Origin of the sequence: Mesorhizobium sp. L-8-3 (genome assembly GCF_016756615.1) — a bacterium.
Classification (GTDB): domain Bacteria; phylum Pseudomonadota; class Alphaproteobacteria; order Rhizobiales; family Rhizobiaceae.
In genome coordinates, this window is record NZ_AP023262.1 from 4,276,269 (window position 1) to 4,331,365 (window position 55,097).

Sequence of the window (55,097 nt, forward strand, 5' to 3'; positions counted from 1 at the left end):
GGCAGGCCGCGGAAAAGACCGGCGAGATGGTCGGCGACGGAACCAGCACTTCGACAATTCTCGCTCACGCGATCTTCGCCGATGGGGTGCGCAATGTCGTTGCCGGCGCGAGCGCAATCGATATCAAGCGCGGCCTTGACCGGGCGACAAAACGCGCTGTCGAGGCATTGAAGGCGATATCCAAGCCGGTCGAGACGCGGCGAGAGAAGGAGCAGGTCGCGACGATCTCGGCGCATAACGATACTGTGATCGGCGAACTGGTCGGTGCGGCGATGGAGAAGGTCGGCGGCGAGGGCGTCATAACCGTCGAGGAATCGAAGTCCACGGAGACAGTTCTCGACGTCGTGGAAGGCATGGAGTTCGATCGCGGCTTCGTCTCGCCCTATTTCGCGGCGGATGCGGAAAAGATGGAGGCGGTGCTCGAAGATCCCCTGGTACTGATCGTCGACCGCAAGATCCTGTCCCTCAACGACCTGATAAGGCTCCTGGAAGCCGTCGCCAAATCCGGCCAGCCGCTGCTCGTCGTCGCGGAGGACGTAGAAGGCGAAGCACTGGCCACGCTCATCGTGAACCACATCCGCGGCACGCTGAAGAATTGCGCGGTCAAGGCGCCGGGCTTCGGCGACCGCCGCAAGGCCATGCTTCAGGACATAGCGGTGCTGACAGGGGCGCAGGTGATTTCCGAAGAGCTTGGCATCAAGCTGGAGAATGTGGCCATCGACCAACTCGGCCGCGCCAAGAGGGTCGTTTCCGACAAGGACCGCACGATCATCGTCGGAGGCGGAGGGGAGAGCAAGGCGATCAAGGGCCGCATCGAGCAGATCCGTCGTGAGATCGAGGATACGACCAGCGATTACGATCGCGAAAAGCTGCAGGAGAGGCTTGCGAAACTGTCCGGCGGTGTCGCCGTCATCAAGGTCGGCGCTCCGACGGAAGCCGAAATGAAGTCGAAGAAGGAAGCGCTCGACGACGCGATAAGCGCCTCCAAGGCGGCCGTTGCGGAAGGCGTCGTGCCCGGCGGAGGGCTCGCGCTGCTGCGCTGCATCGGACCCGTGGAGGCGGAGGAGCAAATGTGCGAAGGCGACGAGCGGACGGGCGTGCAAATCCTGAAGCGCGCGCTTGAACTGCCTGTCCGCCAGATCGCGGAGAATTCGGCGGTCGACGGCGGAGTGGTGGTCGCCAGAATGCTCGAAGGAAAGGACAATTACGGTTTCGATGCAGGGCGCAAGCAATATGTCGATCTGGTCGAGGCCGGCATCATCGATCCAACCAAGGTCGTTCGAATTGCGCTCGAAAACGCGGTCTCGGTCGCCAGCACGCTGCTGCTGACCGAGGCGACCATGACAGAGATTCCGGAGCAGCGGCCCGCGCAGCCGGTCATGCCGGAGATGACGATGTAGCCAGGGGCATGGGCCTCGGGCGTATAGCGACCGATCGGTCAGCGGACGCGGGGATCCACGCTCGTGGGCATCCTTCCACACGGAGGCGAACATGCGTTTCTTTGCGTTGAAGGGAACGGACCGCCTGGGCTTCTCGGTCGCACAGGCGCTGGGCGTCGGCGTCGATCCGCATGAGGAGCGCGACTTCGAGGACGGCGAGCACAAGGCGCGGCCCTTGGTCAGCGTGCGTGGCCAGGACGTTTATGTCCTTCACAGCCTTGCGGGCGGAGCCGACGCGTCGGCCAACGACAAGCTTCTGAAACTTCTGTTCTTCATAGCCACGTGTCGCGAAAATGGAGCCGCGCGGGTCACCGCGGTGGCGCCCTATCTCGCCTACGCCCGCAAGGACAGGCAGACGAAGTCGCGAGATCCGGTAACGATGCGCTACTTGGCACAATTGTTCGAAGCCATGCGCACGGATTGTCTGGTCACCCTCGAAGTGCACAACCTTGCGGCTTTTCAGAACGCATTCCGGTGCCGCACGGTTCATCTCGATGCGCGCAGGCCTTTCTGTACTGCCGTTCGCGAGCTCGCAGGCGATGCTCCTGTCGTGATTTTTTCCCCCGACGGGGGAGGGGTGAAGCGCGCTGGGTTGCTGAAGGAAAGCTATGAGGCGACCTCAGGAAGCGCAACCGGCTTCGGCTTCATGGAAAAGCATCGGAGCCGTGGCGTCGTCACGGGCGATCTGTTCGCGGGCGATGTGGACGGCAAGGTGGTTTTCCTCGTCGACGACATGATCAGCACAGGTGGTACGATGCTCAGGGCTGCCCGGGCATGCCGTGAGCGCGGCGCGAAGGCGGTGTACGCCGTTGCCACCCACGGCCTGTTCGGCAAGGGTTCGGAGACGTTGTTTGCCGACGGCGCCATCGACAAGGTCGTCGTGACGGACAGCCTGGCTTCGGCATCGGACGAAGCCGCCGTCCGGCAAGGCAGGATCGAGCTTGTGCCCTGCGGCGCGTTGGTCGCCGAGGCGATAGCGCGGCTCCATGGATCCGGGTCTATCGCGGACCTGGTCGGCATGGAGAGTTGAGTTCGCCCTTGGCCCTCTCGACATATGCGAGGGCGAGCGGCTTCCACTTGCCGGGGGTGGCTACGTGCGCGTCGAGAAGATGCGCCATGCAGAGTCGCGCCCTGAGCAGAGCGCGAAAGCCGCCGTAGACGGCAAGCGTCTCATCGTCCGTTCGACCGCCGAGCCGCGCCTCGAGCGTGTGGAGGAGGATCGGCCGTACCCAGAAAGCTCCCAGCACTGCGCATTCCAGGCCGAGATAGTTGATTTCATCATAGGGATCGACGATCCGCATCGGGCGGCTGAATTCGAGGGCATCGATGATCTGTATCGGCTCGCCGATGAAGACATGTTCAGGCCGAAGATCGCCGTGCCCCTCGACGATCCGCCCTTCTGAGATGCGCCTTTCGATCCGTGGAAGAGCTCTTTCGAGTGCCTGATCCACCCTGTCGAGCACAGGCAGAGCGACGTTCGCCATGCCGAGTTCCGGCCGTCCCAGAATGGCGCGGTTGACGGCCTGCTCCTCGATCAGATGCTTTGCGTAGAGGGGGCCGTCCACGATTTCAGGGGGGCAGGCCGAATAGAAGTCGCCCAGCAGTTGCCCGATCCTTCGGACATCAGCCTCCGTCACGTTTCCCTGGCGCAGCCTGGCGTCCAGCAGGTCGGCCTGCGGCAGCCTTTTCATCTCGACGAGCCAGTCGATGACGCTGCCTTGTCCCGTCAGGTTGAGACGGTCCGGCCCTTCGCATCGCAGCGCGACGACCGAACAATAGGTGCTGCCGGCAAGCCTCCTGTTCAGCCGCAATTCCTCCTCGCAGAAAAAGCGCCGGCGCCAGAGCGTGCTGAAATCGAGGAACGGATATTTGACGGGCTTCTTGAGCTTGTATACGCGGTCATCGGTCAGGAACACCCAGGACATGTGCGTTTCTCGCACGTCGACGATCGCCGTCGCGTGTGGGTATGCTTTGGGGTCGCTCAGAAAACGCACCTTTGCCGCCAGATCGATCATCGGTATCCGTCCGCCGTCGGCTATTGGGTCTGAATCGCCCGGAACCGCAGATGTCTGCTGCCCCTGAGGGGACGAGCAACAAGATGATCCGGACGCGATGGAAGCCGGCACGCCCATCGCCTTTCCCATGACAGGTGCGTCGCATGGCATAGGTGCTGGCTCCTCGGGAGCGGCCCCTTCGAAATCGACCGCGCCATAGTAATTCAGCCAACGACCGGACATCACCTTGATACGCGTCAAAGACGGCCGACAATAGTCGGCTAGCCTGACCCGCATATGCGCCGCCATGGGGCGCTGCCGGGTGCCTGCAGGATCGGTTCCGAAGCTACCCATGCGGCGGCGGCTGCGCCCGGCAAAAAAGACCGATCTCGTGAGCGTCGGCCGGTTTCGTGACGTAGCCAGCGTCCGGTTTCGACGGGTGATGGTCGGTTTCTCCGATGCGGGGAAAGGCGAGCAGGAATGGAAAGGAAGGATCCCAATGAAACGTGGAATCGGAAGTGAGGAGAACAGAGTCCCGGAACTGGCAATTCCGGTCGAAACGGTGTGCTTCATTGTCATGAAAGCACGTGAGTTCGACGCGAAGGAGGCCGTCACCGAACCGGATCCGGGGTCTAATCCGACAGACGATCACGACGTCGCCGTGCTGCAGGATCATGATGACGACCCCGTTCAGGAAGAACTGTCGTCCCTCATATCCGACCTCTCTGTCGACGAGCAGATCGATCTGGTCACGCTGATGTGGCTCGGGCGGGACGACTATCGGGCAACCGAATGGCCGATCGTGCGAAAACAGGCCGCCGACGCCCACAACGACCATACGGTCGAATATCTCTGCGGGAATCCGCTGCTGTCCGATCACCTCTTGGCCGGTCTCGACGTCCTCGGTCTTTCGTGTGCCGACTACGAAGGGAAGCATCTTTGAGCGGAACATTCGCCCGGTTTGATCCGCGTCAAAGCCGGATGACATCGAAAGGGCTTTTCTGAAGTCCTCGCTGGATCGAGTTGGATCTGGCCAGGCTGTGCAACGATCCGTTTCAAGGCGCGATCTTGCCGAAGCGAAGCGCCGGATCAACGGTGACTTCCGGCGAGCGGGTCCGGCAGCCTCCGGTTCAAGGTGGAAGATCGGAGGCGGCGGCATCTGAAAGCTTCATTCAACAACGCCAAGGAGTTGCATCATGGCCGAAGCTGGCAAATTGCCCGTCAAGAAGTCTTCCGCGCCGGCGGAAGCCGGAGACTGGAATCCGTTCGACAGCCTCCGTCGAGAAATCGACCACCTGTTCGACGATTTTCGTCCCTTCGATTGGCGCCTTCCTTCCAGGGTTTTCAGGCCCCGGATATCTCATGCGCCATGGCAGGTCGCACCGGCGATGGACCTTGTCGAGAGGGACGACGCCTACGAGATCACAGCGGAGCTTCCCGGGCTTGACGAGAAGAACGTCGAGATCAAGCTCTCCAACCACACGCTGACGATCAAGGGCGAGAAGAGCGAGCAGAAGGAAGATAGGCAAAAGGACTATTATCTGTCCGAGCTGCGCTACGGTTCGTTTCAGCGAAGCTTCCAATTGCCCGAAGGCATCGACGCCGACAGGATCGAGGCGAACTTCGCAAAGGGCGTGCTGACCGTGAAGCTGCCCAAGACGGCCGAGGCGAAGAAGGCCGAAAAGAAGATCGCGGTCAAGGCTGCCCCTTGAGCGCTCTCGCCTCGTCGGTGCGTCGGCAGGCGACGCACCGACGAGCAGGTCAACCGGAACCACATGAACCCTCCGGTGAACAGCCAACTCCATGCCGAGGAGAATTGCCATGGGCACTTCAATCGCAGGCTTCACCCAGGCATCGCAGCAGGCCCAGCAATGGGTCAATGAACTGGCCGAAGATCTGAACTGCAACGATCGACACGCATATCATCTTCTCCGCGCGGTTCTTCATGCGCTGCGCGACTGGCTCTCCCCGGAGGAAATGACCGATCTCGCCGCCCAGTTGCCCGTACTCATAAGGGGCATCTATTTCGAGGGGTGGAAGCCGGCGGAGACACCTGTCTGGCAGCGCCACAAGGACGACTTCGTTGCGCGTATCCAGGACGCGTTCTCGGGCGATCCGTTGAACGATCCGGACATGGCCATCACGGCAGTCTTCAGACTGCTCGATCGGCATGTCTCGCATGGCGAAATCGTGCAGGTCAGGAATTCGATGAAGAAAGCCCTGCGCGAGCTGTGGCCGGCGGATTGACGCGATGTTCCACGATCGACGGGAGGCCGGGCGCGAACTGGCGAACGAAGTGGCAAGGTTGGGCTTGGCTGATCCTATCGTGCTCGCCTTGCCAAGGGGCGGTGTGCCGGTTGCGGCGGAGGTGGCGCGGACCCTGAAGGCGCCGCTCGACCTTGTCATCGTGCGCAAGGTGGGTGCGCCCGACAATTCCGAACTGGCAGTCGCGGCCATCGTCGACGGCAGTCCACCCGATATCGTGCTCAATCGCGAGATCATCGAAGCATACGGGCTGGACGATTCCGAGCTTCGGCTTCTGGTCAACCGCGAGCGCCCCGAATTGGAGCGGCGCCGGTTGACCTATCGCAGCGGGCGGCAAGCAAAGTCGGTCTCGGGCAAGACGGCCATTCTCGTCGATGACGGGGCCGCCACGGGAACCACGATGAAAGTGGCGATCCGTGCGCTCCGGCGGCGATCGCCGCGCGAGATCGTCGTGGCGCTTCCGGTGGCCCCTCCCGACACGATCGCCGAACTCGCGCGCGAAGCCGACAGGGTCATTTGCCTGCGCCAGCCGGCACACTTCCGTGCGCTTGGGTTTCATTACCAGCACTTTCCCCAACTCACCGACGACCAGGTGATCGCGGCGGTGCGGGATGCAAGACAACAAAAGGACCTCGACGAGGTCGCGAAGAAAGCTTGACGCGGGTCAAGGCCGAGATGCCGCACCCATGCTGATCTGTCGTCCGAGCCTGACGGAGAAGAGAAATGACCATCACCACCATCATGGTGCAGCTCGACGTGGATTCTCCAGCGACACCGCGCTTGAGCTTCGCCCGGGAACTCGCAGGAAAATTCGAGGCGGATTTGATTGCCGTCGTCGCGGTCGAAGCGCGCGCGCTCGTACCCCCGGATGAAAACGGTCTTGTGACGCGGGAGCTGTTGCGTCAGCGAAGGCGCGAGATCGAGGATCGTCTGAAGGTGCTCAAGGAGGAATTCCTGGCCTTTTCAGGCAACAATGAGCGCGCCTCATGGCGCACCGATCTGGACGACCCTACGCGGACTTTGGCCTTGCATGCCCGCGCCGCCGACCTGGTGGTAACTGGAACTCCGGCGGCCGAGGCGGGGGGCGATTTCCACCGGACGATCGACGCGGGTGCGCTGATCCTGTCGGTGGGACGGCCGGTCCTGTTCGCGGCGGACGATCTGCGCCCCTTGCGCGGCGAACGGATTCTCATCGCCTGGAAGGATGCACGTGAATCGCGTCGCGCAGTGGCTGATGCGATGCCTTTCCTGACGCATGCCAAGGAGGTCACCGTGGCCGCCATTGCCGAAGGAGATCAGCCGGCCGTACGGGAGGGCGCCGCGGATGTGGTCCGTTTCCTGATGAGGCACGGCGTGAGGGCGAGCTCGCAGATACTGGAGCCCGATGGGGCGAAGATCGCTGAGGTTCTCATAGCGAAAGCCGGGGAGATCGGAGCGGATGTCGTCGTTGCGGGCGGCTATGGCCACAGCAGGCTTCTGGAATGGGCGTTCGGCGGCGTGACGCGCTCCATGCTGTCGGCCGGATCGATGCACCGGCTGCTGTCGAACTGACGACAGTGACACGCTGCCGGACGAAGACGATTGCCGTTCTGCGATGCGCTGGGGTGTTTTCAGCAGTGTGCGAGCCGCGACGAAACACGGCAACCGCGACGGGGGCAGGTCACGCGGAGTGGATCGGATGGTACTCCCAGATGCGCCAATGGGTGGGTGATACGTCCACCCGCTCGTTGGAGTCCGATTTGACCCATCCGGTCAGCACGCGCCTGCAGGGGAACACGAGGGCGTGGGGGCCATCCCAATCCATGACGGCCAGCTGCAGGTCATGATTGAAGGGTGCCGTCGAAATCGGGTGCCACATCATCCCCTGGTCGGAAGCAACGCAACCGCCTCCAAAACTCGACGCTGTCAAGCCGCCATTTCGTGCAGGGTCTGCCACCTGGCGATCTCGATTCTGCGTAAGCTCGCCAGCTTGATGATGCCTCTCTGCTTGAGTTTGGAGAACACGCGGGAGACCGTCTCGATGGTCAAGCCGAGATAGTCGGCGATGTCCGCGCGGGACATGGGCAGATCGATCTGTCGCAGGCCCCCTTGTCGCGCGGACATATCCGTCAGGAAGGCGGCGATCCGTTCCGTCGCATTCTGGCGGCCCAGCACGAGCAGATGCTCCTGGGCCCGGACCAGGCTCAGAAGCGCCAAGGGCAGCAGTTCGCTCGCGGCATCGCCGCCCGAGGCATTCGCACGCAAGATACTGATGCCGGTGGCGCCGACGGCATCCGCAAAGAAATGGTGCGTCCTATCCGCCTCGAAACCGAAGACTTCGCCGGGGAGGTGGAAAGCCGAAATCTGCCGGCGGCCGTCCGCGAGCAAGCGGTATATGCGGACTGCTCCGAACTCGACCTTGTAGAGATTGCCGCTTTTCTCGCCCTGGGCGTAGATTTCGGCGCCCGCCGGGAAAAGGCTGGGCATGTTCATCACACCGAAGTCGCGGGCAAACGCCGCCCCCTGCGGATGGACTGAATTCCGGGACAATTCGAAGACCGACATGATCACCTCCAGCTGCTGAGGCGAGAATTGCGCAGATCCGATGATCGCGAAATTCGGTCATATCCCTAGGGGAAACCACGTAGAGCCGTCAGTCCGCTGCGGTGATGGCGTTCCGCACCGCCTCGATGAGCGGCCCACCGAGGAACGGCTTCGTCACGAGTGTCACCTTCTGCAGTTCGGGAGCGGCCCGGAACAGGCTCACAAGCAGTATGACCGGCCTGGCAAAGATCAAGAATTGCCCCGGGGCAATCTTCCAATCCACGGCCCGATCATCGATGACGGCGCAGGCGGCGCGCCGCGCGTATCGGGATGCAAAGGCGTCGGTCGCATACGAATGTGCGTCGACCCGGAAGCCACTGCTCTCGAGCGCGAATTCAAGAGAGCGGCGCAAGCCGTCATCGGGAGCAGCGGTGATTACAATCTCGGATCTGGCCACGCTGGATCTCCGCCGGGCACCGTTTCGCCTCGGCCATCCTGCGTCGCATATTCGGGAACCTGGCGCATTGCGGCAGATCAAAGCCAGTTCATCGTGATTTGGCTCACCCCTCTCATCGCTCAGGTTACGCGCGCGAGCCGCCGCTACGGCCCCGGCTTGCTGGATTTTCCTTGTCTGCAAGCTCCAGGGCAATCGCCATACGCACCAGTTCAGGCAAACTGCCGGCACGCATCTTGGACATGATGTTGGCGCGATGGACTTCGACCGTTCGCGGACTGATGTTCAGATCATAGGCGATCGTCTTGTTCGGGAGTCCGGCCACCACGGCGGCGAGGACCTGGCGCTCCCGCTCCGACAGTTGGCCGAGGCGCGAGCGGATCGCCGACACGTCCTCCATCTCGGTGACGGTGTCGAGGCGGCTCGCCGCTCGCTTGATGGCTTCAATCAGAACGACGTCTTCAAAAGGCTTTTCGATGAAATCGCTCGCGCCGGCCTTCATGGCCGCGACCGCCATCGGGACATCGCCGTGGCCGGTGATGACGATCGCCGGGATAGCGACGCCGATCTCGTTGAGCTTGGCGAGCAGTTCGACGCCGCTGATATCGGGCATTCTCAGATCGGTGACGAGACAGGCCTTTCCGATGGTCGGCGCCGCGACAAGAAAACTGGAAGCGGAGTCGTGCACGCGAACCGTGAAGCCGGCCATTGTCAAAAGGAATGCGAGCGATTTGCGGACCGGCTCCTCGTCGTCGACGACGTGGACGACATATTCATGGATCTGCATCTGCTGCCTCTTGCGTTGCCGTAGGCAATAAGAAGCGGAATGTCGCCCCACCTTTGCCGTTGCGCTCCAAAGTTATGCTGCCGCCATGCGCTTCCACGATCCGCTTGGAGATCGACAGGCCGATACCCATACCGCTCGCCTTGCTGGTGACGAAGGGCTGGAACAGGCGTGTCGCTATGTCCTCGGGGATCCCCGGCCCCGTATCCGCGATCTCCACAGCCACAAACCCGTCACGGTCGGAGGCCGTGCGCACCGACAGCTCACGCCGCTCGCTTTCTCGCATGGCCTCCATGGCGTTGCGCATGAGATTGATCAGGACTTGCTGCACCTGAATGCGATCCACGAGGACTTCGCCGGTGTCGGGCGCAAAATCGAAGACCGACCTCACGCCTTGCTCGCGGGCGCCGACAAGCGCCAGTGCACCGGCTTCTTCAATCAGTTTGCGCAGATTCTCCGCTGATTTCTCCGTCTCGCCGCGAGTTACGAACTCGCGCAGGTGGCGAATGATGCCGCCGGCGCGGAGCGACTGTTTCGCAGTCTCCTCGAGCGCTTCCCTGATCCGGTTGGCCGCAGGCCCGTCGAGTTGCGCCAGGAAACGAGCGCAGCCCTGCGAATAGTTGGCGATGGCCGCGAGCGGCTGGTTGAGCTCGTGGGCCAGGGTCGATGCCATTTCGCCAAGTTCGTTGAGGCGGGCAAGCCGCGCCAGTTCGTCCTGTATCTCTTGCAGCCTCGCTGCGCTTTCCTCCCTTTCGGTGAGGTCGCGGATGAAGCCAGTGAAGAATTTCCGGTCGCCCGACCTCATTTCGCCGACCGACAGCTTCATCGGAAAGGTCGAGCCGTCCTTCCTGCGCCCGACCACCACGCGGTCGACACCAATGATGCGCTTCTCGTCGGTCGTCAGATATCGCTGGATGTAGCCGTCGTGCTCGCTGTGGTAGGGCTCCGGCATCAACAGGTTCACATTCCGGCCGATCGCTTCCGCTTCCGTAAAGCCGAACTGTCGGACGGCCGCGGCGCTGAAGGATGTGATGATGCCGCCGTCGTCAATCACCACCGTTGCATCCGGGACGGTGTCAAGAATCGAACGGAGATGGGCTTCTCGCGCTTTCAAAGCAGCCTCGGTCTTGCCGACGGCGCGGCGTGCCCGGTGCAGCATCTCGCCTATCCACGCGATCATCAGGCCGACCAGCGCGAAGACGAGAGCCTGGATCCACATCGCCTGCGCGGCATCCACGATGTAGATGGTGCCGGCGAGAGAGAGCACCAATGCGAAGATGCCGGGACCAATGCCACCTGCGATCGCCGAAACGAGAATGACCGGGACGAAGAGAATGAAAACCGCGGTGTTTCCGAGCGCGGGAATCAGCAAGAGCCTGACGACAAAGACAGGCACCACCATTGCGGCCGCAAGCAAATATCCCGCAGCCCCTTCGAAGCGGGATGAAATCACGGCCTTCAGAAAGTGTCCTCTCAGTCCGGTATCTTCGCTTCCGGGCATGGCCTGACCCAAAGCGGCCCCACGTGCTCGCCCACGCTTCACCTGCTCAGCCTCTTCTCCTGACGCAGGTTCGGAAAACGGTGGGACGCTTTTCCGAAACCTGCCTTGGGCGCAACGGTGCCTCCGGGACCCAGCCGACCCGGCCACGTCATACTACGCCGTGCCGACGATTCCCAACCGTTCTTTTGGTCTAATCCGAACCTTGACGAAGGTGGCGCGGGTCGATCGAGAATGCCGCGTGCGAGCCGGCCGGACGTTTTTGACAATCGTCCGGCTGCCCGACGATGGGCATATGAATCGTGGCTTTGCTTGGAGGCCCGGCCCGTTACGGCACTTGCGTTCCCGGGTCCTTGGCCTCTCGGCCAGTGACGCTGTCGATCAGGACACGGAAGTAGATGTGCTCGTAATGGTCAGCGGAGCGGGGAACGGCCTGCCCGATCGGTTTCAGGCTGCCCGGCTCCCACCAGAATGGATGCTTGCTGAGCAGAGACCAGGCATGTTCCCGCTCCCGTACAAGTTCCGGGGAGACATCCAACTCCTGATAGCGGCCCTGAACTATGACGCTTTTCCATCCCGGGCCTTGGCCGCGCTCGTCGACTTGCAGGCAGATGTGAGGGTTGGAGCGCATGCAATCGATCTTGTGGCCCGGCATCGAGAATGAGTAGAGATGGTGGTCCGAGTAGACGAAATAGATCGGCACGAGGTAAGGCTGCCTGCCGTCCACGCAGGCGAGATGGGCAAGCCTTTCTGACGCGAGAATCTTGGAGCATTCGAGCGCTGACAAATCCCTGATCCACATCGTTTGCCTCCCTCGGTTTGGTACAGTTGCGCGCGGACTGGTCGTCCATCGGCATAGTGACGCGCCTGTCATATGCGTCGGGCAATTATCCGCCGTCGAAGGCCGACTGCCGATCCGCTCATCGCGGTTGCTGGACATCTTTTCATTTTGGCTATCCAAGGCAAGTACGCTTTGAGCCGGATCAAGTTCGGCATCAAGGAGATGTCATTTTTGCCTTGCCAACGAATGGCCCAATCACGCCACTCTCCACCCGCGTCGTCCGCGCGCGGGGCGAGCCGCCGAGATCAAGAAGCGGTGACGGCGGTCGCATTCCGCCACAGCTACGCCAGCGGCCACTTCACCGCAGCAACGTCATCACGGCGAGATAGATCAGGATCGACAGGGCGTCCTGGATGACGGTACCCACAGGACCGGAGCCGAAAGCGGGATCAATACCGAGGCGCGACAACAGCCAAGGCAGCAGCAGCCCCGTTGAACTCGCGATCGTGCCCGCGGCGGCCAGGGAAATGCCGGCTCCCAGAGCCAGGCTGGCATCGTTGTAGACCAGCCAGATACCGACCAGGGCCAAAGCACCCAGGATCGTGCCGATCAAAAGGCCGGTGGCCAGTTCGTTCAGGAGAAGGACCGGCAGGCTATTGCGTCGCGTTGCCAGTCCACGCACCGCGATCGCTTCCGTCTGGGTACCTATCGCGTCGGCGAGGTAGACGAGGGAAGGCAGAAACGTCGCCACCACGATATCCGCCTCGAGGAATTGTTCGAAGCGGGTCATCAGCAACGCGGTGATGCTGCTGAGCCCCAGGCCTACGACAAGCCATGGCAATCGCCGCGACACGCGGCTGAGCGGCGGATCCTCGAGGGCGTGCACGGCCGCGGAGCTTTCCTTCACAATGCCGGCCAGCCGGTGAAGGTCCTCGTGGTGCTCGCGCGTGAGAACCTGCAGCAGCTTCACCGCTGGCACGCCGCCGCGCAGCACGGCTTCTGCGCCGACGACCGGCAAGACGGCTGCGGCGGCGCGCGTTGCGATCTCTGCGGCCCGCTCCTGATCCTCGGCGGGCGGGACGGTCGGCCAGGCGGGCCGAATCAGCGCCGACAGCATGGTGTCCGGGGATGTGGCCGCGATGTCGCGCATCGCCGTGGCTCCGACATAACGGCCTTGGCCGTCGACTATCATTGCTGCGTCGTAGCAGTCGTGCGGCTCGCGCAGGGCGCGTTCCCTGAATGCGCCTGCCTTCTCGTCCGCGCGGCCGATCGGGACTGAAACGACCAGCCGATCGATTGTGTTCGGGCCGGAGAACCTGCTCGTGCCGACGGCTGCCGTGCCTGTGTGGTTATCAGCCATAGTGACCCGTCACGAGATGCTGGCAACGCTCGATCCTGGGCGCCAGGAGTATCTGGTTGGTGTCGCCCGAATCGACGATTTCTCCGAGGTCGAACCAGACGAAGGGCGTGAGATCCTGGCGGCTGGCTCTGATTGCGATCTTGTGATCCGTTGCGTGGTTTGACTGCAGGCCCAAGTGAATTCCACTATAGCGAAGGTTGGGAAGCATGGCTCGCCTCGTGCAATGCAACGGATGGATCAATGGCTTGTTTTGCGCCAGCGTGTCATTGTTCTGCGTCAAGGCTGCTCATGATTTACGCGGCCCAGGCTGATGCGTCCGACACTGTTACGCGCCATGCTCCGATTGCTTGCGTCTCTGCTGCGGCCAAGTAGCGCCTGCTTCCAGGGTTTTGGGCCACCCCCAACTGTTCCTGCAGGGAATAGTCCCGCTCTCACGGGAGTTCCTTGAGAGAGAGAAAACCGAGTGGGTTTCGTGACTGGGGACGACCGGCGTCGCGCTCGGCGAGAGCCGGGGCAGGAGCAACCGGACCGCGAGCCCAAAAGGGCTGCCGACGATTCGGATCAACACCGAAGTGGTCGGTGTCTTTACGTTCAGGGTTTGCGGATTTCCGGCTTGACGACGACGAGGCCGACGCCACAATCCGCGCGGTGATCTCGGTATAAGGGAATCTTCGCCGCCCCATGCGGCTCGAGAGTCCTGCTCCCGACGACAAGAGCCATTGCCTGGAGGAAGAAAGTTGCGTCGCCTAACGCTTCTCGTCGCGCTCGCCATGCCGTTGCCGGCGCTGGCCAACGATTCTACCGCCGAACTCGGAACCGGCGGCCTGATCCTGTCGCGCAGCGACGTCATCGCCATGGAGCGGGAGGACCTGTCGATCTCGCTCGACAATGTCACCGTCGACTATGTCTTCCGCAACAGTTCCGACAAGGACATCGAAACGATCGTGGCGTTTCCGATGCCTGACATCGAGGGCAATCCCTATCGCATGACGTCGATCCCCGACGACGAGAAGGACAATTTCCTCGATTTCGCGGTGACCGTCGACGGCAATGCGGTAGCGCCGGAACTGGAGCAGAAGGCCTTCGCGCTCGGCATCGACATCTCCGAGGAACTGCGGGCGCGCGGCGTCCCGCTCTATCCCTACGGGGAAGCCGTCCTGAAGGCGCTCGCAGCCCTGCCGCAGGAGGTCGCCGACAAATGGCAGGAGCGCGGCATGATCGTCATCGACGAGTATGACGACGGCTCGGGCTGGAAGCGCGTGCGCACGCCCTTCTGGCAGTTGAAGACGACCTATTGGTGGCGCGCGATGTTTCCCGCCAACGGCGAGGTCACGGTCCAGCACAGTTACCGGCCGAGCGTGGGCGCCACAACCGATCTCAGCTTCCTCGTCGACGGCAGGTTCGAGGGCGATAGCTATGCCGAGTACAAGCATAGATATTGCTTCGACAAGAGCTTCGAGAACGCCGTGCTGAAGGCGGCCAGGAGATCGTCGGACGGCTATGCGCACCTCATGGAGAACCGGATCGCCTACATACTGACGACGGGCGGCAACTGGGCGAACGGCACGATCGGCGCCTTCAAGCTGACGGTCGACAAGGGCGATCCGAAGAACCTGGTCAGCTTCTGCGGCCGCAACGTCAGGAAGACCGGACCGACCACCTTCGAGATGACGGCCGAAGATTTCTATCCCGAGCGTGATCTCGACATACTGATCCTCTCGCCCGTCGGCATGGGTGAAGGCGAAGCAGGCGGTGCCGGGCGAGAGGCGCAATCGCCGGCACCGGCGAAGCCGGGTGCATCGAAACCGGAGAGCGGCGGCTGATGAAAATCGTCATCCATGTGGCGATTGCCGAGAACCATGTCATCGGACGCGACAACGGGCTGCCGTGGCGCCTGTCGTCGGACATGAAGCGATTCAAGGAAATGACGATGGGAAAGCCGGTCGTCATGGGTCGCAAGACCTGGGAGAGCTTTCCGCGCCGGCCGTTGCCCGGGCGTCTGAACATCGTGCTCACGCGGGCTCCCGGCTTCCAGGCCGACGGGGCAGAGGTCGTGGCGGCGCTGGACGATGCGCTCGAGCTGGCGCGGGAGCGGGGCTGGAATATGCCCGGAGCAGATGAAATCTGCATCCTGGGAGGCGGCGAGGTCTATCGGCAGGCGCTGCCGCTGGCAGACCGGCTCTATGTGACACATGTGCTCGCGAGCGTCGGCGGCGATACCCGCTTCCCGGCCATCGACCCCGCCGAATGGGAACTCGTCCACAGCGAGGATCATCCGGCCGGCGAGAAGGACAGCCATGCGACACGCTATGCTGTTTACGATCGCCGGCGAACCATGCATTGAGGGCGGCAGGTTCATACAAATGAAGCCAAAACGGCACACGGGCAGGGCGGCTGCGTTGAAAGCGCTGCGGTCCATCCCTATAGAGTGCTAAGAATAAAGAAATGGGCGCGGCCGCAAGGCCCGCGCGGCATTTCGAGACCGAAAGGAATTTCATGCCCTGGAACAATCAGAGCGGCGGTGGCGGCGGTCCTTGGGGCGGCGGCGGCAATGGCGGCCCATGGGGGCAGGGACCCCGCGGCCCCGGCGGACCGCACGGATCGCCGCCCGACCTCGAGGATATCATCCGCCGCGGCCAGGACCGGCTGAAGCGGGCCTTGCCGGGCGGCGGGGGGATGAACCCCGCGGTAATCGGCCTGATCGGCCTGGCGCTTGTCGCATTCTGGCTTTTCCAGTCGATCTACACTGTCCAGCCCGATGAACTCGCCGTCGAGCTGCGCTTCGGCAAGCCCAAGCAGGAGTTGTCCGAACCGGGTCTTCACTTCCATTGGTGGCCGATCGAGACCGTCGAAAAGGCCAACACCGCCGAGAAACTCATCAATATCGGCGAGGCGCGCGGCAGCAGTTCGTCCGGACTGATGCTGTCCGGCGACCAGAACATCGTCGACGTGAAATTCTCCGTCGCTTACCAGGTCTCCGATCCGAAGGCCTATCTGTTCAATGTCGCCCAGCCCGACGACATGGTGCGCCAGGTTGCCGAAAGCGCGATGCGTGAGGCGGTCGGCCGCCGTCCGGCGCAGGACATCTTCCGCGACGACCGCCAGGGCATCGCAGATGCGGTGCTCGGCATCATCCAGCAGACGCTCGATACCTATGGCGCTGGACTGACCATCAACGCGATCTCGATCGAAGACGCGGCGCCGCCGCGCGAAGTGGCCGACGCCTTCGACGAAGTGCAGCGCGCAGAGCAGGACGAGGATCGCTTCGTCGAGGAATCCAACCAGTATTCCAACCAGCGGCTCGGTCAGGCTCGCGGCGAGGCGGCCCAGATCCGTGAAGAGGCCGCCGCCTACAAGAACCGCGTCGTCCAGGAAGCCGAAGGTGAGGCGCAGCGCTTCATCTCCGTCTACGACGAATATGCCAAGGCGCCCGACGTGACCCGCAAGCGGCTGTTCCTGGAGACTATGGAGCGCGTGCTGAAGGGGTCCAACAAGGTCATCGTCGACGAGAAGAACGGGCAGGGCGTCATACCCTATCTGCCGCTGCCCGAACTGCAGAAGCGCGCCGCGCCGGCTGAAGAGAACCAGTAATGTCCAACCGTCTCCCCGTCATCGGCGTCATCGCCGCCGTCATCCTCTTCCTCGTCTATTCGTCGATCTTCGTGGTCAACGAGCGCGAGCAGGCCATCGTGCTGCGGTTCGGCGAGATCGTCGACGTGAAGACCGAGCCCGGCATCTATTTCAAGGCGCCTTTCGGCTTCTTCGAGGCCGACAATGTGCAGATCATCGAGGATCGCGTCATGCGCTTCGACCTAGACGACATCCGCGTCCAGGTCTCGGGCGGCAAGTTCTACGAGGTCGATGCCTTCGTCGCCTTCCGCATCTCGGACCCGCGGCGCTTCCGGGCCGCGGTTTCGGGCCAGGTGCTGCTCGCGGAGCAGCGTCTGCGGACCCGACTCGACGCCGCCCTCCGGCGCGTCTACGGCCTGCGCGGCTTCGAGGCGGCGCTCTCGGAGGAGCGCGCCTCGATGATGCGCGAGGTGCGCGACCAGTTGAGGCCCGATGCGACCTCGCTCGGTCTCGAGATCGAAGACGTGCGCATCCGCCGGACCGATCTCACAGCAGAGGTTTCGCAGCAGACATTCGACCGCATGAAGGCCGAACGTCTCGCAGAGGCCGAAAGGCTGCGTGCCCGTGGCCGCGAGGCGGCGCAGCGCATCCGCGCCCGCGCCGACCGCGAAGTGGTGGAGACCGTCGCCGAAGCCCGCAGGGAATCGGAGATCCTGCGCGGCGAGGGCGAGGCGCAACGCAACGCGATCTTCGCCGACGCCTTCCAGCGGGATCCGGAGTTCTTCGAATTCTACCGGTCGATGAACGCCTATATCCAGTCGCTCGACCCGAACAGCACAACCATGGTGCTGTCGCCCAATTCGGAATTCTTCCGCTTCTTCGGCAACTCGGCGCCGGCCGCCCCGGCAGCGCCCGGCACGGCGCCTGCCGCTTCCGGCCAGGCCGCGGGCGCCAGCCAGTAAGGCGCCCTGTGGCCGACTTCCTGGCCGCCATAGGCCTGGTGCTCGTCGTCGAGGGCCTCGTCTATGGAGGCTTTCCGGGCCTCGCCCGGAGGCTCGCGACGGAAGTGCTGGCGACACCGGAACATGTGCTTCGGATCGGCGGCCTGGTGGCGATCGCGGCGGGCGTCGGGATCGTCTGGCTCGTTCGCGGGTAACGAAGGTTTTTTCCTTCCGCGATAGCAAAGGCCGCAAACAAGCCCTATTTTCAAAGGACAAGGCGCCGGTGGCCCGGTTGCGGGGCCGGGACTTTCCAGCAGAGCCGGGAGACAGCTGATGAGACCAAGCACCCTTTTGCCTGCCCTGCGCAAGACGATGCTCGCGGCGGCTGCCGTGCTCTTCGTCGGCGCCACCGCGGCGCCAAACTTCGTGGGCGTGGCCGAGGCGAAGGGACCCGATTCGGTTGCCGACCTGGCTGCCGGGCTGCTCGAAGCGGTGGTCAACATCTCGACGTCGCAGACCGTCAAGGGCTCCGAAGGCGAGGGCGCCGTCCCGGCGCCGCAACTTCCGCCCGGCTCGCCGTTCCAGGAATTCTTCGACGATTTCTTCAACAAGGACCGCGAGGGCCAGGGCCGGGGTCCGAACTCGCAGAAGGTGCAGTCGCTGGGCTCGGGCTTCGTCGTGGATGCCGAGCAAGGAATCGTCGTCACCAACAACCATGTCATCGCCGACGCGGACGAGATCGAGGTCAACTTCTCCGACGGTTCGAAGCTCAAGGCCGAGCTCGTCGGCAAGGACACCAAGACGGATATCGCGGTGCTCAAGGTCGATCCGAAGCTCAAGAAGCTGACGGCGGTCAAGTTCGGCGATTCCGACAGGATGCGGATCGGCGACTGGGTGATGGCGGTCGGAAACCCGTTCGGGCTGGGCGGCACCGTGACCGTCGGCATCGTGTCTGCCCGCAACCGCGACATCCAGTCCGGACCCTATGACGATTTCATCCAGACCGACGCCGCCATCAACCGCGGCAATTCGGGCGGTCCGCTGTTCAACATGGACGGCGAGGTTATCGGCATCAACACGGCCATCATCTCGCCTTCGGGGGGCTCGATCGGCATCGGCTTCTCGATCCCCTCGAAGCTCGCGATCGGCGTCGTCGACCAGTTGCGGCAGTTCGGCGAGACCCGTCGCGGCTGGCTCGGCGTGCGTATCCAGCCGGTGACGGACGAGATCGCCGAGAGCCTCGGCATGCAGTCGCCAAAGGGCGCGCTCGTCGCGGGCGTCATCAAGGGCGGACCGGTCGACAACGGCGTGATCCAGCCGGGCGACGTGATCGTCACCTTCGACGGCAAGGACGTTCGGGAGATGCGCGACCTGCCGCGCGTCGTGGCCGACAGCCCGGTCGGCAAGGCGGTCGACGTCGTCATCATCCGCAAGGGCGTGGAGCAGACGGTCAAGGTCACGCTTGGACGGCTCGAAGACGGCGAGAAGCTCGCCGGCGCGGAAGGGGAACAGCCCCAGCAGGACACGCCGGAGGCGGTCTCGGCCGCGTCGGTGCTCGGCATGACGATCGCCGAGCTCGACGACGATACGCGCGCCAATTTCGACATCGGCGCGGATGTCTCCGGCGTCGTGATCACCGAAGTCGCCAAGGATTCGCCGGCGGCCGAACGCGGAATATCGGCGGGCGAAGTGATCACCGAGATCGCCCAGGAATCGGTTTCCTCGCCGCAGGAAGTGCTGGACCGTATCAAGGCGCTGAAGGATCAGGGGCGCAAGAACGCGCTTCTGATGCTGGCGTCCAAGACCGGCGAGTTGCGCTTCGTCACGATCCGCATGGACTGAGCGCCGTCGAACTTGCGACGACGCGTCGTTTGAACATCCCATAGGATGTGCGTCTTTTGCTGTGCTGTCATTGGTTGCACGCCGGCGTTTGCGGCCGTTGGTGACCACGGCGCTATTCCCTGAGTATGAGGATGTGATCAGGCGTCCCAACCACCGCTTGGCTCACGGGCTGTCGGATGGCGAGTTGGAGCGCCTGATGTCGGGCTTCGCGGCGTTGGCAGAGCCTGTCGATGTCCACTATCTCTGGCGTCCGCAATTGACGGATCCCAAGGACGAGATGGTGCTCGAACCAGCGATCAATGGCCGTGCCTACGCATTAGTGACGCACAATCGTTGGGATTTCTTGACTGCGGCAGAACGCTTCGATGTGCGAGTTGTGACGCCGGCGGTCCTTCTGGAAAGGTTTTGACCATGAGCAAGGCAACATATCCGCTCAAGCTTCCACTTTCGGTGAAGGAAGCGGCTGCGAGGCTCGCGAAGGCCGATAACGTTTCGCTGAATCAGTGGATCGCGTCGGCGGGCGCCCAGAAGGTCGGAGCAGTCGAGACCGCGGCAGACTTTCTGCGAAAGCGGGCGGGTTCGGGGTCAGGCGATGATTTCTCCGCCGTCCTCGAAAGAGTGCCGTCCTCGAAGCCCGAGGAGGGGGACGAATTGCCGTTTGCGGGAGAGCACTGATCCACCGCATCTGAGGCTATCCGGCCGCCCTGTTCTAGCCTCCCAATCGGAGCGGGCAAGCCGATAAAGCACGTGCCGCTTGAGATGCGGATGGGTGTCGGGGACGCGGGGATGATCGAAGTCGCCCGCCGCGTCACGGCGCATGCCGATACGTTCCATGACGGCGGTCGAGCGGCCGTTGCCCGCCACGGCAAAGGACACGATCTCGTCGAAGCCGAAGATCTCGAAGCCGTGCGCGAGATGCGTCTCTGCCGCTTCGGTGACGTAGCCTTTTCCCCAAAACTCCGGCGCGAGGCGCCAGCCGATCTCGATCGTGTCTTTCGGCAGGAACGGCTCCAGATACTCGGCGGGGTGGAGACCGACGAAGCCGATGCACTCCCCCGTCATGTCGATCTCGACGGCGGCGAAGCCGAAACCACGTCGGGCAATGCCGTCGCGCAAACCATCGAACAAGGCGTCCGACTGCGCCCGGTCGCGGCGGAACGGGAAGAATTCCATCACGCGCTCGTCGGAGTTGATCCGATGGAAGAGCGGGCGGTCGCGCTCCTCCCAGTTGCGCAGGATGAGCCGTTTGGTGCGGAGCGGCGTCAAGTCGCGAACTCGCCGCGACGGTACCCCTGCATGTAGAGCAGGGCGGTGAGATCGCCGTGATCGATGCGGATGCGAGCTTCCGCCGCGACCGCGGGTTTCGCATGCAGCGCGACGCCCGTGCCGGCCATGCCGATCATGTCGAGATCATTAGCGCCGTCGCCGACGGCGATGGCGTCGGCCGGCGTCAGGCCGAGCCTGCCGGAGATCTCCTGCAACGCCTGGGCCTTCGCTGCCCGGCCGAGGATCGGCTCCGCGACGGTGCCGCTCAGCTTTCCGTCGGCTTCGATCAGCCGGTTGGCCCGGTTCTCGTCGAAGCCGAGCATGGCGCCGATGCGCGAGGTGAAGACGTCGAAGCCTCCCGAGACCAGCGCAGTCCAGCCGCCGGCTGCGCGCATGGTGGCAACCAGAGCGCGCCCGCCCGACGCAAGCGTGATGCGTTTGGCGATGATCGTATCGACGACCGTCGCGTCAAGCCCTTTCAGCAATGCGACACGTTCGCGCAATGCCGGCTCGAATGCGATTTCGCCATTCATCGAGCGGGCTGTGATCGCCGCCACATGGTCCTTGATGCCGATTTCGTCGGCCAGTTCGTCGATGCATTCCTGGTCGATCATGGTAGAGTCCATGTCGGCGATCAGGATCTTCTTGCGGCGCGTGGCGATATCCTGCACGACGATGTCGACCGGCTCGCCGGCCAGGCTGTCGCGCAGGCGACGCTCGACATCCGTCGCCACTGCGTCGTGCGGGAGCGCCAGATCACAGGCGACAGCCTCGTCCAGCCAGTCGATTGCGCTTGCGCCGGCGGCAGCGGTGGCCCTATTCGCAAGGGCGAGGGACAGGGAACGGCGTTCCGGGCGGGCGATCAAGGTGGCGACGAGAGGCATGGAACGATCCGCGGCGGAAGAGGCCGAAGGCCTTGTTGAAAACGCGATCCTGATAGCCGGGCCCACCGCGAGCGGCAAGTCCGCCATGGCGCTCGACTTCGCCGAGCGCGAAGGCGGCATCGTCGTCAACGCCGATTCCATGCAGGGCTATTCCATCCTGAACGTCCTGACGGCGCGACCGGGTGCGGCCGAGCTGGCCCGTGCGCGGCATGAGCTCTACGGCCATATTCATCCGAGCCGCGCCTATTCGACCGGGGCCTGGCTGCGCGACGTGATGAGGCTCAATGAGGACGGCGTGCTGGCAGGACGGGTTCCGGTCTTCGTCGGCGGCACCGGCCTCTATTTCCGGGCCCTTGTCGAAGGCCTGTCGGAGATGCCCGACATTCCGAAGAACATTCGTGACCGATGGCGCTGGGAGCTGAATGAGAGGGGGGCGGAGCGGCTTCATCGCATCCTGCGCCAGGAGGACCCCGGGGCGGCCGCGGTCATCCGGCCGAGCGACGGGCAGCGGCTGGTGCGCGCGCTCGAAGTGCTGCAAGTCTCGGGCCGTTCGATCCTCACCTGGCAGGCCGAACGCGGCAAGCCGCTGATCGACCGGGCGAGCGCTCGATTCTTCCTGATCGAGCCCGAGCGCGCCTTCCTCGTCGCGCGCATCGAGCAGCGTTTCGACAGGATGATCGATGCGGGTGCCCTGGCCGAAGTCGCCGAGCTTTCGGCCCTGAAACTCGATCCGGCCCTGCCGGCGACCAAGGCCATCGGTTTCCGCGAACTCGAGGCGGCGCTCGACGGCAGGATCGGCATGGCCGAAGCGATCGAACGCGCCAAGATCGCCACGAGGCAATATGCCAAGCGCCAGGCGACGTGGTTCCGCCATCAGCTCGGGCCGGAGTGGCAGCGTATCGCCCTTAGGTGATCGAGCCGGCCGCAATCGGTGATGGCGGTTCGGCGAAGAAACGCCTCGTGATCGCTCAAGTTAACTTCACGTAAGCCCGATGGTGCGATAACGACCCCCGTTTCCGGGGTCGGCAAATGCGCTTGCACAAAGCGGAATCAGCGTTCTTCGTCTTCATCGTCGTGATCCTCGCGGCGGGCGTCGTGACGTTCCAGGCCTATGGCGTGCTGGAGACCACGGCGGTCACCGTGTCCGATACGCGGGCCGCCACGGGGATAGCCCAGTTGGAGAAGCTGCTTTTCGCAACCGGCGTGCTGCTCGCCACGGCCTTGTTCTTCGGCATCTTCTTCATCTACCCGCTGATCCGCACACAGGTGAAGGAAGAGGGCAAGCTGCGGGAAATGACGATGACGCTCAGCCAGCGCTCGGAAACGCTGCAGCATGCAGCCCTGACCGACAGCCTGACGGGCATGCACAACCGCCGCTATTTCGACGATGCGCTGCGCGAATACATCGCGGAGTTCCGTCGTATCGACCGGCCTGTCGGGCTGATGGTTCTCGATCTCGACCATTTCAAGCAGGTGAACGATACGCATGGCCATGATGTGGGCGACGAGGTGCTGCGCGCCGTGGCAGGCTGCCTGAAGGACCTGACGCGTTATCACGACGTCGTCGCCAGGGTCGGCGGCGAGGAGTTCGCGGTCGTGGCGCCCAACATGGACACCGATCAGCTCGCCAAGCTTGCCGAGCGCATCAGGAAGGCGATCGCCGGCATGGCGGTTCTGTCCGGCAATGTACGGCTGAGGATCACGACCAGCATGGGCCTTGCGGTGTGGGACGGCGAGGAGACGGCCGAGGGTTTCTATCGCCGCGCCGACAAGCTGCTCTATGAGGCCAAGCGCCTCGGCCGCAACCGGATCTGCGCATAGTCCGTGGTGAGGGGACGGTCGCCGGACGTTCCTTCCCGTTCCGGGCGGGACGCTGCCGCTCCCTGTCAAGCCGAAGGCATCGGTCGGGACACCCTGTGGCGTGAATGACCGCATCGATCGTGGCCATCACCCGATTCAGCTTCTTTGCGGACGCATGCCGAAAGTTCCCGGCCTGAGGCCGTAGCCAAGATCGAGTGGGTCATCCTCGCGCGCTGCGGCCGTCGGCCGGTCGTCGGCCTGGCCCGGCTGGCGCGGCTCGGGCGCAGGTTCCCCCGCCTGGCGCAGCGGGCTGACGGGTTCGCCCGATATCGACAAGGGTTGGGAGGCCCTCGACACATTGCGAAGCCGGTCGACGATCCCGGCGAGATCGATCTCCCCGTCCTCGGCGGGTTCCTCTTCGTCATGTTTGCCGGCCGAGCCGGGAATGAAGGCGGGGTCGAGCTTCTCGAATTTCAGCCGCATCGTCGTGGCCACCCCTTCGCCGAAGGCGATCGCCTCGCGCTGGCCCATCGAGGACAGGAACGACAGGGTGGATGCGGACGAGTCGGCGATCGCCGAGCGGATGATCGCCTGGTCCTGCTCGTTGGCGAGACGCATGGCGAAGACCGTCGAACATTGCGACAGCACCGTCGGGTCGAGTTCCCCCGGGCGCTGGGTGACGACGCCCAGGTAGCAGCCATATTTGCGGCCTTCCTTGGCGATGCGCGACAAGGCGTGGCGGGTGGGTGCGAAGCCCATTCGCGGGTCGGCCGGCATGTAGCGGTGCGCCTCCTCGCACAGCACGAGCAGGCGCAGCCGGCCCTCGCTCCACAAAGCGAGGTCGAAGGCGAGGCGGGCGAGCACCGAGCAGACGGAATTGACCACCTCGGAGGGTAGCCCCGCCATCTCGAAGCACGTCACCGGGCGGCCATGATGCGGCACCCGGAAGATCTTGCCGACAGTCTCGTGGATCGTGTCCTCGATCAGGCGCGAGTTGAACATGAAGCGATAGCGCGGATCGCTGATAGCGGCCTCGAGGCGGGTCTTCAGGGAACGATAGGTCGGCCGGTCGTTCTTGGTCTCAAGCAGTCCCATGCGCTCGTCGATCAGTCGCAGCAGGTCGGCCATCCTGTAGGGCACGGGCGTGTCCGCGGTGAGCGCGTCGACACCCCGCTTGATATAGATGCCGGAACCGGGGTTCCTGTAGTGGTTCTTCGCGATCGGGATCAGGTCGCGCAGCAGGTCCACTTCCTCGGCCGCGGCCTCGCGTCCGCGAAACAGAACCTCCGTCAGTTCCTCGAGGCGGAACAGCCAGAAGGGCAGATCGAGCGAGGCAGCGTCGATGCGCACCGCATGGTCGGCGAGGGAGGGGGCGAATTCGTTGTGCGGGTCGAGAATGAGGACGCGCAATTCGGGCCGCGCGACGAGTGCCTTGCGCAGCAGCAGCGAAACGGCGGTCGACTTGCCGACGCCGGTCGTGCCGACCACCGCGAAGTGCCTGTTCAGCGTATCGTCGATGGCGATGCAGGCATCGATCTTGTCGTCCTGCGACAGGGACCCGATTCTGATCGCCTGGCGGCCGGTGAGGTCGTAGATCGCCTGGAGATCCCGGGAACGGATGCGGTGAGAGATCGCGCCGATATGGGGATAGACGGTGATGCCGCGGTCGAAGACGGGCGTGCTCGCCGGCGGGGTGTCGCGTACCTCGCCGATCAGTTCGACGCTCACTTCGATCGCGTTCTGCCGATCCACGTTCCAGACCTTCTCGGCCTTGGCGATCGAATAGACGAGGCCGACGGTTCGTGCCGAGCCGAGACTGATGGAGATCAGCCGGCCGACGGTCCACAATCCGGTGACGGCGCCGTCGCTGCCGTCGGCGAAAGCCGCGATCGTGGCGCGTGCGCCGTCGCATTGGACCACGCGCCCCAGGACCCGGCTGTCCGGTTGGGCTTCGTCGCGGCGTTCCTGCGGCGTCGTTTCGCCCGCCGCATTCCGGTCGACATACATCAATCGCCATCCCCGCCCTTCCCAAGGCAGCGACATTAGGACGCCGGCGTTAAGGGCCGGTGTGGGGAGATGGTCACGTGCCGGTTAAGGCCATTTGTCGATTTCTATCGATCCGCCCTTGGCAGGCGCATGGCATCTTCTATGATGTTCGAATGTCCAATATAGAAGACGATCTTTCGGAAGGCATCGCCCGCCGCATCAGGCTGGAGCGCACGGCGCGCGGCTGGTCTCTTGCCGAACTCGGCGAGAAATCGGGCGTGTCGAAGGCGATGCTGAGCGCGATCGAGCGCGGCGCGGCAAGCCCGACGGCCACGCTGCTCGTGCGGATCGCCTCGGCTTTCGGCATGACATTGTCGGCTTTGATCGCCCGGGCCGAACAGGGGGCGGGCGGGCTCGCCCGCATGAGCGGGCAACCGCTCTGGGTCGACCCCGAGACCGGCTATGTTCGCCGTCATCTTTCGCCGCCGACCGACATGCCGCTCGAACTCGTCAAGGCGGAACTGCCTGCCGGCGCCAAAGTGGGCTTTCCGGCCGCATCCTATGCCTTCATTCGGCAGCAAGTCTGGCTGATCGAGGGCAGGCTGGATTTCACGGAAGGCGATGTGGTCCATGCCATGGAGGCGGGCGACTGCCTTGCGCTCGGTGCGCCCTCGGATTGCGTGTTCCATGCGCCGGGGCCCGAGCGTGCCGTCTATCTGGTCGCCCTGGTTCGGAGCCCCGGAGCGTGAGGGGACGACCGAAACGCGGCCACAATGGCGGCCCCCCGCTCGACGATTATGCCGGGCCGCCCTGGGGCAAGGGCGATGCTTACAAATTCCTGGTCTGGCGCAAGGCGCATAATAACGCCTGGAAGGCGCCGAGCCGGGAGGTGGCGCTGATGCGGCTGTCGAAGGCGGAACAACTTGGCCTGACCTACGAAGAATACACGCTTGAGATCCTCGAACGGGGCAGGCATCTGCAGGCCGAGGACGGCGACCGGGCCGCACAGATCCGGGCCAGGCGACGGCGCAGCAAAGATACGTCCGGTTAGATGGTCCCGGGTGCTTCGTAGCCGATATTGTTCCTCATGCAGAATGCCGTGGTCTCGTTCGGGCCGTTCGCCCAGCAGGAGAGGGCGATCCGGGAGAGCACGTTGGTCCCGATTTCCTCTTTCGTCTCCTTTTCGAGCTTGATGCGGTTGATCTTTTTCCGGTCGTCGACATAGAGCGTAATTCGGATAGCGTGGTCGACATGTTCGGTCGCGGCCCTTGCGACGGCTCTGTCCCTGGCGAGGTCGGCGTCCAGCGCGCCCGATGTCAAATCCGCGCCGGCGATGCGCCGGTCGCGCTCGTGTCCGATGGCCTCGGTAATCTGCGCTCTTGTTGTGACGAGTATGCTCGTCCGTCCGCTGGGCAGGTCGTCGCGTTCCCAGCGATTGACCTTGAGTTTGTCGAGACAGACGAGCGCGGTTGGCTTGTCGAGCTCGTCCGCATCGCATTCCCCGCCCAGGCCTTCGACCGCGGCGGTCCCTGAGATTTCCACACTGTCGGCGAGTTGGGCGGCGTAGATCGGGTTGGCGGCGAAGCCGGAACGCAGGGCGGTCGCGAAATAATTGAGCGTATCGTCGCTCGGCTTATCTGCCCGCGAAGGCCGCTCTTCCACCTCGAAGACGGTGTGCCCCTTTATCAGGGCCCAGTCCTCCCGCCCGAAGCAATCCGGGGCGTCTTCCACGAGGGCAGCCCGGCGGTTGCCGCGATCGAGCAACTCGTAGAGCAGGCGCAGGCTGTCGACGTTGTTGAGACCGAAACGCGAATAGCTCGAGGCTTTCAGGTCGGAGCAAGCCGAGCGAAGATCGTCCCCGGGCTCGTCCTGCAACTGCACCGTGGCGACCGCCTTGAGGCCGACTTCCTCCGAGGTCAGGCCCGAAAGGATGGTCCGGTCCCGGGAGTCGATCGACGGCAGCGGAAAGCCGATCAGGTTCTGCCCTGGACTGAAATTCGTGGTCGCTTTCGACAGGCTGTCATTCGGCAGCATGGCCGGGGTGCCGCGCAACGATCGTTTCAGCTTCAGCCTGACCACGAGACGCCTGATCTTTTGCGCGGGATTGCCCGGCGAACTCATGAGGATCGTCCGCTCCACGGCACCCGCCGAGGTTTCGGACGCCATTTCGAATTCGACCTCGTCCTTGTCGAAGGCCGAATACATGCTGGTCAGCAGTTCGTCGACGATTGCCGCCCCGGCATCGATCGCGCCCTTCGAGGCCGCAGACAGGAGAGGGGATGCACCAGCGGCGCCGAGCAACGGGGTCAGGCGCGTCAGCACGCCGCCGACGTCGGTCTTCACCTTCGAGCCGCCGCGCAGCACGATCTTGAAACCCAGGGCATCCTGGTCGTAGCGGACATAGGGCGTGGCGAAGTCGTAGCGTGCATCCAGCGACCCCGTTCGAGCCTTCCCGTCGAGCTTGTAGCTGTAGACCGGCACCTCCGTGGTGAAGGTCCCGCCGAGCTTGGGCTTGATCGTGAGCATGACCTCGTCGGTATCGGCTGCCGTGAACACGTTGCTGACAGCTTGCAGGAACCCCTTCGAGTTCGCCGAGGATTGCGGATTGTCCAGAAGCTCGAAGCTGAACTGCAGTGCCGCGTAGTAGTCGCCTGTCTCAGGGATTTCGGCATTGGGCCAGGATTTGCAGCTTTCCTCGCTCAGGCTGATGCCGCGCGGTGCGTTTTCTATGCCGCAGGAGGAAAATGCCGGACCTAGTCCAGCAAGACAAAGTAACGGGATCGCAATCTTGAAAGGTGTAAGCGACGGGATTTTCATGTCCCCCTCTCATTGCCGATTTGTCCCGATTGTTACTATCTGTGAACATGGGAGAATTGACAAGGTATTGACTACCTGCGGGGGGCAGACCGAGGAGAGGCCTCCGGCCAGCAAGAAGGGCGGCCGGGCCGCCCCCCTTTCAATGCCCGGTTGTGACGGGCATCTGCTGAAAACGACGGTGGTCTCCCCACCCGCCGGCAGGCTTTCGTCAGCCCTGGTGGTGAACTTCCTGCAGGGCGTAGACCGGTGTCGGAATGCCCTCCTGGCGCGCCTTCAACTGCAGGGACAGGAACTGCGAATAGTGACGCGACTGGTGCAGGTTGCCGCCGTGGAACCACAGCGCCTCCTGCCGGGTCGGCTTCCACATATTGCGCTGTTCACCTTCCCATGGTCCGGGATCCTTGGTCGTGGCCGAACCGAGGCCCCAGCATTTGCCGACCTTGTCGGCCACCTCCTTGGAGATCAGCTCCGCTGCCCAGCCGTTCATCGAGCCGTAGCCGGTGGCGTAGACGATGAGATCGGCCGGCAGTTCCGTGCCGTCGTTCAGCAGGACCGAATGCTCCTTGATCTCTTCGACGTCGGAGCCACTTTTCAGCTTGATCTGCCCGTCGATGACGAGCTGCGAGGCGCCGACATCGATATAGTAGCCGGAGCCGCGCCGCAGATATTTCATGAACAGGCCCGACCCGTCGTCGCCCCAGTCCAGCATGAAGCCGGCCTTTTCCAATCCGTCATAGAAGGCCGCGTCGCGCTCCTTCATCTGCTGGTAGAGCGGAATCTGGAATTCGTGCAGGATGCGGTAGGGGATCGAGGCGAAGATCAGATCGGCCTTCGCGGTGGTCATGCCGCTGCGCACGGCCTGCTCTGAATAGAGCGCGCCGAGCCCGATCTCCATCAGCGTATCGGAGCGCACGATATGCGTCGTGGAGCGCTGAACCATGGTGACGTCGGCGCCGGCCTCCCAGAGTGCCGCGCAGATGTCGTGGGCGGAGTTGTTGGAACCGATGACGACAGCCTTCTTGCCGGCATAGGCATCAGGCCCCGGGTGGCGGGAAGAGTGGTCCTGATCGCCCTTGAAGGTCTCCATTCCCTTGATCTTCGGCATGTTCGGCCGCCCGGACATGCCGGTGGCGAGCACGAGCTGCCTGGGCTTCAGCACGATGTCCTTGCCGTCGCGCCGCACGACGACCGTCCATTCCTTCTTCTCGTCGTCATAGGTTGCGCTCCTGGCCTCGGTCGACGTCCAGTAGTTCAGCTCCATGACCTTGGCGTACATTTCCAGCCAGTCGCCGATCTTGTCCTTCGGCGAAAACACCGGCCAGTTCTTGGGGAAATCGATGTAAGGCAGATGGTCGTACCAGACGGGGTCATGCAGGCAGAGCGACTTGTAGCGCTTGCGCCAGCTGTCGCCCGCCCGCTCGTTCTTCTCGACGATTATTGTGGGAACGCCGAGCTGCCTGAGCCGCGCACCGAGCGCGATGCCGCCCTGGCCGCCGCCGACAATGACGCAATAGGGTTGCCGCGCGAAACCTAGCTCGGCGGCCTCCTGCTCTCGCTCCTCCTTCCAGGTCTTGCGGTTCTTACCCGACCCGTGCTTGGCGCCCATCGGCCGGTCGAAGCCCGCTTTCTCTTCATGGCCCTTCAACTCCGCCATGGTGGTGAGCAGCGTCCAGATGCGGCCGTCCTTGAGGCGGATATGGCCGAAGCCGCGCGCGACGTCGGTCTCGAAGCTGATCCAGCCTTCGATGATGCCGTTGCTTTCGGTCGCCTCCTCGCCTTCGGCTATGGCCCAGCCGCCGGGCCTGGTCGCGGCGAGCTGCGATTTCAGCATGTCGCGAATCTGGTCGCGGCCTTCCATGGTCTTGATGTTCCAGGTGAAGGCCACAAGGTCGCGCCAGTAGCAGTCTTCCTGGAACAGTCCGACCGCCGTCTCGATGTCATTGGCGGCGAGCGCATCGCCGAATGTCGCGAGCACGTCCGACAGTTTCTCGCTGGGTGCCTTTTCGAGCATCGAATTTCCTCCACTGGTCTGTTCGTTGATCGTTGCGGCCACGGCCGGGTCCGCTTGGGCTTTTGCATCCCGCCGGCAAGAATATCGGCAGAGATCGCGCTCCACGTCATTCCCGACGATAGTTTGCAGCTTTTTCAGAAGGTTATCGGAGGTATAGGGTGATCGCATATGCAGGAGGCGGGTCGATTGCCGTCGCATCCGTGGTGGGAGGCAATCTGCCGATACCACTGTTTTCGGAAGGTACGTTCTCCTAAGATGGTGCCCTACCGCTTCGAGTAGGTTATTGAAATGCACATCTCACGCCTGCGAATACGCAACATCCGCTCCATTACCGATTTCGAAATCAAGCTCGGCCAAGGCGAGCGAACTGGATGGCATGTGATCCTCGGAGACAACGGCTCCGGAAAGTCCAGCGTCATAAGGTCGATCGCCTTGTCCGCAATCGGCCCCCTCGATGCGCCAGCCTTGCGTCAGAATTGGTCGAACTGGCTTCAGCACGGACAGTCGCGAGGAGGTATTGAAGCTGATTTCCAGGCGGATGGCATCGACATTCGGCTCACTGGCATAAAGGCGTCGAAACCAGCAATCGGAGCCTCGATCAAAGCTTCAGTAGCAATCGAGGCGGGTGACGAGAATGTGCCACCATTTGAATCGGAGACTGGCACGCGCCCGGCGAGTCCGCCGATCTTTTCGAAAGCCAGTACCATCAACAGAACGGTCTGGGCCAATGCAAGCGGGTGGTTCGCCGCATCATTTGGGCCATTCCGGCGATTTTCCGGTGGCGACTCAGCCTTGGAGAGGGTGTTTTCGTCCAACCCGAAGGCTGCTGCCCATCTGTCGGCATTCGGCGAAGATGTCGCTCTGACGGAAGCCCTCCGATGGCTGCAGCAGCTTCACGTCCGTTCGCTCGAGAGCCCGGCTGGGTTTGAAGGAAAGCTGAAAAACGCGGTCATCAGCTTTGCGAACTCCACGGATTTTCTACCGCATGGTGCTAGAATCCAAGAGATCACCTCCGAGCGGGTGCTCCTCCGTGACGGAGACGGCAATGCAATCGGTGTCGATCAGATGAGTGACGGCTACCGTTCGATCCTTAGCCTGACATTCGAACTGCTACGTCAAATGACGCTCCAGTATGGCGCCCAAACTGTTCTCGATCACATCGACGAGGCCGCCGGAAAGATCGACCTGCCGGGCGTCGTCGCAGTTGACGAGATTGACGCACATCTCCATCCGGCATGGCAGAAACGAATAGGCCAATGGTTTGTTGAACGATTCCCCCAACTCCAGTTTTTCGTGACTACTCATAGCCCAATCATCTGCCAAGCGGCCGCCAAGGGCTCGGTATGGCGCCTGCCGACACCTGGAACCGCCGAAGTTGCCGGCCGCATTACCGGCGACGATCTCAACAAGCTGATCTACGGATCGATCCTGGACGCGTTTGGTACGCAGTATTTTGGCGTGGGCGTCACCCGATCCGCCACCTCCAAGGAAATGCTGGTCGAACTTGCACGCCTGAATCGTAAAAGCCTCAATCAGGATCTCGAGCGGGAAGAGCGGTCCAAGCTCGAGAAGCTTCGCGCAATGCTGCCTTCCACCTCTGCGAAGGTCGCGGACGAGGCATAGCCGCCGATGTTGCTCCTCCCGACGACCATGCCGGATGCCGCGGCCAGCGCAAGGTTGAGAACATGGCAGGCGGAGATCGACGCGAAGCCGACCTATTCTGAAAGAGTGGACGCAGCAAAGGCCAAATTCAAGCAACGGAACACGAGGACCAACGCAACTTTTCAGAAAGTGAAAGCGGCTCTGACAGCGATGTGCTCTGGAGCGAGACGTTGTGTCTATTGCGAAGACTCGGTTGCGGACGAGGTTGAGCATATAGCGCCCAAGGATCTCTATCCCGAGTTCGTTTTCGTGTGGGACAACTATGTCTATGCCTGCGGACCATGCAACGGGCCGAAGAACAACAGATATGCGGTGTTCGGCTCGAACGGCTCACTCATTGAGGTCACCCGCAGGTCGGGTGGACCGGTTGTACCGCCGATCTCAGGAAGACCCGGTCTCATCAATCCGCGAATCGACAATCCCGCACTTCTGTTCGATCTGGATTTGATCGATACGTTCGTCCTGCTTCCGAAGGAGAACCTCGACGCGACAAATCGAGCCCGCGCGGATTTTACGCTCGATCTCCTTGATCTCAACCGCGACGTGCTCCTGGAAGCGCGACGAACGGCTTACGGTTCATATAGAGCGCGGCTTTTCGAATATCGTCACAAGCGCGACGGCGGAGCTGGCGCAGTGGAACTCGATACTTTGATCAAGGGGCTCAAAGCTATGCCGCATCCGACTGTTTTTGCCGAGATGCAGCGTAGCCATCTGGACGTACCGGAGTTGACGGTGCTGTTTGGAACAATCCCCGAGGCGCTTCAATGGTGATTCTTCCGTTGACACCGCACGGGGGACCCGCGTAGTCTCCGCGCCCATGAAAACGGTACTCATTCTCGTAGGAAGGCGCATGGGCAAGGCGGTGTAGCCGCCGGGCGACAGCCGACCATGCGCAGAAAGCAGGCTCCCTCGGGGGCCTTTTTTTATTACCCAAACATCATCACTGACGAGCAGCAAGTCGCGGATAGCGAAGGAAAGACGGGACCGGAAAGATGATCAACGCAACGAGCGAGCGGCGCGAGATGACGGGCGCCGAAATGGTGGTGCAGGCGCTGAAGGACAACGGCGTCGAGCACATCTTCGGCTATCCGGGCGGAGCCGTCCTTCCGATCTATGACGAGCTCTTCCAGCAGGAGGACGTGCAGCACATCCTCGTCCGCCACGAGCAGGGCGCCGGACACGCCGCCGAGGGATATGCCCGCTCGACCGGCAAGGCTGGCGTCATGCTGGTGACTTCGGGCCCCGGCGCCACCAACGCTGTCACGCCGTTGCAGGACGCGCTGATGGATTCGATCCCGCTGGTCTGCATCACAGGCCAGGTGCCGACCACGCTGATCGGCTCCGACGCGTTCCAGGAATGCGACACTGTGGGCATCACCCGCCCTTGCACGAAGCACAACTGGCTGGTGAGGGACGTCAACGAGCTGGCCGCCGTCCTGCACGAGGCCTTCCATGTCGCGACGACGGGCCGGCCCGGCCCGGTCGTGGTCGACATCCCGAAGGACGTCCAGTTCGCCAAGGGCATCTATGTGTCGCCGCAGACGGCGCCTCGCACCAGCTACCAGCCGAAGGTCCAGGGCGACCTGGACAAGATCAAGGCCGCGGTCGCGCTGATGGCCGAAGCGAGGCAGCCGATCATCTATTCGGGCGGCGGCGTCGTCAATTCGGGGCCCGAGGCCAGCCATCTGCTGCGTGAACTGGTCGAACTGACCGGCTTCCCCATCACCTCCACCCTGATGGGCCTCGGCGCCTATCCGGCTTCGGGCAAGAACTGGCTCGGCATGCTGGGGATGCACGGCACCTATGAAGCCAACATGGCCATGCACGACTGCGACGTCATGATCTGCATCGGCGCGCGCTTCGACGACCGCATCACGGGCCGGCTCAACGCCTTCTCGCCGGACTCGAAGAAGATCCACATCGACATCGATCCGTCCTCGCTCAACAAGAATGTGCGCGTCGACATACCGATCCTGGGCGATGTCGGCCATGTGCTCGAGGATCTGGTCCGGCTGTGGCGTGCCTCCGGACGCGCCGACAAGAAAGCGCTTCATCCCTGGTGGGAGCAGATCGCCAGGTGGCGGGCCCGCGACTCGCTGGCCTACAAGCCCAATGACGACGTGATCATGCCCCAGTATGCCATCCAGCGCCTCTACGCGCTGACCAAGGACATGGACACCTATATCACGACCGAGGTCGGCCAGCACCAGATGTGGGCTGCCCAGCACTACGGCTTCGAGAAGCCGAACCGCTGGATGACCTCGGGCGGGCTCGGCACGATGGGCTATGGCCTGCCGGCTGCACTCGGGGTGCAGATCGCGCATCCGGATGCGCTCGTCGTCGACATCGCCGGCGACGCGTCGGTGCTGATGACCATGCAGGAGATGAGCTCGGCGGTGCAGTACGAGGCGCCGATAAAGATCTTCATCCTCAACAACCAGTATATGGGCATGGTCAGGCAGTGGCAGCAACTCCTGCACGGCAACCGCCTGTCGCATTCCTATACCGAGGCCCTGCCTGATTTCGTGAAGCTGGCGGAGGCCTATGGCGGTCACGGCATTCGCTGCGAGAAGCCTGATGAACTCGACGATGCGATCCGCGAGATGATCTCGGTGAAGAAACCCGTCATCTTCGATTGCCGCGTGGCCAATCTCGCCAACTGCTTCCCGATGATCCCGTCGGGCAAGGCGCATAACGAGATGCTCCTTCCCGACGAGGCGACCGACGAAGCGGTCGCTAACGCCATCGACGCCAAGGGCAGGGAACTGGTGTGAGGACGCGTTGAAGCAAAGCGCGGTGAGTGTTACATCTTACCGCGTCTTACTTCTTGGAGAAAAGAGTATGAGCGCCCGGGCGCGAATGTCGAGTAAAGGCCAGATCGTGGTGCCGAAATCGATACGGCTCGCCCATGGCTGGTCCGAAGGAACGGAGTTGGAGTTCGTGGAATCAGGCAAGGGCGTGACGCTGAAGGCCGTGGAAGCGTTGGATCCGCGCTTCCCGCCGATGACCATGGAAGAGTTCCTGAAACTGCGTATCAGGATCGACCGACCTTTTCCGACGGACGGCGAGATAGAGGAGACGCTCGTGACGGAAGCGGCAAGGCGGTTTGATGCCACTCGCCGTTGACACGAATGTTCTCGCGCGGGCACTGGTCGACGACGGATCCGAGCAGGCAGCGGAATCCCGACGATGCATGATCGCCAACGAGATCTATGTTCCGGACTCGGTGCTTCTCGAGACGGAGTGGGTTCTGCGAAGTCGCCTGAAGCTCTCCCGGGAGGCAATCAACGCGCTGTTCGCGGGGCTGCTTTCCGTGCCGTCTACCACGTTCGAGAACAAGCGCAGGATGGCGGATGTGGTCGTCGCGCATAAAGAGGGCCTGGATTTCGCCGATGCATTGCATCTTCATTCGGCCAAAGGCTGTGATGCCATGCTTACCTATGACGAAGAATTCATTCGGCGTTCCCGGAAGATCGCCGGCGCAACCCCCGTCAGGAAACCGTAGCCACGGTTCGAACTGCATCAGATAAGGCAAAGTCAGATGAACGCCCAACTTCAACCCACCGGCTCCGCCTATTTCATCGCCAAGGAGACCGAGAAGCCGGAACAGCACACGCTATCGGTGCTGGTGGACAACGAACCGGGCGTCCTTGCCCGGGTGATCGGCCTGTTCTCCGGCCGTGGCTACAATATCGAGAGCCTGACCGTCTCGGAGACCGAACACGAGAAACATTTGTCGCGCATCACCATCGTGACCAGCGGGACGGCCCATGTGCTCGAGCAGATCAAGCACCAGTTGGAGCGCATCGTTCCCGTGCATCGGGTGGTCGACTTGACCGTGCTGGCGGATGAACTGGGCAACGGCACGCCGCTGGAGCGCGAACTTGCCCTCGTCAAGGTCACCGGTACCGGCGACGCCCGCGTCGAGGCGCTGCGGCTTGCCGAAGCCTTCCGCGCCAAGGTGATCGACGCCAACACCGAGCATTTCATCTTCGAGATCACCGGCAAGGGATCCAAGATCGATCAGTTCATCAATATCATGAAGCCGCTCGGCCTTATGGAGATCTGCCGCACCGGCGTCGCCGCCATGAACCGCGGCCCGCAGGGCATGTAAAGCATGTCTCCCGAAACTGGGGACCGGTTTTCGGGACATGCGTAAGAACAAGCACCTGAAGCGCGTAGAGCTGATCTGAAAGATCGCGACGCGCTTCAGGCGGCGGCAGGGCGGCCGCTTGCGGGGCCCCCCGGCCGCCGCCCGAAATTGTCACCGGGACAACAATAGGCGTGACTTCCAGGCGATATAGGTCAATGTCGCTGACATAACATTCCCTGGGAAACGCGCCTGCAATGCCGTCGGAAGCTTTTCTTGCCCTGTTGGTCTATGCCTTCGTGACCTCGGTCACGCCGGGCCCCAACAATTTCATGCTGCTCGCCTCCGGCGTGAATTTCGGTTTCCAGCGCACTGTGCCGCATATGCTGGGGATCGGCGCAGGCTTCCTTGTGTTGCTCCTTGCGATCGGGCTCGGCCTTGGCGCGTTGCTGTCGACCTATCCCGCGCTTCATCTCGCGCTGAAGATCGCGGGCGGTGCCTATCTGCTCTATCTCGCCTGGCGCATCGCCATGTCGCGCTCGCTCAGCGACGGCAAGGGCGAGAAGGCGCGGCCGATGAGCTTCCTGGAGGCGGCGGCTTTCCAATGGGTCAATCCCAAGGCCTGGATGATCGCGCTGACCGGCATGGCCGTCTACACCCAGCCCGAGGCACCGCTGTCATCGATGCTGATCGTGGCCTTCGCCTTCGCCGCCGTGAACCTGCCGAGCGTTTCGACCTGGGCCGCATTCGGTTCGGCAATGCGCGGCTTCCTGGCCGATCCGGCGCGCCTGAAATGGTTCAATATCGGCATGGGCCTGCTGCTCGCGGTCACCTTGTGGCCCATGCTGAGCTGAGCCTTGCCGCTTTCGAGGGCAGGGCCTAATCTCGCCGGCATGTCCCACGATCATCATCACGACCACGACAACGAACTCGATCCCATGGCTGCCCGGGTTCGGGCGCTGGAGACGATCCTTGTCGCCAAAGGCCTGATCGATCCCGCGGCGATCGACGCCATCGTGGAAACCTACGAAACCAGGGTCGGGCCGCGCAACGGCGCCAAGGTCGTCGCCAGGGCCTGGACCGACCCTGATTTCGCCGACTGGCTGAGGCGCGACGCGACCGCGGCGATCGCCTCGCTCGGTTTCACAGGGCGACAGGGCGAGCATATGCAGGCGGTGTTCAATTCCGCCGACACGCACAACCTCGTCGTCTGCACGCTCTGCTCCTGCTATCCGTGGTCGGTGCTCGGCCTGCCGCCGGTCTGGTACAAGGCGCCGCCCTATCGCAGCCGCGCGGTGATCGACCCGCGCGGGGTGCTCGCCGAGTTCGGGCTGACACTGCCCGCCGACATGAAGATCCGGGTCTGGGATTCGACGGCTGAACTGCGCTACCTGGTGGTGCCGCTGCGGCCATCGGGCACGGAAGGGCTCGGCGAAGCGGAACTCGCGGACTTGGTGACGCGCGATTCGATGATCGGCACCGGACTGGCACGGGAGCCTGCGGCGGTATGAACGGACCTCATGACCTCGGCGGACAGATGGGCTTCGGCCCGGTCGCACCCGAGAAGGACGAGCCGCTCTTCCACGCGGCCTGGGAGAAGCGCGCGCTCGGCGTGACGCTCTCGGCCGGCGCCATGGGCGCCTGGACGATCGACGAGAGCAGGCATGCGCGCGAAAGCCTGCGTCCCGCAGACTATTATTCGTCCAGCTATTACGAGATCTGGATCAAGGCGCTGGAGGTGCTGCTGCAGCGCCACGGCTTCTTGACCGCGCAGGAACTGGCCGAGGGCCGATCGTTGGCTGAAGGCGCGCGCCCGAAGCGTATCTTGAAGGCATCGGACGTGCCGGCCGTGCTGGCCAAGGGCGGCCCGTGCGACCGGCCCGTGGGCGTACCGGCCCGCTTCAAGGCCGGAGACCGTGTGCGTACGCGGAACTTCCATCCTGAAGGACACACGCGGCTGCCGCGCTATGCGCGCGCCAAGCTGGGCGTTGTCGAGGCGGTGCGGGACGGTTTCGTTTTCCCCGACGGGAATGCGCATGGCAAGGGCGAGAATCCGCAATGGGTCTATACCGTGGTCTTCGATGCCGGAGAGATCTGGGGCGAGGGTTGCGATCCCACGCTGAGCGTCTCGATCGACGCCTGGGAGAGCTATCTTGAGCCGGCCTGATGCCGCAGCGAGGGTCTCGCCTGATCTCGATGATCCGGTCTTTGCCGAGCCCTGGCAGGCCGAGGCCTTCGCCATGGTGCTGGCCCTTCATGAGAAGGGGCTTTTTTCCTGGGGTGAATGGGCCGACACATTGTCGTCGCAACTGAAGAAGCCCGGCGTCGCGGCCGACGGCAGCGACTATTACGATTGCTGGCTGCGTGCGCTGGAGGCGCTCCTCGCCGCCAAGAGTCTGGCGTCGCCGCAGCATGTCGAGTCGCTGGCCGCTGCGTGGCAGCGCGCCGCCCATGCGACACCTCACGGCAAGCCGATCCTGCTCGAGAACGATCCCGAGCGGACGGCGGCTCTATGGCCGTCGGCCGAGAAGCAGGATTCCTGAACCGGCCGCCAGCAATGCCACGCCGCTGGCGGCGGTCCTGATATGGTTCCACAATGTCCAGGGATCGGAATAGGCGTGCCATGCCAGGGAAGCCTCGCCGCTTTCGGCGGGCGTGGCGAGTGAAGCGAGCGCCTGGTTCATCGGGATGTTGACGAAATAGGTCGGCAGGAACGCGCCCATGAGATAGGCGAGGGCGGCGAGCGCGAAGGCGGCGGATGCGCCGCGCCGGCCTGCGCGTAATGCCGACCCGGCCGTCAGGAGCAGCAGGAGCGGAGCGCCGAAGAAGGCCGGTGCGAAGGCGGCATTGCGCACGACGCGGTTTATGCCTTGCATGGCCGCGATGGCCGAGGAACTGTCCGATGCGTCGAGACCCCACATCACCGAGACCGAATAGGCATAAAAGAAGCCGAAGATCGCGCCGGTCAGCAGCAGCGAAATCGCCGCCAGAACGCTGGAGCGATACGGTATGGCGAAGTCCGGGGAGCCAGCGGGCAAGGCAGGTGTCGTCGTCATAATATCCGTACCTCCGCGTCGAAAACGATAACGAGTACCGGTTGGTACTGATTGAGTACCACGTAGTACCTTGTCTCGCAACCCCCGTTGCGCTAAGCGTCGGCGAATATCGCTGGCGGGTGCCGCGCTCGCGGTTTCGGAGGGACCTTGCCATGGAGAGTGACGACCTCAGACGGCGCGAAATTCTTGTTGCGGTGCTCGACATCCTCAAAAGGGACGGCGTGGCTGGTTTGTCGACGGCGGCGCTGGCCGCCGAGGCGCGGTGCTCCAAGTCGACGCTCTATGCGTTGTTCGGTAGCCGCGCCGGCATATTGAAAGCGCTGATCTCGGAGCAGTCGCGCTCGGTCAACGAGATGCTCGGCCGCGAGCTCGCCAGCGTCGGCGATCCCGAACGAACACTTGTCGATGCCGGCGCCGCCCTGTTGGATCTCCTGACCGGTGACGCCTCCGCGGCGATCAACAAGGCCGCAATGGCGGACGCGACGGGCGAGCTCGGCCAACTCCTGCTCGAGCAGGGACGTGGCCGCACGGCGCCGCTCTTTGCCCAACTGATCGCGAGGCTGCAGGCGGCCGGCGGCATCGGAGCCGCGGATGCCGCTTTCGTCTTCAAGTCCTTCTACGGATTGTTGGTCGGCGACAGGCAGATCAGGATACTGCTCGGCGATCGCGGCGCGCGGCCGTCGGGCGGCGAGTTCCGGTCCATCGCGGCCGAAGCCGTTGCGCGGCTGAAGTTACTCTTTCCTGCCTCCACACCCACGGCATGACCTCATTTCATTCGGGGCGCGATGGAGAAGCGCCGCGGCCCTGTCCGTCGCCCGTCGGCGCAGACCTGACAATGCCGTCTTCCGCGGTTCCGTGGAGGCCGATCCGCCGATGTATCATCGCCAATGGGTGATGCCGCCGTCCGGAATCTGCAAAAACTCCGGTCCCGGTGTCACAGACCGAAGGGCCCGATCGTCATCTGGTCGACTGGGTGACGCGAAAGGCGCGAAAGACGATGCACAACAAGGCGACGGGGCCCGCAACAGGCCCTTGTGACCAGGACGGCATATTCGAGGAGGCCCGGCCAAGGCTGCTCGGACTGGCCTATCGCATTCTCGGCTCGCGAGCCGATGCCGAGGACGCGGTGCAGGACAGCTATGTCAAATGGCGGCTGGCCGACCGGTCCGCGATCCAGAACCCGGCGTCATGGCTGACGACGATCTGCACCCGGCGTTGCCTCGACCTTCTGCGTTCCGCCCATCGCAGCCGCGTCGACTATGTCGGCGCCTGGCTGCCGGAACCGATCCATACGCCGATCGACAACGAAGCCGATGCAAGACTCGACCTCGCGGGGTCGCTTGCCACCGCATTCCTGCTGATGCTGGAACGGCTGACGCCGAAGGAACGCGCGGCCTATCTCCTGCACGAGATCTTCGACGTTTCCTATCCGGAGATCGCCGAAACGCTCGGCATCCAGGAGGCCGCTGGCCGAAAGCTCGTATCGCGCGCCAAGGCCAGCATCGACCAGGCCAAGGTACGGCATGCGACGCCGGTCGACCGCCAGGAGGAACTGCTTGCCGCCTTCCAGGCGGCCATCACGGAAGGTGTTCCTGGAAAACTCGCAATGCTGCTCTCCGACGATATCCGGCTCAGCGCCGACGGCGGCGGCAAGGTGCCGACGGTCTCAGGCACGCTGATCGGCAGGGCGGCGGTGGTCGCGTTCGCGACGGAGCGGCTGCATGACTTCTGGGCCGCGTACGACTGGACGATCGCCGACATCAACGGCGGCCGCGGCATCGTGCTCCGCCTGGGCGGCGCGACCGCGGCGACAGTGAGTTTCGCCTATGATGAAGAAGGCAAGGCGACCGACATCTTCATCATGCGCAACCCCGACAAGCTCAGCCGCCTCGACGCGGTGTCGATCCACTAGGCAACGGTCGGCAGCCGCGGCCGATCGGCGGCAATGCCTCGGGCAACGCACGCGCCTCGTGGCAGGGAATGTTCGATTTCCTGGCGAAGGCGCCCAAACTGCCGGGGTCGTGACTGGCCATCGAGGGGTGTCGTGGCTCTTGCCCTTTGAGCGAGAATCCTGTCTGTCGGTGCGATGGAATTCTCTCCTCAGCAGGACGACGCGCTGAAGGCGGTGGCGCGCTGGCTGAAATCCGGCCGCCCCCAGATCTTCCGCCTGTTCGGTTATGCGGGAACGGGCAAGACGACGCTCGCGCGGCATTTCGCCGAACATGTCGACGGCCAGGTGCAGTTCGCGGCCTTCACCGGCAAGGCCGCGCAGGTTCTGCGATCGAAGGGCGCCACCAACGCCCGCACCATCCACTCGCTGATCTATCGGCCGCGCGGCGAGGAGGCCGTCGAGGACGAGGCGACCGGCAAGACCTCGATGTCGCCGACCTTCACGCTCAACCGGCAGAGCCCGGTGGCCAAGGCCAAGCTGATCATCATCGACGAATGCTCCATGGTGGACGAGCCGCTCGGTCGCGACCTCCAGTCCTTCGGCACCCCGATCCTTGTGCTCGGCGATCCCGGCCAGTTGCCGCCGATCTCGGGCGGCGGCTTCTTCACCGAGCACGAGCCGGATTTTCTGCTGACCGAGATCCACCGGCAGGCGCGCGACAATCCGATCATCCGGCTGGCGCTCGACGTTCGCGAAGGCCGCGAATTCATGCACGGCGACTACGGCACGGCGCAGGTCATCAGCCGCGAGCAGGTCAATCAGGATCTGGTGCTCGCCGCCGATCAGGTGCTGGTCGGCGTCAATCGCACGCGGCGGCGCTACAATCACCGCCTGCGCGAATTGAAAGGCTTCACCGCGGACTATCCGCAGGCGGGCGACAAGCTGGTCTGCCTGAGGAACGACCCCAGCAAGGGCCTGCTCAACGGGTCATTGTGGAAGGTGATGACGTCGTCGCGCGAGACGGTGAAGCCCGGCATCAATCTGCTGGTTTCTCCCGAGGAGGACGATCCGGACCGCGGCGTCGCCAAGATCAAGCTGCTGAAGGCGGCCTTCGAAGACCCCGACGGCGAGATACCGTGGAGCACCAGGAAGCGCTACGACGATTTCGACTACGGATACGCGCTCACCGTGCACAAGGCACAGGGCTCGCAGTGGGACAATGTGGTGCTGTTCGACGAGAGCTATGCTTTCAAGGAGACACGTCAGCGCTGGCTCTACACGGCGATCACCCGCGCCGCGAACCGGCTGACCGTGGTGCGCTAATCAGCGATCCAGGGGCTGGCCGCCGATCCACTCCCAGGCCCCGGCGTCAGTGTCGAAATGGCGCGTCTGGACCGGCGTCAGCGGCCCGAATATGCCGAGCACGATGCGTATCCAGGCTGGTCCGCCGACGACGGCATATTTGCGGATGCGGCGCAGCGCCTTGGTCTTGCCGCGGATCGTCGACTGATCGAAGGCTGCGCCCCAGTCGAACCCCTCATATTGCGAGAGCCGCACGAGAAGATCGATCTTGTCGTGCTCCTCATAGGCGGCTTCGAGCAGACCGTAGGCGTTTTCGAGATCGGCGGCCGTGAAGTGGCCGACGACTTCGAGCGCGCAGAGGTCGGGGCGATCGGTATCGATGCGGCGAATGGCGGGCAGGGGCTCCGTCGTCTGCATGGCCGGACCTTTCCGAAGGGGAACTCGAGAGAATTTCTCTGGAACACAGAAATTCCCTGTCTGTTCCCGAAGAAGCCATTATAGCTTGCCCGCGCAACGCCGACGACGAGGGAATTTCATGCCCGCCAAGCTTTCCGTGAACCTCAACGCCATCGCCATGCTGAGAAACCGGCGCGATCTGCCATGGCCGAGCGTCACCGGGCTCGGCCGCATCGCGCTTTCGGCCGGAGCTCATGGCCTGACCGTGCATCCGCGGCCCGACGAACGTCACACGCGCCATTCGGACCTGCCCGAAATCCGCGCGCTGATCGACGACGAATTCCCGACCGCCGAATTCAACATCGAAGGCTATCCGACCGAGGATTTCCTGCGCCTGGTCGAGAAGAACCAGCCTGACCAGGTGACGCTGGTGCCCGACGACCCGGCACAGGCGACCTCGGACCATGGCTGGGATTTCAAGAAATTGTCGGCGTTCCTCACGCCGGTCGTGAAGCGCCTGAAGAAGGGCGGCTTCCGGGTCTCGCTGTTCTCCGACCCCGATCCGGACGGCGTTGTGGCCGCGCGGGACACCGGCGCCGACCGCATCGAGCTCTATACGGGCCCCTACGGAAGCTTCCACGACGATTCAGCAAAGGCCGCCAGGGAGCTGGAAAAGCTCGGAAAAACCGCCGAAGCCGCGAGGTCTGCGGGGCTGGACGTCAATGCCGGGCACGATCTGACGGTCGCCAACCTGCCGGCGCTCGCCAGGCGCATCCCCCATCTGGCCGAAGTCTCGATCGGCCATGGCCTGACCGCCGACGCTCTGGAATATGGCATGGCCGGGACGGTCGGCCGGTTCCTGAAGGCCTGCGGCTGGTAGTGGGAAAAGCGGGGCGGCGAGCCGATCGTGTCGGCGAAGCCGCCCCAGCTCTCAGTTTGCCGAGCGCAGCATCCCCGTGCTCGGGTGGCAGTTGAAATATTCGAAGAACTGCTCCTCCTCCGCCGCGACCGTCACCTCATGGTAGAGCCTGAGCTTGGCCGCAGGGCCGAGCCGTGACAGATATTTCATCGCTGCGCCGAAGATGGCCACATGGGTAGGATGCGATTCCGACCAGCGATCGAGCGCGTCGAGGCTGTGCCACCAACTCATGCCGAAGCTCTTTTCCACTGGCCGTCCGTCGGACCCCAGAACCTGCATATAGCGGTTGGCGAAGCAGCCGCATGCCAGGCCCTCGTCACGCAGGAAATCCATACCGGCGCGCAGCACCGGCTCGACATCCTGCAGGTAGAGGCGCCGCTCTTCGTCATCCGTGTCGGTCCAGTCCTGGCCGGAGCGGATCAGGCAGATGTTCCGATGCGGCGTCACCCGCCGATGCTTCTTGGAGCCGTCGACGCGCGGAGCCCCGCGAGGCGCCATGTCATCGGTCTGGGACAGCGGGATGCGGTCGCGCATGCCGCCCCAATAGGCATGTTCCCGCACCATGCCGCTGAGCCCATCCGCCAGTGCGCCGACGCCTTCCGGCCGGCCGGTCGACGAGAACAGCGTCTCGTATCGGTCGATCGATGGCCGGAGCACTTCGGTGAAGAAGCCGAGCGGGGTGTCCGGTCTTTCGCTGCCGGCCCAGTTCACGCCGTGGCGCGCGAACCAGCGATCGAAGCGATGCGGATCGTCCCAATATGCGATCGAGACGACGGTCGGGAAGTTGGCTTCATCGATATAGGAGGCGCGGTCCCAATGGCCGGGACCGTCCTCGGCACTGAAAGCTTCGGCGATGGCCGCGAGCGGCACTCTCACGACGTCGCCGTCGATCGTCCGGGACTGGAGGCCGAAATAGGCCATGACCACGCGCTTCACGTCCGGCTTGTGACGCGCGACGTAAGACGGGTAGGGCGGTTGATAATCGTCACGCACCCTTGGGTGGCGTGTTCGTGCCACGCCGGGATGGTGCGAACGCACCACCCTGAGATGTTGGGGAATGGCCGCTTCCATCACGCGGCCTCGTCATCCTGGCCGATGAGGGCGACGATGTCCGCGCGCATGGCCGGAGCGGAAGCCGCTTCCTCCCAGTCGCGCGTCACCTCCGCCGCCGCCCTCCGTTTCGACACGACCCGGTCGCCCGGCGTCTTGTCGAGCAGCAGGCGCGTCACGTCCGGCCGCGAATAGTGGCCCGCCGGATCGGCCGCCGCCTTGGCGAGCGAGATCATGCCGAGATCGATGTCGGCATAGACGAGGCCCTCGACGTCCTCCGGCAGCGGTTCGTGCATCAACTGGCCATCTGGCGCATAGATCCGGGCGAAACCGCCGCCCGCCTGGAGCAGGGCCCGTTTCGTGTCGTCGGTGCACATCAGCTCGACCATTTCCTTCGACACGGTGTTGCAGGGAGCGAGCACGAAGCAGGAGCCTTCGACCGCATAGATGCGGCTCGCCGCATTGTTGACCTCGTGGCCGAGCGCATAGGCGCCGCCGCGATAGAGCGAGAAGCTCGGCCAGGCGGCGATATGAACCTGCTCGTTCTGCGCATACATGGCGTATTTCGAGAGGGGCTGGAGGTGCTCCCAGCAGCACAGCGCGCCGACCCGGCCGAGCCTTGTGTCGAAGACCGACAGGTCGGAACCGTCGCCCTCGCCGAACACGGTGCGCTCGACATGGGTGGGCTTGAGCTTGCGGCGCATCGCGATTGTCCTGCCGTCGGCATCGATGATCCACTGGCCCATATAGAGGCTGCCACCCTGCTTCTCGCTGTGCCCCAGCACGACCATGATGCCGTTGTCCCTGGCCGCCTTGGCGATGCGCTCGGCCTGCGGCGAGCCGTAGACCAGCGAATTGTCATGATAGCGCTGGATGAACTGCATGCTCCACGCGGGGGCGTCCAGCCAGACGAACCAGGGATAACCGGGGATCCACGTCTCGGGGAAAGCGACGAGTTCGGCGCCGCCGCGCGCCGCTTCCGCGATCAAGGCTTCCGTCTTGTCGACCGTCGCATCGAGGTCGAGGAAGACAGGCGCCGCCTGGACGGCCGCTGCACGGAATTTGGGGTGAACGATGGACATGCTTGCTCCTCCTGTGATGGCGATATCGCCTCCATGGCGGAATTATAGGCGCCCGGCGAATGGTCGCTTGTCCGATCGGCGCGCCATTCTTGACTGGGGATCGCAGCCTGCCGATTCCGATGGACATGGCGGGGCCGAGTGCTAGCCTGACGCAATGACCAAGGTATGGTCCACCGAAGAGCTCAAGGCCGTGGAGCGGCTGTCCTACTGGATCGATGCCGTCTGCGATACCTACGTCCAACTCGATTGCGAAGGCCCACGCGACGGGAGGCCGTTCCACGGCGAGATCGCGGTCGAGCAACTCGCGACGCTCGGCCTGTCGCGCGTCACCTCGACCACGCAGCGGGTGAAGCGCACCCCGGCCAAGATCTCGCATGCGGTCGAGGACTTCTTCCTGGTCAGCATCCAGACGGCGGGGCAGGGGACGCTGGTCCAGGACGGCCGGGCGGCGACGCTCAGCCCCGGCGATTTCACGCTTTACGATTCCACCCGGCCCTACGAACTGATCTTCGAGGGCGACTTCCAGCAATATGTGCTGCGCCTGCCCGGGCCCGGCCTTCGCTCCAGGCTCAAGCGCGCGGAGGCATTGACGGCGCAGGTCGTCTCCGGCAGCCGCGGGGCGGGGCACCTGATGATCAGCATGATCCGGTCGCTCGCGGCCGACATCGAAACGCTCGAGCCGGCATCCGTCGCGGCAGTCGCCGAAAGTGTGGAACACATATTGATCGCGGGTCTGTGCTCGCTGCCGGGCGCCAGCGAGCCTCCGGTGTCCGGCCTCACCGCCTTTCACCGCGAGCAGATAAAGGCCTATGCCCGGCAACGGCTGCGCGACCCGCGCCTTTCGGCGGCGGAGATCGCCGCCCATCTGCGCCTGTCCGCGAGCACCGTCCATCGGGTCTTCGCCGGAGAGCCGGAAACGATCACCAACTGGATCTGGTCGCAGCGCCTGGACAGTGTGAAGCGCGACCTCTGCGATCCCTCGCTCGCCGCCCGCAGCGTCAGCGAATTGGCTTTCGCCTGGGGCTTCAACGACGCTGCCCATTTCAGCCGCGCCTTCCGGGCGCGCTTCGGCTGCTCGCCACGCGAGTTGCGCCTCAATTGCCTCTCAGGCGGGACCACCGCCCGCTGACGACAGGCTTGCCGAGGTCCTCCCGAGAACTATTCTCCACAGACCTGCCGAATACGCATGGCGTGGTCGAGGCCCGCGCGGCGGCCGGGCTTGCTTTTGGCGCGCAACGGGACTACCGCATCGGCCCGGAAATCGGACCGATTTCGGAAGGCACGATGCGCAAGCCAGGTGTGGTCGAGCGACTATGCGCGCCCAGGAGGGCGCGCGGCGCTCCCGTCGGACGCCGTCCTTTGATTGTGGAGTAGGTTTTCCATGGCGGAAGCCGGAGCAGGCGGCCAGGCTGAAGCGACCAGCCAGGTTGCGGCGAAGTCGAAGGCGGTCGACGACCATACGCATCAGAACCTCAGCATCCTGATGCTCGGAGCACTGGGGGTGGTGTTCGGCGACATCGGCACCAGCCCGATCTACGCGTTCCGCGAGGCGCTTCATGTGTCTTCCGTCGGCAATGTGGCCACGCGGGCAGAGATATTCGGCGTGCTTTCATTGATCGTCTGGGCGCTGACGGTGATCGTCACCATCAAATATGTCGTCTTCGTGCTGCGCGCCGACAACAAGGGCGAGGGCGGCACCCTGTCGCTGATGGCGCTGGCGCGCGGCAGCTTCGTCACACGGCCGGCGGCGATCCTGGGGATCGGCATCTGCGGCGCGGCGCTTTTCTTCGGCGACGCCATCATCACGCCGGCGATTTCGGTTCTGTCGGCGGTGGAGGGCCTGAAGGTCGTCACGCCGACCTTCGACCCCTATGTCGTGCCGATCACGCTCGTCATCCTGGCCGTGCTTTTCGGCGTCCAGCGTTTCGGCACGGCGAGCGTCGCCTCCGTCTTCGGCCCGGTGACGGCTGTATGGTTCCTTGCGCTCGGCGGTTTCGGCCTTCTGCACATCTTCGACGACCCGTCGATCCTGCTGGCGGTCAATCCCTTCTATGCCGTGGCCTATCTGTCTGCCCAGCCGGAGATAGCGTTTGTCACGATCGGGGCGGTTTTCCTGGCGGTGACCGGCGCCGAGGCGCTCTATGTCGACCTCGGCCATTTCGGCCGGCGCCCGATCGTGCTCGCCTGGATCATGATCGTCTTTCCGAGCCTGCTGCTCAACTATTTCGGGCAGGGTGCGTTCGTCCTGTCGCATGGCGGGACCCCGCAGAATCCGTTCTTCGAGATGCTGCCGGGCTGGGCGTTGCTGCCGATGGTGGGGCTTGCCACCGCCGCGACCGTCATCGCCAGCCAGGCGGTGATTTCGGGCGCCTATTCGCTGACACGCCAGGCGGTGCAATTGAACATCCTGCCGCGCATCGAGATCCAGCACACATCCGAGACGCAGCAGGGGCAGATCTACATGCCGCGCGTCAACTTCCTGCTCGCGCTCGGCGTCATGCTGCTCGTGGTCGGTTTCGGCGAGTCCAGCGCGCTGGCAGCCGCCTATGGCATCTCGGTCACCGGCGAGATGCTGGTGACGACGGCCCTGCTTTTCGTGGTCATGGTGCGCCTGTGGAAATGGAAGCTGCCTTTGGCGATCGCGCTGACCGCCCTGTTCGCCAGCATCGACACCGGCTTCTTCCTGGCCAATGCCGTGAAGGTGATGGAAGGCGGCTGGGTCTCGATCGCGGTGGCCGGCGCCATGGGCCTCGTCATGGCCACCTGGGTGCGCGGCTCCCGCATGCTGTTCGACAAGACCCGCAAGAACGAGATCCCCCTCGACTTCCTCGCGGCCCAGATGACCAAGAAACCGCCGCAACTGGTGCCCGGAACTGCCGTCTTCCTCACCAGCGACCCGTTCAGCGCGCCGACCGCGCTGATGCATTCGCTGAAGCACTACAAGGTGCTGCATGAGCACAACGTCATCCTCTCCGTCGTGACGGCGCAACAGCCGAAAGTGCCTGATAACGAACGGGTCAAGATGGAGCCGATCAACGACCTGTTCATGCGGGTGACGCTGACCTTCGGCTATATGGAGCAGCCGCATATCCCCAGTGCGCTGGCGATCTGCCGCAAACAGGGCTGGAAATTCGACATCATGACCACCTCCTTCTTCCTGTCGCGGCGCTCGCTCAAATCCGCGCCGAACTCGGGCATGCCGGCCTGGCAGGACCGGCTGTTCATCGGCATGGCCCGCACGGCCGCCGACGCGACAGAGTATTTCCAGATACCGACCGGCCGCGTGGTCGAGATCGGGACGCAGGTGGCGATCTGAACCGCCGCACGGCCGGGGACACCCATCGATATCGCAATCGGCGGAGCCTGCCCGGTTGAGTTCCTGACCGTTCAGGCTTTTTGTTAACCGTAGCTGTTAGGATTGTCCGGAACCGGACGTTGCCTTGAGGCCGGGTTGACGTAAGGATAGGCGGAGAAGAACTCACAGCAGAGGTGATGACCATGAATCGGTTCGCCCGTGCGGCAGCATTCTGGATGCTTTCCTTCGGCGCCGTCGAGCAGGCAGTCGCGGGCCAGTTGGACGCCTTGCAGGGCGCATGGATCACAGGCGGCACCAGTTGCGCAGATACATTCAAGAAAGTGGACGGCAAGATCGAATTCAAGGATCGCGGATCGTCGCTCACGACCGGGCTCATCATCAGAGGCAACAAGATCATGGGGCCGATGGCGACCTGCAGCGTGGAGCGAATCCGGGAGGAGAAGGAATATTTCTCGGCCTATATGAGCTGCGTCGACGCGGTCATGTTCAGCGACATGTCGGTATCCTTCCAGCCGATCGACGCCACCAAGTTCAAGCGTTTCGTGTCCGATTTCCCCGAGGTCTTCGTGACTTACTCCAAATGCGAGCTCTAGACGTCTCCAGACAGCCGCAGGCGACAGACGTATTGGCCCGATTGTTCCCGAGCTCCCCAGGTTTCAACGGCCCCTAAGGCTGAGATACTTCGGGTAGGACTGGCGCCGATGGTATTGTGTGGCTCTCCGCATCAGCGACCTAAGCCCGGAACAAGTGTCGTGGATGTCTTCGGTGAGGAGAATGAGGTCGGTACGCTTCTCGCTCGGGACCCGGCGAGCTTCCTCAGGGTCGCCGGGTCGATTCGAGCTCGGCGAGTTCGATATAGAGCGTGAAGATCGGCATGCCGAGCGCTATGGTGTCCCCCTTCTCGAGGATGAGTTTCGCCATCAACGACTTGGAGATGCAGCAGATGGCGGCGGTGCCGCCTTCGCCGGCAAAGTGGTCGAACTTGCGACGGCGGTTTTGTTGCTGGACCGGAGAAAGGGAAAGTGTGTGCCGGAAGAAGCAGGCAACAGGCCCGGGTCAAGGCAGATGCGGCGCATGTTCTTCTTTGCTCTCGTAAGGCAGATCCGCGTGGTATGGCCGATCATCTCGGGAATCCTCCTGACCATGGTCGGATGCGGGCTCATCATCGGCCGCATAGAGAATTGGCGGATCGATGAAGCTCTCTACTTCACCTTCGTCACCGGACTTACCATCGGCTATGGCGACTTTGCGCCGCAACATCTCTCCGCGCGGCTGCTGGCATTGGTGATCGGCTTCGCCGGAATTGTGCTGACCGGCCTCGTGGCTGCCGTCAGCGTGCAGGCGCTGAGGGCGGCGGACCACAATCATGCAGAATGAGCGGAATCGCGGCGACGGTTGCGCAAGCCGCGCTCCAACATGGGTTCCGGCATGTTCGCCGTCGGACTGAGCAGGCGTCGGAGGTGACTGGCAGGCTGCGGCTATCATGGGAGGGCAGGCGTCTGGATCTGCAAAGCCCGAATAACGTGATCCGCCCGCGACAGGATCCCCACACGGTAGCGGAACACGAAGACCCGGAGCCGGCCGCCGGGAAGCCTTGATACCGGCAAGGGTGGGACCGATGCCGGCGAGCTCGGCCGCGAAAGCGGTAGACTGACGACCGGCAATTTTGTCGGAACTCCTTGCATGCGGCGCGAAATTGCGTCATTACCGAACCGTAACGTACGGTACGGCAACAAGGCGCCGTGCTGGCCAACGTCGCAGATCGGATGGGCAGCCGTGCAGACGGTTCTGGAAGGGCAAGGGATGGAACTGTCGGCGCGCCAGCAGGACGTGCTCGACGCCACCCTCGCCGTCATGGTCGAGGAAGGCGACGGCGTCACCATGGCGGCGGTCGCCAGGCGCGCCAGCTGCTCCAAGGAGACGCTCTACAAATGGTTCGGCGACCGCGACGGACTGCTGACGGCGACCGTGCAGTGGCAGGCCTCGAAGGTGCGCGTGCCGCCGCTCGACCGGTCGCGAATAGATCTCGCGTCGCTGACCGTCAGCCTGGAACAGTTCGCGGCGGGCTGGCTGTCGGTCATTTCGAGCGAGACGTCGATCGCGCTCAACAGGCTCGCCGTCAGCCATGCCGGCTCCGGGCGAACCAATCTCGGTGCGATCGTCCTCGAAAACGGCAGGCTGGCCATGGGGCGGCGGCTGAAACCCGTGCTGGAAGCGGGGCGCGAAGCCGGCCTGCTCCGCTTCGAGGATACCGAAACGGCATTCCGCACGTTCTTCGGGCTCGTCGCCCGGGACGTGCAGATCCGGTTGCTTCTCGGCGACCGGCTGAAGATGACTGCGGCGGAGATCGGTCGCGACGCGGCCCTTGCGACGAAGCAGTTCCTCGCTCTTTGCGGAGCAAAAGAAGGGCCGGCGGACACCGGCCTCTGATCATCAAGGAAGGAACATCAGGATGCGTGTCTATTACGATCGCGACGCCGATCTCAATCTCATCAAGGGCAAGAAGGTCGCCATCATCGGCTATGGCAGCCAGGGCCGGGCGCATGCGCTGAACCTCAAGGATTCCGGCGTGAAGGAGATCGCAATCGGTCTCAAGGCCGGTTCGCCGACCGCCAAGAAGGTCGAAGCCGACGGACTCAAGGTGCTGTCGGTCGCGGATGCCGCGAAATGGGCCGACCTGATGATGATGGCCACGCCCGACGAGCTGCAGGCCGACATCTACAAGAACGAGATTGCCCCCAACATCCGTGACGGCGCGGCGATCGCCTTCGCCCACGGCCTCAACGTCCATTTCGGCCTGATCGAGCCGAAGGCCACCGTCGACGTGCTGATGGTCGCGCCGAAGGGCCCGGGCCACACCGTGCGCGGCGAGTACCAGAAGGGCGGCGGCGTGCCGTGCCTTGTCGCGGTCAACCAGGACCCGTCCGGCAATGCGCTCGACCTCGCGCTCTCCTACGCCTGCGGCGTCGGCGGCGGCCGTTCCGGCATCATCGAGACGAACTTCCGCGAGGAATGCGAGACCGACCTGTTCGGCGAGCAGGTCGTGCTCTGCGGCGGCCTCGTCGAGCTGATCCGCGCCGGCTTCGAGACGCTGGTGGAAGCCGGCTACGCGCCCGAGATGGCCTATTTCGAGTGCTTGCACGAGGTGAAACTGATCGTCGACCTCATCTATGAGGGCGGCATCGCCAATATGAACTACTCGATCTCGAACACCGCCGAATGGGGCGAATATGTCTCCGGCCCGCGCATCATCACCGCCGAGACCAAGGCCGAGATGAAGCGCGTGCTGAAGGACATCCAGACGGGCAAGTTCACCTCGGAATGGATGCAGGAATACCGTTCGGGCCTCGCCCGCTTCAAGGGCATCCGCCGCCTGAACGACAGCCACCAGATCGAGCAGGTCGGCGAGAAGCTGCGCGGCATGATGCCGTGGATCGCCAAGAACAAGCTGGTCGACAAGGCCAAGAACTAAGCAGGTTCCGCAAAAGTGTTCCGCGGTTTTGCGGCGAGAGACTGCGGCAAAACAGGAATCTAAGCAGGCGATTCGTTGGCTTGCCAACGAAAGTCTGCTTAGGATCTGGCGCGCCGCCCTGCCGCCCTTCGGGCGTGGCGGCGCGGACTTTCCTTGCGGCCCCGGCTACTATGTGCTGCCTTGGAAAGGCAGCACATAGCTGCCGCAGACCCGCGCAGCATCCGTCCGCTGCTGGACCATTACCCGTAATGCCAGTGCGGCTTGGGCTCGGTGCCCAGGAACTTGACGCCGACGCGGTCAGCCTTGCGCCAGCGCAGCGCGCATTTGTAGCCGGTCCCGTCGACCGGCACATAGAGCAGGAACTCCTGCGGCACCCGGGCGTCGACCGGCACCCGTAGCTCGGCTCCGTTGGCGTGCTGGTTACGCACCGTGCACTTGACTTCGGAGAACGAGATCCCGTTGAGGATCGAGGCGCCCTTGAGGACACGCTGCCTGTGTTCGCGCCTGCTTTCGTTTTCCACCGGAGCGGTCATCGGTCCTTTCTCCCCGGCCAACCGCAAGCTGCAGCGACCCGCCGCCGTCACCATGCGGCGCGACTGGTAAAGACTTTGTTCGAGACCGAAACGAGCGCGGCTCCGGCAGGGGTCGGCGCCGGGATTTGCACGTCGTCGGATCCCATGCAGTCGCGTGCTCCAACGGCCGGTCTCGTCGACCGACGAATCAGCGGTAGGGCGAGATGCACTGGCGGCGCGTGTGCCGCGTCGGCGCGAAGCTGTTGTCGGAGACGCGATAGGTCCTATATCGCGCGGAACACCATTCGATATGCGCCTGGGACATTCTTATCCGATAGCGCGGCCGGGGGTCTTGATAATAGCCGTCGTCGTAGCCGGGCCAGCGGTCGACATAGTAGTCGAAATACACGCCGACGTTCGGCTGGTAGCGCCAATCGTCGCGCCGCCACTCGCGTTCGCGCCAGCGGCCGGAATCATCCCCGGGCCGGCGATGCCGGTCGTAGCGCGGAACGTGGCCGCGGTCCGGGCGCCAGTCGGGCCGGCCAGGACGATTGTCCTGCTTCCACTCATGTCGCCGGCCGGGGCGCGGATCCGGTCTCCAATCGGGTCTGCCGCCGCCCGGGTCCGGTCTCCAATCTGGTCGGCCCGCGCCCGGACCCGGTCCCCGGTCGGGGCGTCCGCCGCCGACATCAGGCCGGCCGGACCAATCCCCGCGCCATCCGTTCTCGGTCATGGAGCAGTCCGTGCTGCCCGGCGCGCAACTCCAGGATGTCGACACGCCGGCGCCGAGCGTGCCGGCCGCGACCATGCCCAGAAGGGCAAGACGCGACAAGATCCGTTTCATGTTCCGTCTCCTCGCGCTGAAACGCGTGTGTCGGAAGGCGACGATGCACCCTCATCAAGGCATGATATGAACCCTTCAGTGAACGTCCAATGAACGGACGGGTTGCAGGCGCGGGCCACATGCATTGCATTTGGCGCCGGTTGCAGGCAAAGCTTCGCCGCCATGTCCTTGCGCCTCGCCACCTTCAATGTCGAAAACCTCATGCGCCGGTTCGATTTCTCGGGCTTTCGCAACCAGCTCAATCAGGACAGGACGCTGTCGCTGTTCGAGATCAGGAACGAGGCCGAATACAAGCAGCTCGAACAGGCGCGCGCCATAGCCCACACCGACGATACCAGGCAATTGACGGCGCTCGCCATCGCGGAAACCCGCGCCGACATCGTCTGCCTTCAGGAGGTCGACAATCTCGAGGCCCTGAACGCCTTCGAATATGGCTACCTCTTCAAGATGGTGGGGCAGGGCTATCGCTACAAATATGTCTCGACCGGAAATGACAGCCGCGGCATCGACGTCGCCGTGATGATGCGCGAAGAGACCGCCCACGGCCAACCGATCGAGTTCGTGCGCATGACCAGCCATGCGCACGTCACCTACGAGGAGTTCGGCCTGCACACGCCCGAGCTCGCGGCACTGGGCAACGAGGCCTATGAACGCATCTTCCGCCGCGATTGCCTGGAGATCGACCTGCGGGTCGGCGGCGCGCCTCTGACGATCTATGCCGTGCACTTCAAGTCCATGGGAGGGCCGCGCGACGGCGTGCCGGGACGCGAGGCCACCATGCCGATCCGCGTCGCCGAGGCGACGGCCGTGCGCAGGATAATCGAGAACCGGTTCGGCAGGGATCATGCCGCCGGCAAGCGCTGGATGATCTGTGGCGACTTGAACGACTATCGGCAGCGTGTCGTGATCGGCGGCGATGCCTATTCCGGCCATCGCTTCGATGTGGTGAACGAAACCCGGTCATGCCTGGATGTGCTCCTGGCCGACGGGTTCTGCGAGAATGTGGTGGAACGGCGCCCCGAGATCGACCGCTGGACGCTCTACCACACACGCGGCCCGCAGGAGCGGCATCTGTGCCAGCTCGACTACATCCTCCTGTCGCCCGCGATGGCGCGACGGAACGAGGCTGCGGTTCCCGACATCGTCCGCGGCGGCCAGCCCTGGCGCACCGTCTTTCCTCCGGGGCAGGAAGTGGAGCGTTATCCACGCGCCGGCTGGGATCGTCCCAAGGCCTCGGATCATTGCCCGGTCGCCGTCACCCTCGACATCGCCTGACAACGGGGTCTTCTC

57 protein-coding genes and 1 pseudogene (1 of these 58 only partly in view) are annotated in these 55,097 nt (G+C 63.6%); 39 read left to right on the forward strand and 19 right to left on the reverse strand.

Features of this window, described 5'->3' with window-relative positions; translation table 11 throughout:
* Window positions 1-1,400 carry the 3' portion of a chaperonin GroEL gene (groL, locus tag JN302_RS19785; RefSeq protein WP_202328681.1) on the forward strand. 223 nt of this gene lie to the left of the window's left edge, so 1,400 of the gene's 1,623 nt are visible here — the last part of the coding sequence; its start codon lies beyond the left edge, outside the window; the stop codon is at window positions 1,398-1,400.
* Between the two features lie 91 nt (window positions 1,401-1,491).
* Window positions 1,492-2,469, forward strand: coding sequence for a ribose-phosphate diphosphokinase (locus JN302_RS19790; RefSeq protein WP_202328683.1), 978 nt, complete (start codon window positions 1,492-1,494; stop codon window positions 2,467-2,469).
* Here the strand turns inward: JN302_RS19790 and JN302_RS19795 are convergent.
* Window positions 2,438-3,454 carry a hypothetical protein gene (locus JN302_RS19795; protein WP_202328685.1) on the reverse strand — a complete coding sequence of 339 codons (1,017 nt, stop codon included), beginning with the start codon at window positions 3,452-3,454 and terminating at the stop codon, window positions 2,438-2,440. The genes JN302_RS19790 and JN302_RS19795 overlap by 32 nt on opposite strands.
* 331 nt (window positions 3,455-3,785) lie before the next feature.
* Here JN302_RS19795 and JN302_RS19800 point away from each other — a divergent pair, with 331 nt between their 5' ends.
* The 5 genes from JN302_RS19800 (at window position 3,786) to JN302_RS19820 (ending at window position 7,249) form a co-directional block, all read left to right on the forward strand.
* On the forward strand, window positions 3,786-4,376 hold the full coding sequence (locus JN302_RS19800) for a DUF3775 domain-containing protein (RefSeq protein ID WP_342215845.1): 591 nt from the start codon (window positions 3,786-3,788) through the stop codon (window positions 4,374-4,376).
* A gap of 253 nt (window positions 4,377-4,629) precedes the next feature.
* The gene (locus JN302_RS19805; RefSeq protein ID WP_202328686.1) at window positions 4,630-5,145 is read left to right on the forward strand and encodes an Hsp20/alpha crystallin family protein; all 516 of its coding nucleotides are present in this window, start codon (window positions 4,630-4,632) and stop codon (window positions 5,143-5,145) included.
* A gap of 109 nt (window positions 5,146-5,254) precedes the next feature.
* On the forward strand, window positions 5,255-5,680 hold the full coding sequence (locus JN302_RS19810; protein WP_202328687.1) for a DUF2267 domain-containing protein: 426 nt from the start codon (window positions 5,255-5,257) through the stop codon (window positions 5,678-5,680).
* 4 nt (window positions 5,681-5,684) lie between these two features.
* Window positions 5,685-6,356: a phosphoribosyltransferase gene (locus JN302_RS19815; RefSeq protein WP_202328688.1), complete on the forward strand. Its 672-nt coding sequence runs from the start codon at window positions 5,685-5,687 to the stop codon at window positions 6,354-6,356.
* Window positions 6,357-6,421: 65 nt separating this feature from the next.
* On the forward strand, window positions 6,422-7,249 hold the full coding sequence (locus JN302_RS19820; RefSeq protein ID WP_202328689.1) for a universal stress protein: 828 nt from the start codon (window positions 6,422-6,424) through the stop codon (window positions 7,247-7,249).
* A gap of 354 nt (window positions 7,250-7,603) precedes the next feature.
* Here the strand turns inward: JN302_RS19820 and JN302_RS19825 are convergent, their stop codons facing one another.
* The 7 genes from JN302_RS19825 to JN302_RS19855 all read right to left on the reverse strand — a co-directional run bounded on the left by JN302_RS19825 (window position 7,604) and on the right by JN302_RS19855 (window position 13,306).
* Entirely contained in the window at window positions 7,604-8,242 is a 639-nt protein-coding gene (locus JN302_RS19825) for a helix-turn-helix domain-containing protein (RefSeq protein WP_202314385.1), read from the reverse strand.
* Between the two features lie 88 nt (window positions 8,243-8,330).
* Window positions 8,331-8,678: a hypothetical protein gene (locus JN302_RS19830; protein ID WP_202328690.1), complete on the reverse strand. Its 348-nt coding sequence runs from the start codon at window positions 8,676-8,678 to the stop codon at window positions 8,331-8,333.
* Between the two features lie 124 nt (window positions 8,679-8,802).
* The gene (gene fixJ / locus JN302_RS19835) at window positions 8,803-9,456 is read right to left on the reverse strand and encodes a response regulator FixJ (RefSeq protein ID WP_202334359.1); all 654 of its coding nucleotides are present in this window, start codon (window positions 9,454-9,456) and stop codon (window positions 8,803-8,805) included.
* Window positions 9,449-10,960, reverse strand: a complete 1,512-nt coding sequence (locus JN302_RS19840) for a PAS domain-containing sensor histidine kinase (RefSeq protein ID WP_202328691.1) — start codon at window positions 10,958-10,960, stop codon at window positions 9,449-9,451. Before JN302_RS19840 ends, fixJ begins: the two co-directional genes overlap by 8 nt.
* 325 nt (window positions 10,961-11,285) lie before the next feature.
* Window positions 11,286-11,759, reverse strand: a complete 474-nt coding sequence (locus JN302_RS19845; RefSeq protein WP_202314391.1) for a pyridoxamine 5'-phosphate oxidase family protein — start codon at window positions 11,757-11,759, stop codon at window positions 11,286-11,288.
* Between the two features lie 337 nt (window positions 11,760-12,096).
* Entirely contained in the window at window positions 12,097-12,888 is a 792-nt protein-coding gene (locus JN302_RS19850; protein WP_202314392.1) for a magnesium transporter, read from the reverse strand.
* A 202-nt stretch (window positions 12,889-13,090) separates the two neighbouring features.
* A complete protein-coding gene (locus JN302_RS19855; protein ID WP_202314393.1) occupies window positions 13,091-13,306 on the reverse strand; it encodes a hypothetical protein in 216 nt (71 codons plus the stop codon).
* Between the two features lie 529 nt (window positions 13,307-13,835).
* On the opposite strand from JN302_RS19855, the gene JN302_RS19860 reads away from it, so the two are divergent.
* The 7 genes from JN302_RS19860 (at window position 13,836) to JN302_RS19890 (ending at window position 19,860) form a co-directional block, all read left to right on the forward strand.
* Window positions 13,836-14,921, forward strand: coding sequence for a DUF4424 domain-containing protein (locus tag JN302_RS19860; RefSeq protein ID WP_446720667.1), 1,086 nt, complete (start codon window positions 13,836-13,838; stop codon window positions 14,919-14,921).
* The gene (locus JN302_RS19865; RefSeq protein ID WP_202328693.1) at window positions 14,921-15,442 is read left to right on the forward strand and encodes a dihydrofolate reductase; all 522 of its coding nucleotides are present in this window, start codon (window positions 14,921-14,923) and stop codon (window positions 15,440-15,442) included. The genes JN302_RS19860 and JN302_RS19865 overlap by 1 nt, the downstream gene beginning before the upstream one ends.
* A 152-nt stretch (window positions 15,443-15,594) precedes the next feature.
* Window positions 15,595-16,689 carry an FtsH protease activity modulator HflK gene (hflK, locus tag JN302_RS19870; RefSeq protein ID WP_202334360.1) on the forward strand — a complete coding sequence of 365 codons (1,095 nt, stop codon included), beginning with the start codon at window positions 15,595-15,597 and terminating at the stop codon, window positions 16,687-16,689.
* Entirely contained in the window at window positions 16,689-17,630 is a 942-nt protein-coding gene (gene hflC, locus JN302_RS19875) for a protease modulator HflC (protein WP_202314395.1), read from the forward strand. The genes hflK and hflC overlap by 1 nt, the downstream gene beginning before the upstream one ends.
* An 8-nt stretch (window positions 17,631-17,638) precedes the next feature.
* On the forward strand, window positions 17,639-17,824 hold the full coding sequence (locus tag JN302_RS19880) for a DUF2065 domain-containing protein (protein ID WP_202314396.1): 186 nt from the start codon (window positions 17,639-17,641) through the stop codon (window positions 17,822-17,824).
* Between the two features lie 118 nt (window positions 17,825-17,942).
* Window positions 17,943-19,451, forward strand: a complete 1,509-nt coding sequence (locus JN302_RS19885; protein WP_202314397.1) for a DegQ family serine endoprotease — start codon at window positions 17,943-17,945, stop codon at window positions 19,449-19,451.
* A gap of 61 nt (window positions 19,452-19,512) precedes the next feature.
* The gene (locus tag JN302_RS19890) at window positions 19,513-19,860 is read left to right on the forward strand and encodes a PIN domain-containing protein (protein ID WP_244845783.1); all 348 of its coding nucleotides are present in this window, start codon (window positions 19,513-19,515) and stop codon (window positions 19,858-19,860) included.
* Between the two features lie 299 nt (window positions 19,861-20,159).
* Here JN302_RS19890 and JN302_RS19895 read toward each other — a convergent pair.
* Window positions 20,160-20,717, reverse strand: a pseudogene (locus JN302_RS19895) (GNAT family N-acetyltransferase); the annotation flags it as partial.
* The gene (serB, locus tag JN302_RS19900; RefSeq protein WP_202328697.1) at window positions 20,714-21,601 is read right to left on the reverse strand and encodes a phosphoserine phosphatase SerB; all 888 of its coding nucleotides are present in this window, start codon (window positions 21,599-21,601) and stop codon (window positions 20,714-20,716) included. The pseudogene JN302_RS19895 and the gene serB, both read right to left, overlap by 4 nt.
* Between serB and miaA the strand changes: the two genes are divergently transcribed.
* Together miaA and JN302_RS19910 are read left to right on the forward strand one after the other, a co-directional pair.
* Window positions 21,600-22,514 carry a tRNA (adenosine(37)-N6)-dimethylallyltransferase MiaA gene (miaA, locus tag JN302_RS19905; protein WP_202328699.1) on the forward strand — a complete coding sequence of 305 codons (915 nt, stop codon included), beginning with the start codon at window positions 21,600-21,602 and terminating at the stop codon, window positions 22,512-22,514. The two genes, serB and miaA, sit on opposite strands and share 2 nt — an antisense overlap.
* Before the next feature lie 116 nt (window positions 22,515-22,630).
* Window positions 22,631-23,422, forward strand: a complete 792-nt coding sequence (locus tag JN302_RS19910) for a GGDEF domain-containing protein (RefSeq protein ID WP_202328700.1) — start codon at window positions 22,631-22,633, stop codon at window positions 23,420-23,422.
* Window positions 23,423-23,557: 135 nt separating this feature from the next.
* On the opposite strand, the gene JN302_RS19915 is transcribed toward JN302_RS19910, so the two are convergent.
* Entirely contained in the window at window positions 23,558-25,408 is a 1,851-nt protein-coding gene (locus JN302_RS19915) for an ATP-binding protein (protein WP_202328701.1), read from the reverse strand.
* 152 nt (window positions 25,409-25,560) lie between these two features.
* Between JN302_RS19915 and JN302_RS19920 the strand changes: the two genes are divergently transcribed.
* Both JN302_RS19920 and JN302_RS19925 read left to right on the forward strand, forming a co-directional pair.
* Window positions 25,561-26,136: a helix-turn-helix domain-containing protein gene (locus JN302_RS19920; protein ID WP_202328702.1), complete on the forward strand. Its 576-nt coding sequence runs from the start codon at window positions 25,561-25,563 to the stop codon at window positions 26,134-26,136.
* Window positions 26,133-26,438 carry a hypothetical protein gene (locus tag JN302_RS19925; protein WP_202328703.1) on the forward strand — a complete coding sequence of 102 codons (306 nt, stop codon included), beginning with the start codon at window positions 26,133-26,135 and terminating at the stop codon, window positions 26,436-26,438. The genes JN302_RS19920 and JN302_RS19925 overlap by 4 nt, the downstream gene beginning before the upstream one ends.
* Here JN302_RS19925 and JN302_RS19930 read toward each other — a convergent pair.
* Both JN302_RS19930 and JN302_RS19935 read right to left on the reverse strand, forming a co-directional pair.
* Window positions 26,435-28,204, reverse strand: coding sequence for a hypothetical protein (locus tag JN302_RS19930; protein ID WP_202328704.1), 1,770 nt, complete (start codon window positions 28,202-28,204; stop codon window positions 26,435-26,437). The genes JN302_RS19925 and JN302_RS19930 overlap by 4 nt on opposite strands.
* Before the next feature lie 208 nt (window positions 28,205-28,412).
* Window positions 28,413-30,215, reverse strand: coding sequence for an NAD(P)/FAD-dependent oxidoreductase (locus JN302_RS19935; protein WP_202328705.1), 1,803 nt, complete (start codon window positions 30,213-30,215; stop codon window positions 28,413-28,415).
* Window positions 30,216-30,503: 288 nt separating this feature from the next.
* Here JN302_RS19935 and JN302_RS19940 point away from each other — a divergent pair, with 288 nt between their 5' ends.
* The 10 genes from JN302_RS19940 (at window position 30,504) to JN302_RS19985 (ending at window position 38,510) form a co-directional block, all read left to right on the forward strand.
* The gene (locus tag JN302_RS19940) at window positions 30,504-31,838 is read left to right on the forward strand and encodes an AAA family ATPase (protein WP_202304355.1); all 1,335 of its coding nucleotides are present in this window, start codon (window positions 30,504-30,506) and stop codon (window positions 31,836-31,838) included.
* Between the two features lie 6 nt (window positions 31,839-31,844).
* Window positions 31,845-32,648, forward strand: coding sequence for a hypothetical protein (locus tag JN302_RS19945; RefSeq protein ID WP_202304356.1), 804 nt, complete (start codon window positions 31,845-31,847; stop codon window positions 32,646-32,648).
* A gap of 221 nt (window positions 32,649-32,869) precedes the next feature.
* A complete protein-coding gene (locus tag JN302_RS19950; RefSeq protein WP_202304357.1) occupies window positions 32,870-34,651 on the forward strand; it encodes an acetolactate synthase 3 large subunit in 1,782 nt (593 codons plus the stop codon).
* 7 nt (window positions 34,652-34,658) lie between these two features.
* On the forward strand, window positions 34,659-35,003 hold the full coding sequence (locus JN302_RS19955; RefSeq protein WP_202304358.1) for an AbrB/MazE/SpoVT family DNA-binding domain-containing protein: 345 nt from the start codon (window positions 34,659-34,661) through the stop codon (window positions 35,001-35,003).
* Window positions 34,987-35,382: a type II toxin-antitoxin system VapC family toxin gene (locus JN302_RS19960; protein ID WP_202328706.1), complete on the forward strand. Its 396-nt coding sequence runs from the start codon at window positions 34,987-34,989 to the stop codon at window positions 35,380-35,382. The genes JN302_RS19955 and JN302_RS19960 overlap by 17 nt, the downstream gene beginning before the upstream one ends.
* A 36-nt stretch (window positions 35,383-35,418) precedes the next feature.
* On the forward strand, window positions 35,419-35,991 hold the full coding sequence (gene ilvN, locus JN302_RS19965; protein ID WP_202328708.1) for an acetolactate synthase small subunit: 573 nt from the start codon (window positions 35,419-35,421) through the stop codon (window positions 35,989-35,991).
* 233 nt (window positions 35,992-36,224) lie between these two features.
* Window positions 36,225-36,821: a LysE family translocator gene (locus JN302_RS19970; RefSeq protein WP_202328710.1), complete on the forward strand. Its 597-nt coding sequence runs from the start codon at window positions 36,225-36,227 to the stop codon at window positions 36,819-36,821.
* Window positions 36,822-36,860: 39 nt separating this feature from the next.
* Window positions 36,861-37,478, forward strand: coding sequence for a nitrile hydratase subunit alpha (nthA, locus tag JN302_RS19975; RefSeq protein WP_202334364.1), 618 nt, complete (start codon window positions 36,861-36,863; stop codon window positions 37,476-37,478).
* On the forward strand, window positions 37,475-38,134 hold the full coding sequence (gene nthB / locus JN302_RS19980; protein WP_202304368.1) for a nitrile hydratase subunit beta: 660 nt from the start codon (window positions 37,475-37,477) through the stop codon (window positions 38,132-38,134). The genes nthA and nthB overlap by 4 nt, the downstream gene beginning before the upstream one ends.
* A complete protein-coding gene (locus tag JN302_RS19985; protein WP_202328711.1) occupies window positions 38,121-38,510 on the forward strand; it encodes a nitrile hydratase accessory protein in 390 nt (129 codons plus the stop codon). Before nthB ends, JN302_RS19985 begins: the two co-directional genes overlap by 14 nt.
* On the opposite strand, the gene JN302_RS19990 is transcribed toward JN302_RS19985, so the two are convergent.
* A complete protein-coding gene (locus tag JN302_RS19990; protein WP_202328712.1) occupies window positions 38,478-39,023 on the reverse strand; it encodes an anthrone oxygenase family protein in 546 nt (181 codons plus the stop codon). The two genes, JN302_RS19985 and JN302_RS19990, sit on opposite strands and share 33 nt — an antisense overlap.
* 152 nt (window positions 39,024-39,175) lie before the next feature.
* Between JN302_RS19990 and JN302_RS19995 the strand changes: the two genes are divergently transcribed.
* The 3 genes from JN302_RS19995 (at window position 39,176) to JN302_RS20005 (ending at window position 42,237) form a co-directional block, all read left to right on the forward strand.
* The gene (locus tag JN302_RS19995; protein ID WP_202304373.1) at window positions 39,176-39,787 is read left to right on the forward strand and encodes a TetR/AcrR family transcriptional regulator; all 612 of its coding nucleotides are present in this window, start codon (window positions 39,176-39,178) and stop codon (window positions 39,785-39,787) included.
* A gap of 167 nt (window positions 39,788-39,954) precedes the next feature.
* Window positions 39,955-40,935, forward strand: coding sequence for an RNA polymerase sigma factor SigJ (gene sigJ / locus JN302_RS20000; protein WP_244845785.1), 981 nt, complete (start codon window positions 39,955-39,957; stop codon window positions 40,933-40,935).
* A 174-nt stretch (window positions 40,936-41,109) separates the two neighbouring features.
* On the forward strand, window positions 41,110-42,237 hold the full coding sequence (locus JN302_RS20005) for an ATP-dependent DNA helicase (protein ID WP_202304375.1): 1,128 nt from the start codon (window positions 41,110-41,112) through the stop codon (window positions 42,235-42,237).
* On the opposite strand, the gene JN302_RS20010 is transcribed toward JN302_RS20005, so the two are convergent.
* On the reverse strand, window positions 42,238-42,633 hold the full coding sequence (locus JN302_RS20010; protein ID WP_202328713.1) for an STAS/SEC14 domain-containing protein: 396 nt from the start codon (window positions 42,631-42,633) through the stop codon (window positions 42,238-42,240). It abuts the gene before it with no gap.
* Between the two features lie 118 nt (window positions 42,634-42,751).
* On the opposite strand from JN302_RS20010, the gene JN302_RS20015 reads away from it, so the two are divergent.
* The gene (locus tag JN302_RS20015) at window positions 42,752-43,492 is read left to right on the forward strand and encodes a pyridoxine 5'-phosphate synthase (RefSeq protein ID WP_202328714.1); all 741 of its coding nucleotides are present in this window, start codon (window positions 42,752-42,754) and stop codon (window positions 43,490-43,492) included.
* A gap of 51 nt (window positions 43,493-43,543) precedes the next feature.
* On the opposite strand, the gene JN302_RS20020 is transcribed toward JN302_RS20015, so the two are convergent.
* Window positions 43,544-44,602: a phenylacetaldoxime dehydratase family protein gene (locus JN302_RS20020; protein ID WP_202328715.1), complete on the reverse strand. Its 1,059-nt coding sequence runs from the start codon at window positions 44,600-44,602 to the stop codon at window positions 43,544-43,546.
* Entirely contained in the window at window positions 44,602-45,663 is a 1,062-nt protein-coding gene (locus tag JN302_RS20025; protein ID WP_202328716.1) for a carbon-nitrogen hydrolase family protein, read from the reverse strand. The genes JN302_RS20020 and JN302_RS20025 overlap by 1 nt, the downstream gene beginning before the upstream one ends.
* A 154-nt stretch (window positions 45,664-45,817) precedes the next feature.
* Between JN302_RS20025 and JN302_RS20030 the strand changes: the two genes are divergently transcribed.
* The 6 genes from JN302_RS20030 to ilvC all read left to right on the forward strand — a co-directional run bounded on the left by JN302_RS20030 (window position 45,818) and on the right by ilvC (window position 52,451).
* Window positions 45,818-46,792, forward strand: coding sequence for an AraC-like ligand-binding domain-containing protein (locus tag JN302_RS20030; RefSeq protein WP_202328717.1), 975 nt, complete (start codon window positions 45,818-45,820; stop codon window positions 46,790-46,792).
* A gap of 252 nt (window positions 46,793-47,044) precedes the next feature.
* On the forward strand, window positions 47,045-48,979 hold the full coding sequence (locus JN302_RS20035; RefSeq protein WP_202328718.1) for a potassium transporter Kup: 1,935 nt from the start codon (window positions 47,045-47,047) through the stop codon (window positions 48,977-48,979).
* A gap of 182 nt (window positions 48,980-49,161) precedes the next feature.
* The gene (locus JN302_RS20040) at window positions 49,162-49,572 is read left to right on the forward strand and encodes a hypothetical protein (RefSeq protein WP_202328720.1); all 411 of its coding nucleotides are present in this window, start codon (window positions 49,162-49,164) and stop codon (window positions 49,570-49,572) included.
* Between the two features lie 472 nt (window positions 49,573-50,044).
* Window positions 50,045-50,356, forward strand: coding sequence for a potassium channel family protein (locus tag JN302_RS20045; protein ID WP_202334366.1), 312 nt, complete (start codon window positions 50,045-50,047; stop codon window positions 50,354-50,356).
* Between the two features lie 426 nt (window positions 50,357-50,782).
* Window positions 50,783-51,409, forward strand: coding sequence for a TetR/AcrR family transcriptional regulator (locus JN302_RS20050; protein ID WP_202314901.1), 627 nt, complete (start codon window positions 50,783-50,785; stop codon window positions 51,407-51,409).
* Window positions 51,345-52,451 (forward strand): ketol-acid reductoisomerase, encoded by a 1,107-nt coding sequence (gene ilvC, locus JN302_RS20055; protein ID WP_446720668.1) that lies wholly within the window; start codon window positions 51,345-51,347, stop codon window positions 52,449-52,451. The genes JN302_RS20050 and ilvC overlap by 65 nt, the downstream gene beginning before the upstream one ends.
* Before the next feature lie 239 nt (window positions 52,452-52,690).
* On the opposite strand, the gene JN302_RS20060 is transcribed toward ilvC, so the two are convergent.
* A complete protein-coding gene (locus tag JN302_RS20060) occupies window positions 52,691-52,984 on the reverse strand; it encodes a PilZ domain-containing protein (RefSeq protein WP_202304395.1) in 294 nt (97 codons plus the stop codon).
* A gap of 187 nt (window positions 52,985-53,171) precedes the next feature.
* The gene (locus JN302_RS20065; RefSeq protein WP_244741768.1) at window positions 53,172-53,807 is read right to left on the reverse strand and encodes a BA14K family protein; all 636 of its coding nucleotides are present in this window, start codon (window positions 53,805-53,807) and stop codon (window positions 53,172-53,174) included.
* Window positions 53,808-53,969: 162 nt separating this feature from the next.
* Between JN302_RS20065 and JN302_RS20070 the strand changes: the two genes are divergently transcribed.
* The gene (locus JN302_RS20070; protein ID WP_202328721.1) at window positions 53,970-55,082 is read left to right on the forward strand and encodes an endonuclease/exonuclease/phosphatase family protein; all 1,113 of its coding nucleotides are present in this window, start codon (window positions 53,970-53,972) and stop codon (window positions 55,080-55,082) included.
* The last annotated feature ends 15 nt before the right edge of the window (window positions 55,083-55,097 follow it).

What these genes read in the sequence shown, in the direction of transcription:
- JN302_RS19845 (WP_202314391.1), bottom strand. Translation starts at nt 11,759, where the DNA reads ATGTGGATCAGGGATTTGTCAGCGCTCGAATGCTCCAAGATTCTCGCG.
- JN302_RS19795 (WP_202328685.1), bottom strand. Translation starts at nt 3,454, where the DNA reads ATGATCGATCTGGCGGCAAAGGTGCGTTTTCTGAGCGACCCCAAAGCA.
- miaA (WP_202328699.1), top strand. Translation starts at nt 21,600, where the DNA reads ATGGAACGATCCGCGGCGGAAGAGGCCGAAGGCCTTGTTGAAAACGCG.
- serB (WP_202328697.1), bottom strand. Translation starts at nt 21,601, where the DNA reads ATGCCTCTCGTCGCCACCTTGATCGCCCGCCCGGAACGCCGTTCCCTG.
- JN302_RS19810 (WP_202328687.1), top strand. Translation starts at nt 5,255, where the DNA reads ATGGGCACTTCAATCGCAGGCTTCACCCAGGCATCGCAGCAGGCCCAG.
- JN302_RS19855 (WP_202314393.1), bottom strand. Translation starts at nt 13,306, where the DNA reads ATGCTTCCCAACCTTCGCTATAGTGGAATTCACTTGGGCCTGCAGTCA.
- JN302_RS19800 (WP_342215845.1), top strand. Translation starts at nt 3,786, where the DNA reads ATGCGGCGGCGGCTGCGCCCGGCAAAAAAGACCGATCTCGTGAGCGTC.
- JN302_RS20015 (WP_202328714.1), top strand. Translation starts at nt 42,752, where the DNA reads ATGCCCGCCAAGCTTTCCGTGAACCTCAACGCCATCGCCATGCTGAGA.
- JN302_RS19940 (WP_202304355.1), top strand. Translation starts at nt 30,504, where the DNA reads ATGCACATCTCACGCCTGCGAATACGCAACATCCGCTCCATTACCGAT.
- JN302_RS19920 (WP_202328702.1), top strand. Translation starts at nt 25,561, where the DNA reads ATGTCCAATATAGAAGACGATCTTTCGGAAGGCATCGCCCGCCGCATC.
- JN302_RS19820 (WP_202328689.1), top strand. Translation starts at nt 6,422, where the DNA reads ATGACCATCACCACCATCATGGTGCAGCTCGACGTGGATTCTCCAGCG.
- JN302_RS19790 (WP_202328683.1), top strand. Translation starts at nt 1,492, where the DNA reads ATGCGTTTCTTTGCGTTGAAGGGAACGGACCGCCTGGGCTTCTCGGTC.
- nthA (WP_202334364.1), top strand. Translation starts at nt 36,861, where the DNA reads ATGTCCCACGATCATCATCACGACCACGACAACGAACTCGATCCCATG.
- JN302_RS19950 (WP_202304357.1), top strand. Translation starts at nt 32,870, where the DNA reads ATGATCAACGCAACGAGCGAGCGGCGCGAGATGACGGGCGCCGAAATG.
- JN302_RS19970 (WP_202328710.1), top strand. Translation starts at nt 36,225, where the DNA reads ATGCCGTCGGAAGCTTTTCTTGCCCTGTTGGTCTATGCCTTCGTGACC.
- JN302_RS19885 (WP_202314397.1), top strand. Translation starts at nt 17,943, where the DNA reads ATGAGACCAAGCACCCTTTTGCCTGCCCTGCGCAAGACGATGCTCGCG.
- nthB (WP_202304368.1), top strand. Translation starts at nt 37,475, where the DNA reads ATGAACGGACCTCATGACCTCGGCGGACAGATGGGCTTCGGCCCGGTC.
- JN302_RS20010 (WP_202328713.1), bottom strand. Translation starts at nt 42,633, where the DNA reads ATGCAGACGACGGAGCCCCTGCCCGCCATTCGCCGCATCGATACCGAT.
- JN302_RS19990 (WP_202328712.1), bottom strand. Translation starts at nt 39,023, where the DNA reads ATGACGACGACACCTGCCTTGCCCGCTGGCTCCCCGGACTTCGCCATA.
- JN302_RS19915 (WP_202328701.1), bottom strand. Translation starts at nt 25,408, where the DNA reads ATGTATGTCGACCGGAATGCGGCGGGCGAAACGACGCCGCAGGAACGC.
- JN302_RS20040 (WP_202328720.1), top strand. Translation starts at nt 49,162, where the DNA reads ATGAATCGGTTCGCCCGTGCGGCAGCATTCTGGATGCTTTCCTTCGGC.
- JN302_RS19840 (WP_202328691.1), bottom strand. Translation starts at nt 10,960, where the DNA reads ATGCCCGGAAGCGAAGATACCGGACTGAGAGGACACTTTCTGAAGGCC.
- JN302_RS19850 (WP_202314392.1), bottom strand. Translation starts at nt 12,888, where the DNA reads ATGCGCGACATCGCGGCCACATCCCCGGACACCATGCTGTCGGCGCTG.
- hflC (WP_202314395.1), top strand. Translation starts at nt 16,689, where the DNA reads ATGTCCAACCGTCTCCCCGTCATCGGCGTCATCGCCGCCGTCATCCTC.
- JN302_RS19910 (WP_202328700.1), top strand. Translation starts at nt 22,631, where the DNA reads ATGCGCTTGCACAAAGCGGAATCAGCGTTCTTCGTCTTCATCGTCGTG.
- JN302_RS20060 (WP_202304395.1), bottom strand. Translation starts at nt 52,984, where the DNA reads ATGACCGCTCCGGTGGAAAACGAAAGCAGGCGCGAACACAGGCAGCGT.
- JN302_RS20020 (WP_202328715.1), bottom strand. Translation starts at nt 44,602, where the DNA reads ATGGAAGCGGCCATTCCCCAACATCTCAGGGTGGTGCGTTCGCACCAT.
- JN302_RS19825 (WP_202314385.1), bottom strand. Translation starts at nt 8,242, where the DNA reads ATGTCGGTCTTCGAATTGTCCCGGAATTCAGTCCATCCGCAGGGGGCG.
- JN302_RS20050 (WP_202314901.1), top strand. Translation starts at nt 50,783, where the DNA reads ATGGAACTGTCGGCGCGCCAGCAGGACGTGCTCGACGCCACCCTCGCC.
- JN302_RS20035 (WP_202328718.1), top strand. Translation starts at nt 47,045, where the DNA reads ATGGCGGAAGCCGGAGCAGGCGGCCAGGCTGAAGCGACCAGCCAGGTT.
- hflK (WP_202334360.1), top strand. Translation starts at nt 15,595, where the DNA reads ATGCCCTGGAACAATCAGAGCGGCGGTGGCGGCGGTCCTTGGGGCGGC.
- ilvN (WP_202328708.1), top strand. Translation starts at nt 35,419, where the DNA reads ATGAACGCCCAACTTCAACCCACCGGCTCCGCCTATTTCATCGCCAAG.
- JN302_RS19865 (WP_202328693.1), top strand. Translation starts at nt 14,921, where the DNA reads ATGAAAATCGTCATCCATGTGGCGATTGCCGAGAACCATGTCATCGGA.
- JN302_RS20030 (WP_202328717.1), top strand. Translation starts at nt 45,818, where the DNA reads ATGACCAAGGTATGGTCCACCGAAGAGCTCAAGGCCGTGGAGCGGCTG.
- JN302_RS19960 (WP_202328706.1), top strand. Translation starts at nt 34,987, where the DNA reads ATGCCACTCGCCGTTGACACGAATGTTCTCGCGCGGGCACTGGTCGAC.
- JN302_RS20045 (WP_202334366.1), top strand. Translation starts at nt 50,045, where the DNA reads ATGCGGCGCATGTTCTTCTTTGCTCTCGTAAGGCAGATCCGCGTGGTA.
- JN302_RS20005 (WP_202304375.1), top strand. Translation starts at nt 41,110, where the DNA reads ATGGAATTCTCTCCTCAGCAGGACGACGCGCTGAAGGCGGTGGCGCGC.
- JN302_RS19815 (WP_202328688.1), top strand. Translation starts at nt 5,685, where the DNA reads ATGTTCCACGATCGACGGGAGGCCGGGCGCGAACTGGCGAACGAAGTG.
- JN302_RS19945 (WP_202304356.1), top strand. Translation starts at nt 31,845, where the DNA reads ATGTTGCTCCTCCCGACGACCATGCCGGATGCCGCGGCCAGCGCAAGG.
- JN302_RS20065 (WP_244741768.1), bottom strand. Translation starts at nt 53,807, where the DNA reads ATGAAACGGATCTTGTCGCGTCTTGCCCTTCTGGGCATGGTCGCGGCC.
- JN302_RS19995 (WP_202304373.1), top strand. Translation starts at nt 39,176, where the DNA reads ATGGAGAGTGACGACCTCAGACGGCGCGAAATTCTTGTTGCGGTGCTC.
- JN302_RS19805 (WP_202328686.1), top strand. Translation starts at nt 4,630, where the DNA reads ATGGCCGAAGCTGGCAAATTGCCCGTCAAGAAGTCTTCCGCGCCGGCG.
- JN302_RS19935 (WP_202328705.1), bottom strand. Translation starts at nt 30,215, where the DNA reads ATGCTCGAAAAGGCACCCAGCGAGAAACTGTCGGACGTGCTCGCGACA.
- JN302_RS20025 (WP_202328716.1), bottom strand. Translation starts at nt 45,663, where the DNA reads ATGTCCATCGTTCACCCCAAATTCCGTGCAGCGGCCGTCCAGGCGGCG.
- JN302_RS20070 (WP_202328721.1), top strand. Translation starts at nt 53,970, where the DNA reads ATGTCCTTGCGCCTCGCCACCTTCAATGTCGAAAACCTCATGCGCCGG.
- JN302_RS19930 (WP_202328704.1), bottom strand. Translation starts at nt 28,204, where the DNA reads ATGAAAATCCCGTCGCTTACACCTTTCAAGATTGCGATCCCGTTACTT.